Here is a 57,671-nt window from a genome sequence, read left to right as displayed (position 1 = left end):
AAAACTTGCCAAAGGAATTAAAATCAATACATTTTGACACTTTAAATCAATTTCCAATACCTCGCTTAATCGACAAATACCTTAACAGCAAAGCCACCTTAGAAACCCTCTAATAAATTTCCTATTATCGATATTTTTTATATTTTTGTATAAACAATATTAACCTTAAACATTTTTTTTATGGCAGGCATCAACAAAGTAATTTTAATTGGAAATTTGGGAAAAGACCCAGAAGTGAGGTATTTGGAAGGCGGAATAGCAGTAGCTAAATTTCCACTTGCTACATCCGAAACCATCAAAGACAAAAACGGGAACAAAATTGACCAGACCGAATGGCACAATGTTGTACTTTGGAGAGGTTTGGCAGAAGTTGCTGAGAAATTTCTAAAAAAAGGTTCAACTGTATACATTGAAGGCAAAATCAAATCACGTTCCTGGGAAGATAAAGAAGGAAATAAGCGGTTCATTACAGAGATTATAGGGGATAACCTTACTATGTTGAACAAAAAGGAGGATTATGCAACAACAATGAATAGTTCTGGAAACACAGAAAAAATTGCAGTTACTTCTGAAGAAGCAACTGATAATTTACCTTTTTAACTATATTTGCTCTGTTTAATTCAAAAACATTGCATCTTACTCATTATTTATAAAAGTTGGACGAACAGAGCGGACTGGAAACATTATTAACCTTATTAACCAATTCAAGCATTGACCAATACTTTCTAATGGGAAGTATGGCAATGCTTTTATTGCTTATATTATCTGGATTGGTCTCAGGTTCAGAAGTAGCTTACTTCTCCCTTTCCCCTGCAGATCTTGAGGAGCTGGAATCCGCATCCGATAATTCATCTAAAACCGTTTTGCACCTTTTGGAAAAACCCAAAAGGTTACTTGCCACCATTCTTATTGCAAACAATTTCATTAATGTAAGTATTGTTGTTTTATCTACAGTACTTACAGATAAGCTGTTCTACATGATTACCGATCCTGTAGCTTTGTTTTTTATCCAGGTTTTGCTTGTTACATTTCTTATTCTCTTAATGGGTGAGGTAATTCCTAAAATTTATGCCAATACACATCAAAAAATTATGGCAAAATTAATGGCTTATCCTATTTTAATCCTGGTAAAAGTTTTTAAACCACTAAGTTTATTACTTGTTAATTCTACCAAAATCATTGACAAGAGATTTAAGAAAAAGGGTCATACTATTTCAGTTAGTGATCTATCTCATGCACTGGAATTAACTACAACTGAAGAAACTTCCGGCAACGAACAGCAAATTTTAAAAGGTATTGTGAAATTCGGAAATACCGATGTAAAACAAATAATGAAATCAAGAGTAAATGTTTCTGCTTTTGAGTATGATATTGACTATAAAACCCTACTTGACAAGATTGTGGAATCCGGATTTTCAAGAATTCCAATATACAAGGAAAACTTTGACACTATTTCAGGTATATTGTATATTAAAGATTTATTGCCCTACCTCAATAATGATGCAGGTTTTGAATGGCAAAAATTATTACGTCCTCCCATTTTTGTTCCTGAAAACAAGAAGATAGATGATCTTTTAAAGGAGTTTCAACGAAAAAAAATACATCTTGCTGTAGTTGTTGATGAATACGGTGGATCATCAGGAATTGTAACCCTTGAGGATATTATGGAGGAGATTGTTGGTGAAATAAGCGATGAATTCGATGAAGAGGAACTCGTTTATTCCAAGCTTGATGAACACAATTATGTTTTTGAAGGAAAAACTGCATTGAATGACTTATACCGTGTTCTGAATATAGATGGTGATATTTTTGAACAAACAAAAGGCGAATCAGATACCCTTGCTGGCTTTATTTTAGAACTTGAAGGTGCATTTCCTGCAAAAGGGGCGGAAATAAATTTCAACATCTATACGTTTAAAATTGAGTCGGTAGATTCAAGGAGAATTAAAACCGTTAAAGTAACTATTAACAACGGAGATCTGGATAAAAACAAACAATGAAAAAATTTACAATACACGTTTTATTCCTGCTTTCAATTGTGCTCTTTTTACAGAGTTGTGAACAGGATTATTCTCCAAAACCACGTGCCTATTTCAGGATTGATCTCCCTGAAAAAGAATACCAAAAACTCAAGGATCAATGTCCTTTTTCATTTGATTTTCCAACCTATGCGAAAGTTTTGAAAGATGAACGGCCTGAGGCTGAACCCTGCTGGATGAATATTGACTTTCACCGGTTTAATGCCAGAATACATTTAAGTTACAAGCCAATTGACAATAATCTTGAAACCTTTATTGAGAATTCAAGATCTTTAACCTACAAACACACCTCAAAAGCTACCGACATAAGAGAAAACCTTTTTATTAATGATTCCGCCCGAACTTATGGGCTTTTATATGATATTAAAGGGGATGCAGCAACAAACATTCAGTTTTATATCACCGACAGTACCAACCATTTTGTAAGGGGATCTCTTTATTTCAATGCTCCTCCCAACCAGGATTCATTAGCTCCTGTTATAGACTTTATCAAAAAGGATATTTATCACCTGATGGAAACCTTTAAGTGGAATTGATTTTTTCCCTTTCTCAATAACATCTACCTTGAGAATTCAAGGCTCAATTTTGGTGTAAAACAAGATTATTTTTTACAGCTAATGCAAGTTCCTTTACAGTAAAAATTCGTTGAAATTTAATTTAAAGTTTTACTTGTTGGCTGATTGAGGATAGAAATATATTTTTCCAGTTGCTTGGGAAATGTTTTTAGGAAAACAATATTTAAAGGGTATGGAATTAAATAAATCAATTATTCGCTGCCTAAATAAAAATCAATAAGTGAATAAATTGTTTCAGACTTTAAATTTGCACCTCCTTCCAAAAACAGATCAATTGTAACATAGATTTCCTCTATGCTAATTTTTCCATCTTTATTGCTATCGTATGCTTTAAACTCCTCCTGTAAATTATACCCCTCAATTATGGTCTGGATTATTTTTTCCCTGGTTTCATTCAATTGTTCCACAGTAAGAAACAGAAGGTGATCGTTTTTTGATTTTTCTGCCTTTAACTCTTCAAGCAGTTTTTCCATTTCTATTCTTTCTTCCTTAGGCATTGTTGTCGCTAAATATTTTTGAAGATCTCTTATCTGGAAGGAAAGACCGCTGTTGTAGCCTATATACTCTTTCATGAAAAGAAAATTTGTTGACTTGTCTGCATTTAAGAGCTCGAGACTGTCATTCAAATTGGTGTTATTGGGAAGTTTACCCTTTATGTTCGGATTGTTATCAGAAGCTGTAAGAAATGCATAATAAGAATTTACCACGATTGACCCACAAAAAAAAATGATTTTTTCTGTAATTGCATCTTTTCCTTCAAGAGTAGGTGCTTTTCTAATTTCTTTTACTTTTCCTGTATAGGAAATTGTTTTTTTATTTATATCCTCTATAACTGATTTTACTTTTTTTTGAATATTTTGTTCTTTCAGCAATATTCCTGTGTTAAATACGAGTTCATTAAATACAAGAACAAGGCTGTCTGAAAGAGCATTTTTAATTGCGGGCTTGTCTGCAAAATAAATTTTTTTGGACATTTCAAATGCAGAACGGCTTAGGTTGGCTGTTTTCAAATATGCATCATTAATTAGCACCGGCTGTATTACTTCTGTCTGACAATACAATACAGGGGCAATTAAAAAACAAACAAAACTTAAAAAAAACAGGCGCATTTAAATGAAATTAATTGTCATTTTTTGAATCTAGTTGCAATTTACTAAATTAATGGCAATTTTGCTCAATAAGAGTGCTCTTTTTTCTATTAAACACAAATAATATCATGAATTTGAGGCAAAAATAATTTCTTAAAATAAGTCATTTTTAAAAAAAAAAATTAGAAACAAAAATTATTGTAGTCTTTTTTACTTTCATCTATTTATTTTTTAGATTATCTTAGTCAAAAAATCAAGTATGACTATCCGACTCTTAACAATTGCAGGTTTTATTATCCTTAGCTTTTCTTTTCCGATATTATCACAGGAATTACCCAAATATTCAAAGGTTAAAGTTTACACCAATTCCCTCCCGGGTGGTTTAAAAGCTTTGGGCGCCCTGGGAGTAACTACTGATCATGGCGAAGTAAAAAAGGATGTTTATTTTATTTCTGATTTTTCTGAACATGAAATAAATTTAATTCAACAAAGTGGATTTCAATATGAAATAAATATTGACGATGTTGTTGAATTTTATATTAGTCAAAATACGCTTGATTTAAGCAGTGATTCAAGGGATTCAAGAAATAGTTGCAACACACCTGTTGTTTATCCAAGCCCACAAAATTTCCAGTTAGGTTCAATGGGTGGTTTTTTTACCTTTCAGGAAATGATAAACAATCTGGACAGCATGGCAAGTAAATATCCTAGCCTTATTTCTGTAAAGCAATCCATTGGCAATAGTGTAGAAGGCAGACCAATTTATCACGTTAAAATTTCTGACAATCCAAGCGTGGATCAAAATAAGCCGGAAGTGTTTTACAATGCTTTGCATCATGCCAGGGAGCCTGCCTCTCTTTCTCAGTTAATCTATTATATGTGGTATTTGCTTGAAAACTATGATACAAATGCGGAAGTAAAATACCTTGTGGATAATCTTGAAATGTTTTTTGTGCCTTGTGTAAACCCTGATGGATATGTTTACAATTATACTACCAATCCAAATGGCGGCGGTATGTGGAGAAAAAACAGAAAAAACAATGGCGATGGAACTTTTGGCGTTGATTTAAACAGAAATTATGGTTATTCCTGGGGATTTGACAACAGTGGATCATCTCCTTCAAGTGGCTCAGATGTGTACCGAGGCCCTGCAGCATTTTCAGAGCCCGAAACCCAAGCTGTAAGGGATTTTTGCAATCAAAGGGATTTTAAACTCACATTAAATTATCATACTTACGGAAATTTATTAATCTATCCCTGGGGCTTTCAGCCTTCTTATTATACTCCAGATTCTGCTTTGTTTGTGAACTATGCGCAGTTACTTACCAGGGATAACAATTACAAATATGGAACTGGTGATCAAACAGTAAACTATGTAGTTAATGGGTCTTCTGATGACTGGATGTACGGGGAAGAAACTACTAAAAACAAAACTATGGCAATGACTCCAGAAGCAGGCGAAGGTTCTGATGGATTCTGGCCCCCTTCTTCCAGGATAAAGGACATTTGCATGGTGAATATTCGTCAGAATTTAAGTATGGCACATCTTGCAGGAAAATTTGCACTGGCTAAGGATAAATCCCCTGCTATGCTTGCTGTTAAAAATGCATACATAGATTTTGAAATAGTCAGACTTGGTCTGGATCCCGCAAATTTCACCGTAAGCATTATTCCTTTAAACAATGTTTCATCAGCCGCTGCACCAAAAGTTTTTTCTGGCCTGGACTTGCTTGAATCTAAAATCGATTCAATAAGTATAGCTTTAAATCCCGCCATTAACGATGGACAGGCCTTTAGTTTTGTTTTGGCAGTAAACAATGGCATGTATACACATTATGATACCATTACAAAAATTTATGGCTTGCCTGTTGTTCTATTGGCTGATAATGGCAACAATCTTGGTAATTGGCAAACAAGCACCTGGGGAATAACTTCAAATGCTTATTATTCACCCTCTTCATCTATTACAGATTCTCCTAATGGAAATTATGCAAACAATATCAATAAGACAATTACTTCACTCTCAAAAATCAATTTGGTTGATGCTACCTCTGCGATGTTAACTTTTATGGCCAAATGGGATATTGAAGCAGGCTATGATTATGTTCAGGTAATGGCCTCCTTAAATGGCTCCTCCTGGACTCCATTATGCGGTAAATACACCAAGCCGGGATCATCAAACCAGGTATCAGGAGAACCTTTATATGATGGCCTACAAACCACTTGGGTAAAGGAAGAGATAAACTTAAGTGATTATCTTGGCCAGGAAATATTTTTGAGATACAAAATTGTTTCCGACAATTATGAAACGGGAGATGGATTTTATTTTGATGACCTTATTGTAACCACAACTGGAAGTCTTTCAACTCTTACTTCACAACATCATTTTACATATTTGTTTCAAAACCAACCTAATCCAGCAAATGATTATACTTATATCAACTTTAATGTTTTAACACAGAATACTAACAATAAAATAATACTATACAATTCCCTGGGTTCTGTTATAACCGAAATACCTGTATATGAACAACAAGGAAGCATTCGGGTTAATACTTCAGAATTAGCAACTGGGATTTATTATTATACTATTGAATCAGGAGAAAACAAAACTGCTTTTAAAAAGATGGTTATTGTTAGGTAAAAACCAGGGGCAATCCTTAATTAAAGATATTTTGAATCAATCCTGATTTAGAAGGCAAATGCTTTTTAATGCGCTATTTTCCTTCTCAAGCGTTTAAATGTTCAATACTTATTTTTCCCGTTTATTAACCCTTTGAATAATTTTGCTTTGACAGGGAAAGCTGAAAGAACAAATAAATTACAGCTCCGAATGTAAAAAATGCACCTGCCTGATGCAATACACCAAATACAACTGGAACGGAATAAATAAGGGTTATTATACCTAGCAGAAATTGAAGAGAAACTAGGGATACAAGTAAATCAATTGATCTTTTTAAATTTCCATTTACAGCGTTTTTCCAGCCAACGTACCATATTATTCCTATTAGCGCAACAACACCATATGCTATATAACGGTGTATAAACTGAACACTGGCCGGATTTTCAAAAAAGCTCATTAACCCCATTTTATTGTATGTATAACCTACTGATTCTGCAATCCATTGATCACCCATTTTTGGAAAAGTTGTATATGAATATCCTGCTTTTAATCCGGCTACAAATGCACCATAAATAATCTGAATGGTTAACACAAGAAACAACAACAAGGATAATGTGTAAAGGAGTGGTGAAAAATCAGACTGCTGCTTTTTCTCTTTAGGTAACAAATCAAGGGCTACCCAAAAAGTAAATCCAAATGAAATGAAGGCGGTTATCAAATGTGCTGCAAGTCGGTAATGACTAACTGCCGGATCTTTTACCAGTCCGCTTTTTACCATATACCAACCCAAAAATCCCTGGAAACCTCCAAGAACAAAAATCAACAGTAATTTTTTCAGTAAAGTAACATTGAATTTTTTAGTTACCAAAAAATAGACAAAAGGAATAAAAAACACCAGACCAATAAATCTTCCAAACAAACGATGGATGTATTCCCACCAAAAAATTGATTTAAACTCATGCAGTGAAAAATGCGTGTTTACAAGCTGAAACTGGGGCGATTGTTGGTATTTTAAAAACAGATCCTGCCAGGCAAGCTCTGTGAGGGGTGGAAAAGTGCCCATTAAAAGGTTCCATTCTACAATAGAAAGACCAGACTGGGTAAGTCTGGTAATTCCCCCCACTACCACCATTAAAAAAATAAGGGTACAACCTGTAAAAAGCCAAACTATTATTGGTTTATCTATACTTGAAGACATGAAAAAAAATTATTTTTCAAAATTAATCATTATTTTACTTTGTATTTATATTTGAATACTGCTGTCCGGTAAAAGTTTTTTAGATTCCTCGCTACGCTAGGAATAGCAGGCATTCCTAGCGTTTTAGTTTCCCAAAACATATGTTCCTCACTTTCAATGTCATTCCGAACGAACGCAGTGTAGTGAGGAATATTTTCTTTTTTTACCGGACATTAAGATATTTGAAATACCGGACATTAAGATATTTGAAACAAAAACAAACTTTAAACAGTATGAATAGCAACATATTTCCTGAATTTATGAAGAAAGTCCTGCTTTGTTTGTTTTTAATAAATCCCTGCCTTTTAAGTGCACAGAAACTCACTCCAACAAAAAACGATGGAGGTTTTTTGCAACTCGGAATGCGAAGCACTATTAGTGCATTTGGGAGTAATGGTTACATAGGAACTGGAGTTGGTGGTCAGTTACGATTAAAATTGGCAAATAAATTAAATACGGAATGGTTCACAGATTATATTACTACTGATATCGGTGGGCTTGGAAATAGAGTTGATGCACATATTGGCTGGTCCGTAATGTTCTATCCATTCAAAGATTACAATGAAGCGAAATTTACCCCTTATATTCTTGCAGGGCATTGTTTTGATTTTACAAAAATCAGCACCAACTCAAATCCCGAAATTAATCTTCTTAAAAATAATTTAAGCCGGTGGAGCTCTGCTGTTCAATTGGGTGCAGGTACTCATTTTCACATTTCACCAAAGGCAGACGTTTCTCTTGCCGCTCAATATATGACTCATCTTGGCAATGATATACATACCGAAAAGGCTGGAATTAATGGTGAAAGCTTCCTTAGAATAAAAGAGGACAACCAAAAAAACCTTAGCCTTGAAGGTCATTTACTATTCACTGTTAGTCTTAATATAGCAATTACAGATTTATGGTAGAGGGCATATACCTTCACGGGTATTCGGAAAAGGAACAACAAAGGCTTGTTCAGCAAGCATTATTCCTGGAGCAAATGGTTTATTCAGAAATTGATTTATCCTCGGCTAAAAACCTGTTGGAAATCGGTTCTGGAGTTGGGGCTCAATCTGCAATTTTATTAAACAAATTTCCTGCTATTCATATTACAGGAATTGATTCCTCTACTACCCAACTTCAAACAGCAAAACATTACCTGGATCAAAATCCCGGCTTTAAAGGACGATTTGATTTGCAACAAATGAATGCAGAGTGTATGGATTTTGAAGATGCTACTTTTGACAGTGTTTTTTTATGCTGGATACTCGAGCATGTTAATAATCCAGGGAAAGTTTTAAAGGAGGCATTTCGAGTTTTAAAGCCCGGTGGTGTGCTAATTGCCTCTGAAGTATTCAATGCTACCTTTTATACTTTTCCCTTTTCTCCGAATATAGAAGAATTCTGGAATCAGTATAATTTATTCCAGGAGAAAGCAGGTGGCGACCCCAATGTGGGAGCAAAATTGGGAAATCTTTTGGCTTCTGCAGAATTTAGTAGTATCACAACGAAAACAAAATATTTCCATGCCGATAACAGAGACATTAAATATAAAAGAAAAACAATTGAATATTGGACAGAACTTTTATTAAGTGCAGCACCTAATTTATTAAATGCTGGCCTTGTTAGCCATAAAACAACAGAAGAGGTAAAAAAGGAATTTGCATTTATTGCTGATAATTCCCAAGGTGTTTTTTTCTGTTCTTTTATTCAGGCCCAGGCTGTGAAAAAAGTTGAAAGTTAAAAAGTTAAAGCATTTAATCCATTTAGCAATGAAATACTCTTTGTTTATTCTTGTATGTTTGGGCTTGCTCCCAATTTCATTAATTGCTCAGAAAACTGTTTTTCCAAAGGAGGGAATACTCCGTGCAACAGCAACTTTATCCACGGGAAACATGTTAAAACAACCAGTAACACATATTTATCTAAATGGTGATTTGGAGTATTATGTAAGCGAACAGGTTTCAATTAAAGGAGAATCCTATTACTTTTTAGGTTCATTAATGAACAATCATTTTTTCGAATTCAATCATTCTCTTTTTGCAGGTATTTCATACCATTTACTTAAGGAAAAAACAATTGATCCTTATATTGCTTTTCAACCAGGTGTTGCCTATTCTTTGGCAAAGCCAGGAACAAACGGAGATCAGGAAAGTTTGATGTTATATAATGCAAGCCCCAATCCCCTTTTATCCCTTTCTATTGGCTTTAATTATTATGCATCAAAATATTTCCATTTGTTTATGAGCACACAATATATCAATGGAAAATATCTTTTCGATGCTCCACAACCTATTTCTTTAGATGAACTGCGGGTTTCCTTTGGACTTGGCTTTAATCTGAATTTAAAGAAATCGAAAGTTTAAGCATTTTATAAGCAAACAAAAGCAAAATTACAATTGGCAGATTTTGTTAAATAAAACCTGGGATATTTTATAATAAGATTCGTGCGTCCATCCTGCAATGTGAGGCGATAACAGAACCTTATCACTGTTAACTAAATATTGAAATGCTTTAGGAAGTTTTTCCTTGTCCAAATTTTCAAATGAAACAGCCTCATATTCCAACACATCAAGGCATGCACCCAAAATTTTGCCTGTTTCAATTTTTTCAACCAAGTCCTCTGTATTTACTACGGGTCCTCTGGAAGTATTAATAAGAAAAATGTTTCTTTTGAAATTATTAATATACTGGGAATTTACCAAATACTTTGTTTCCTGGGTTAATGGAAGATGCAGGCTAAGTATGTCCGCTTGTTCAAAGATTTGCTCAGCCGAGGCTTCTGTGGCATATTCATCCGAATAATTAACCCGGTATTTATCATAGGCAAGAACCTTAACCTGGAACCCCTTTAATTTTCTGGCAAGAGCTCCTCCTGTATTGCCATATCCTATTATTCCAATGGTTTTACCTTTTAGTTCAATTCCTCTATTCCCCTCACGTATCCATACTGCTTCTCTTACCTGCTTATCAGCCCTTGGCAAATTGTTAAACAAGCTTAACAACATTCCAATTGCATGTTCTCCAACTGCGTCCCTGTTTCCCTCGGGAGCATGCAAACAAGTGATTCCTTTCTTTAGGGCATATGCAACATCAATATTTTCAAGACCTGCACCGCCTCTGGCAATAAACTTTAAGTTAAGCGCTTTATCTAAAAAGTCTGATCCTATTTTAAACCTGCTTCTTAAAACCAGCCCATCAAACTGATGAATAATTGTTTCAATTTTTTCTTTTGGCCAGGTATAATCAAAAACCACATTATAGCCTTTTTTCAGCAGCTCCTCCTCAAGGTAAGGGTGCATTGTATCAAGAAATAGGATATTTTTCATTTGTTGGCCAACTGGTTTTGGAGTGTCATAGGTGCGAAAATTCAGGCAATAATAAATTGAAACATTTAATACCCTTATACATTCAACATTTTAGTGAGTTCAACAAAATCTTCCACCGAAAGTTCTTCCGCTCTTTTGGTAAGGTACCCTGAACTTTCAAGTGCTTGCTTATCCTCTGGCAGCATTGCTTTAAGTGCATTACGGAGCGTTTTTCTGCGCTGGTTGAAACCCATTTTTATCACTTTTTTAAACGCTGCATCATCACATCCAAGGCTTACTCTATTGTTTCTCTTTATACGAATAACCGCTGATTTCACTTTAGGAGGAGGAGTAAAAACATCTTCATTTACTGTAAATAAATATTCAATATCATAATAAGCCTGTAAAAGCACACTTAAAATTCCATAAGCTTTATTTTTAGGAGGCGAGGCAAGCCTTTGTGCCACTTCTTTTTGGAACATTCCAACCAACTCTGGTATACTTTCTTTATGCTCAAGTACTTTAAAAAGGATTTGGGAGGAAATATTATAGGGGAAGTTTCCAATTATAGCAAAAGATTCATGGAAATACTCTTCCAAAGGAAACTTTAAAAAATCCGCAGAAATAATCCGTTTATCCAATTCAGGAAAATGATTCTTCAAATATTCAATGGATTCTCTGTCTAGTTCAATTACTGAAAGTTCAATTTCCTTATCAAGAATAAGGTATTTAGTAAGCACACCCATTCCCGGGCCTATTTCCATTACTTTTTTATAACCCGCCTTAGTAAGGCTATCAACTATATTTTTGGCAATACCTTCATCATTTAAAAAATGCTGGCCTAAATGTTTTTTTGCTCTAACTTTTTCCATTTTTTATACAACTTCAAGTAAAGTACGAAATGCAACAAATTTCCCCTTGTATTTTTCTATATGTTCTTTTTGCAATTGTGGAGCATGGTCCCTTTGATAGATTTGAATATCCTCCATTCTTTTGCAGGTATATTGTATGGAATATGTTGTTCCTGATTCTTCGTCAACAAGTACTTTGAGCATACGATTCTCTATAAAAAGTCCTGTACTCATTACATTGGGTATATGAACTTCTTTCATCCATTTTAACCATTCCTCGCGCACATCATTCTCTATATTAACTGTAACATTGTAAATTATCATTTGTATTTTATTTTTTATGATTTTCTATCATACTTTTAATTATTTGCAATTAAATTTTGATTAAACAGTACTTTTCCAGGTGGTTTGTTTGAATTTTTTTGCAATTTTTTCTTTTCGCGAATATACTAAAAATGAACCTTGCATAAATGTCACTGGGTTCATTTTAAAAATCATTGTATATAAATGCGTCTTTTACATAACGGTTTTTTGATGTAAAAAAGTCTGGTTTCCCTTTATCACATTAAATTAAACCATGTTAAAATTTATTTGAAGAAAGCAGAAGTAAATTTATCATCAAGGGAAATAGTGCGTTGGAAATGATAAATTCCCTGCAAAAATGCCAAAGTGAAAGAATGCAAAAGCTTAAGAAAATAATGCTTTATAGTTTGCTTTTAGGATTTCCTTTGTGGATCAAATATGAAATGATTTTATTGAATTCCTTTGTAAATTTCGAGTGAATTTTTTTGAGTGATTTTAGATTCCAAAAATTTTGTGGATTTGAACTTTCAATCAATTCAATTTATCACCCCGTAATTCCCGGTATCTTTTCCTGGCTTCAACAGTTAGTGTGCTGCCAGGATAGTCCAACATTAATTTATGGTAATATTCCTTAGCTTTTTCCAAATCTTTAAACTTGAAATGGTGTATTTCAGCTAGCTTGAATAAGGCGTCATCTGCAAGAATATCATAACTATAGGTTTTAACTATTTTTAATAGCTGTTTGGATGCGCCCTGATAGTCCTGCTTTTTAATTAAGATGCTTGCTTTTTTAAATACTATTTCATCCGCAAGTGCATGTCCAGGAAATAAAGTATGAATAGAATCAAGAATTAAAATGGCTTCATCGTCTTTATTTTGAAAAGAAAGCAGCTCAGCATTGGCATACATCTCCAATGGAAGGAGTGTGGTATCTACAGTAGAATTATCGGTAATCAACAAGGAAAGCCTCATTGCATCGTTGGCAATTAACTTTGAAGTAGAGCCTTTGAGCACATCAAGCTGGGCTTGTGACCAGGCAAAATCCCCCGTATAATATGAAATTTTTGCATTACGCAGTTTTGCTTCATCACCAATTGGGTCATGCTTAAAAGATTTTTCAACCTGGGAATAATAAAGCGAAGCTTCCCATATATCACCGCTCATAAGCAAGATATCGGCAAGCAACAATTTCACTTCAGCCATAAAGGTATTTGAAACTCCCGGAATTTTTAAACTTTCCTCAAGCAATGCTATGGCATTTTCAATATCAAAAAGATAAAATGCATATAAATGTCCCAAACCTTTTAACAAAGGTGCAGTACTGGCAGATTTTCCAAGTTCCTGGAGTGTTGAAAGGTAACTTTTTTCAAGAGTAATAATATCCTCACGGGTATAATCAACTTGTTCAATAATTTTTTTATTTAAAACCTCCAGCAGTTCTATTTTTGAAATTATATAGTAATAATTTTCAGGGCCTTTTTCAATTACTGCCTGATAAGCACTTATAGCAGTTTTGTAATCATGGTTTGAAACACAAGTCTTAGCAAGAGTAATTAACCTTCCTCCTTCTTCTTTTAACCTTTTATCTATTGCCTTTGTTTGAATAAGAGCTGCGCTGAAGTTCTTCTCCTGAATAAATAGCCAAATTAACATTTCTGCATAGGTTATTTTGTCGGGATATTTTTGTATTCTTATTAGCAATTGATTTTTTACAAGTTCGCTTCCCTTAGATCCCCCCTGCATATCTGTATCATAAATTCGCTGTAGGTAATTCTGAACCTGTTGTATATAGGCATCATTAATGAGAAGAACGTCTAAATATTCATTAATCATTCCCTCAAGATTTCCTTTTTGAAAATAAATCTCTGCAATTTCAAAACTAAAAGGATACGAATTTTTTAACAATTTTCGTCCCTTTTCATAAGTTAAAAGGGCATAATCAAGTTCTTTACGTTTTATGAAAGCATTGGCCACTTCAAAAATTTGTCCCTGACTTGGTGAAAGCTGTGATAATGCATGATCAAATTCTTTTTTCGCTTTGGCATTTTCACCTGAACTCTGCAAAACATATCCCAGATCAACCTGATAACCCAGTTTAAGGGGGTTTTGCTTCAATTGCTTCTTAATTATTTTTTCAGCTTTTTTATACTCTTTAAGCTCAATTAAACAGTCCAGGTAATATCCATAATAAAAATCAAGCCTGCTTTTTTCAAAAAGTTTTTCGTAATAAATTACAGCCTTATCATATTCCTTGTTTTGAAAGAAATGGGCGGCCAATTGTTCGTCAGAACCTGTAGGTTGCGGTGCTTCATTATCAGGGGATGTTTCTATTTGGGCATTTACAAAAGAGTGTAAAAGCACTAAAACAAATAAAAATATTTTCGCCAACTGTATTTTCATCAATTTTAAGAAGCTTTTATAATATTTTCGTTAATAAATTCTTGAACCAATGGGTGAAGCTCCTGAAATTTTTGTAATGCAGAATTTAAGGAATCTGCCAACAATTTTGATTCACCGTGAATTCTTTTTGCAGCAATTCGTTCATCTGAAAAATAAATTGAAGCATTTTCATCTGATATTGTTCCTTTTCTCAAGTCAAATACCAAGTGTTCCAACTGTTTTTTACTATAATCAAGTTCGTGTAATATTTGCACACTATTAAATTGGAAATTATAAAGTGGTTTTCGAGTATTCTTATATGCTGTAATTAATTCTATTGAAGACTTGTCATAAGTGCCATGGAAGTTTTGACGGATAAACTTAATATTGCGAACAATTTCCTCATAGGTCCTTTGAATTTTCAGGGTGTCAATTTGACTTAATTGTTTTTCAACACTAATAATTCCCTGGTATAAGCTATCAAGGCTACGAATTTCTCCGGCATGTTTATTTTTGGTGCAGGAAAAAGCAGCAAAAATAAAAAACAGCACTGTAATTTGGGTTAAGAATATTCGCATCACTCTAAAGTTACTGAATAAAATCCAAACGGTCTTTTTACTGGGATGTTTCAGTGCATTTTAACTTATTTTATCAAATCCTGTGTATGCCCTAATGGCCTCGGGCATTATAATACCTTCGGAAGTTTGGTTGTTTTCAAGCAAAGCAGCTACAATTCGCGGCAAAGCAAGTGCGCTTCCATTTAGTGTATGGGCAAGTTGTGGCTTTTCATCTCTTTCTTTAAAACGAAGTTTAAGTCGGTTTGACTGGAAAGATTCAAAATTAGAAACAGAACTTACCTCAAGCCATTTTTTTTGGGCTGCGGCATAAACTTCAAAATCATAAGTTAAGGCAGAGGCAAAACTCATATCTCCTCCACAAAGTCTTAAAATACGGAAAGGAAGATTTAACTTTTGCATTAATCCTTTAACATGATCTACCATTTGCTCTAATGCAGTATAGGAATTTAAAGGGTGCTGTACTTGCACTATTTCCACCTTATCAAACTGGTGCAAACGGTTTAATCCTCTAACATCCTTTCCATAAGAGCCTGCCTCCCTTCTGAAACATGGAGTATATGCGGTGTTTTTGATTGGCAATTCATCTGATTTGTAAATTACATCACGATGAATATTGGTAATTGGAACCTCAGCCGTAGGAATAAGGTAAAAATTATCCAGTCCAACATGATACATTTGTGCTTCCTTATCCGGGAGTTGGCCTGTACCAATTGCAGAGGCCTCATTTACCATTAAAGGTGGAAGATATTCTTCATAACCAGCTTTATGAGCCTCATCTAAAAAGAAATTTATCAAGCCTCTCTGAAGTCTTGCGCCCTTGCCCTTGTATACAGGAAATCCTGCTCCTGTAATTTTCACTCCAAGTTCAAAATCAATTATGTCATATGTTTTTGCCAAATCCCAGTGAGGCTTTGCATCTTCAGCCATTTGAGGAATATCACCCTCGCTGTGCACAATTTCATTGTCTTCTGGAGTTTTTCCCCTGGGAACGCTTTTATGGGGAAGATTGGGAACAAGATAAAGCTGTTGCTTTATTTCTTCTTCCGTTTTATTAAGTTCTTCCTGCAATTCACGGCTGGTTTCTTTAATTGCTGCGCTTTTATTTTTTAAGTCATTGGCCTCCGCTGCTTTGTTTAATTTAAACAACTCTCCAATCTCTCTGGCTATGTTATTTGCATCAGATAGTATGGCATCAAGTTCCGTCTGGATTTTTTTGCGCTGGTTATCTAAATCAATAATACTATTAATTATCGCTTCTGCCTGGAAATTTTTAACGGCAAGCCTTTGAATTACCTCTTTGGTATTTTCTCTGATTACACTGACTTGTAACATTTATTTTAAATTTAATTATAGAGTAAAGTTATTAATTATGAGCAGAAAACTAAAACCCAAAAACAAAAAAACCCGAAACGAATTTCAGGTTTTTTCAATTTGATTTAAGCTGTAGTATTAAGCGAAAGGCTCAATAGATACGTAGGATTTATCATCTCTTTTTTTGCTGAAGGTTACTATTCCGTCAGTAAGAGCGAAAAGCGTGTGATCTTTTCCAATTCCAACATTTGTACCCGGATGGTGTTTTGTACCTCTTTGTCTGATAATAATATTACCAGAAATGGCAGCTTGACCACCAAATATTTTAACACCTAATCTTTTACTGTGCGATTCCCTTCCGTTTTTGGAACTACCCGCCCCTTTCTTATGTGCCATTTTTTATTTTTTTAAATTTTAATACTATGATAACAATATTTTTTTACTTAGATTCCTGTAGCAGCAATGCCTTCAATTTGAATTTGGCTCAAATACTGGCGATGTCCATTTGATTTTTGATACCCTTTTCTTCTTTTCTTTTTGAAAACAATAACTTTATCTCCCTTTAAATGAGAAACTATCGTTGCGGTTACCTTACCTCCTTTAACAGCAGGAACTCCAACAATTACTTTTCCGTCATTTTCAACAAGAAGAACATTGTCAAACTCTACTTTAGAGCCTTCGTCTCCTGGAAGTCTGTTTACGTATATTTTATTGTCTTTTTCAACCTTAAACTGTTGTCCTGCTATATCTACAATTGCGTACATTGTAATGTGTTTTTTAAATTAATTATCCCCTTCAATAAATTATTTTCGGGCTGCGAAGATAAAAAAAGAAATTTAATCGCCCAAATTAAGTTCTGCTTTTTTTAACTTTAATTCTTTTATTATCTCTTTTTTAGTATTTACCAGGTAAACTCCCAATAAAATAATTCCTATCCATATTAATTGAACTATGGAAATCACTTCGTTGTCAAAGATTCCCCACAGCATTGCAAATACAGGTATTATATACGTAACTGAGGATGCAAATATTGCATTTGTCATTTTTATGAGAATATTAAAAACAATAATGGATAATGCCGTGCCAACAATGGCAAGTATTGCTACATATCCCAAACTTGTAAATGCCCCAGGTTTGGAAAAAAGAACTGTTGTAAAATCAGTGAAAAAAAGATAAATGCCTGCAAAGGGCCCAACAAACATAAGTGCAAGGGAAGCAATTTGAACCGAAGTAACTTCTGACAGGTGTTTTTTTATAATATTTATGCTTGTTGCATAAAAAATAGTTGCAAGTATAATATAGGATGCATAATGGAAACTCCCATTAAAAGAGTTGCTTTCATTGGCAGCTATTAATCCCAAAGCTCCGGTTAACCCTACAACCACACCCAGGCCATTGTGCCATTTTATTTTCGATTTAAAAACAAATATGCCCAGAACAAGCGTAAATAATGGAGTAAGTGAATTTAACATACCAGTAAGTGAACTTGAAAGTCCCTTTTGTGCATAGGTAAATAAGAATGCCGGAATTCCATTTCCAATAACACCTACCGACATAATATAGAAGGCCTTTTTTCCAAACATCATTTTTAAATGAGGCAAAGCAAAAGGAATTAGAAACAAAAAGGCAATGAAAAGACGCAGTGATGCTACCTGAGTATACGAAAATGATTCAAGGCCTCTTTTCATAAGGATAAAAGAACTACCCCAAATAAAAGCCAAAATCAGCAATATAGTCCAGTGTCCGGTTTTGGTATTAATATTCATAATTTAACTAAAAAGGCGCAAATATAAACTAAATTACTCCGTTTTTATTTCTGATATTAAATATTGTTAATTTGATTCTAACAATAGAATTATATTTGCAGTAGTATTAAATTATTTATTTATACATTTATGGAAAATATAGTTATTAAAGTAGAAGGAATGACCTGTGGTCATTGTAAAAAGGCAGTAGAAAACATATTAACTGAGCAAGAGGGGGTGATTGCTGTGGATGTTAACTTAAATGAATCAAATGCAACTGTTTCCATTAACCCTGATTTGATATCAAGAGATAAATTAGTTGAAGTAATTAATGATTCAGGAATGTACAAGGCAGCATAATTGTTACAAGGCAAATAAAATACAACCATGAGAAAAATAAAAAATCAGTTACTTTTTATCCTTACAATTTTGGCCTTTGCCTTTTTTGTGGTAGCCTGTGGCACAGAAAGTACTTCTGAAAACACAGCCATTGTAACCGAACAGATAATTGAAGGTGAACTAAACAGCACAATTGCTTATATAGAAATTGAAGGCATGAGCTGTGAAGTAGGTTGCGCCAGGTATATACAAGGAAAGCTTGCAAAAATGGAAGGCGTAATTCTATCAGAGGTATTATTTGAAGAAAAAACCGCCAAAATTTCATTTGATCCAGATCTAATTTCTGCAAACCAATTAATTGGCAAGATAAACGAACTCAATGAGGGACAATATAAGGCAGGAAACGTAAATATTGAAAAAACAGTAAAAAAACAGATTTCAATAGATGAGCCTAATTCTGCTAAAAAAGGCCAGGATGAAAAAGTTGAAAAATTAGGCTATGAACCTCCTTTTAAATCTATTGCCTTTCCGAATATCTTTCATTTATTCCGAATAAAAATAATTTAATACTCTATCCGTATGTATGCAAAAAAGTAATACCTTTTTTGCATCGCTTTTTGTTTTTACACAATTTAAATCGTTTACATTTCAATTTTTTTTTGATTGACAAGAGCTAAGCTTTAAAAACGAAAAGTCTTAATCTATTTATTTCCCTTAAAACAACAACTTACACTATATTGAGTCCTGATAAAATTCTGGTTTACACGGATGGTAGTTGCAATACAAAATTACAAATAGGTGCTTGGGCAGCCATTGTTATTATTGCATTTCAAAAAGTTATATTAAAAGATGTAATGCTTGAAACAACGCACAACAGAATGGAACTATTGGCAGTAATTAAGGCAATAGATTATTTAGAATCGAATAATTTGGCGAAGGGTGTAATTCAAATTTATTCAGACAGTCAATATGTAATAAACCTACTACAGAGAAAAGAAAAGTTGAAGCAAAAGGGCTTTCTTACGAATAAAGGTTCAACAATTCCAAATCTAGATTTAATAAAAAAGTTAATCAATCAAATGGAAACCCATACGCTTGATTTTATAAAGGTAAAGGCTCATCAAAAACAAGGGGAAACAATAAATTACAACAGGGAGGTGGATAAACTGGCAAGAAAAATTGTAAGGGAGCGAGTTAACAATAGCAAGAAGATTACAGAGGTAACTAAACCATTTAAATGCCTAACAAGCCTTAAAAGGAATGAATAGGCATTAATTTTTAAGAATGAATTGTAATTTTCATTTTAAAAACTTTAACAAAGCTACCATTTGTTGCAGTTGCTTTTATTGTTCTTTTTTATTCTTCTTTTTTTATCCATCTGATTGGGGGCCTTTCTGTTCTTTTTTACTTTTTTCTTGTTCTTTTCCCTATCATTCAGTAATTCCTCCTGCTTAATTATTAAATCAGAGTTAACAGCAATTTTAACAGCAAAATTGTTTGGCAGGGGTTCCTTTCTGAGGAAAGAAACATCAAAATATTTGACTTGACTTTTATTCACTTCATAAGCAAATGCCTGAAATGAAAACAACAATGAAAATAAAATGCTCAGGTTTTTCATGGGAAATAATTTCCAAAAGTAAAACCAAGCAATGTGCCCAATAAATTTGAATCAGAAACGGAAAGGTTTTTTTTGAATAACTGATGATATATTTCCCCTAAACCTTTAGAAATTTAACCTTACAACACTGTCTGTCTTTATACCAGTTTATATAAAGAGAATGAACTGAATGTTTTTTTTGGTATTGTAAAAGCTTTGTGAAAGGGCGAGAATTAGGCTTTAATTTATTAAATGATTTTATCCTCGATTTTTCAATGGAAAATAAAATAAACACAAAAATAAATCAAAGGTTTTTCACAACCATTTGTACCGTATTTCTGGTCTTTAATTCCAACAATACTTCTTTATTAAATAGTAAACGATCAATGGTTGGTTGATCATAATGACGAATTGTTACCAATTCCAGGTTATTGTTATAAAGCACATAAAAATTTTGCTTTAATTCTTCTACCAGTTCAGTTACATTCTTTTCATGATCATCAATTGTGACAGAAAAACTTACTGCCGAATTTTGCATCACGTTTATTTTTACTTTGTGTTTTGCAAAAAGCCTGAAAATATCACTTAGATTTTCCTCTACTATAAAAGAAAAATCGCGAGGTTTAATGGAAATTAATACCTGATTCATTTTAAAAATAAAAGAAGGGATTGGAACTGCGCTTTCAATAGAATTAATAGTGGTTCCTCCACTATCAGGTTGAATAAAAGATTTCACATACAAAGGTATATGCTTATTTTGAAGTGGTTTTATAGTTTTAGGGTGTATGACGCTTGCCCCATAATAGGCAAGTTCAATTGCATCATGGTAGGATAGTTGCTCAATCATAACAGTATCATCAAACCATTTCGGGTCAGCATTAAGCACACCAGGAACATCTTTCCAAATAGTAACACACGTTGCCTCCAATACAAAAGCAATAATAGATGCGGAATAATCAGAACCCTCACGGCCAAGGGTTGTAGTGAAATTTTCGGAGGTTCCACCAATAAATCCTTGGGTTAAAATTATTCCTTGTGGATTCTCCTTAAAAAAAGGAAGAAGTTGATCTTTTGCCAGGCTCTCTGTTAATTCCCACTGTACTTTCCCCTCTCTATAAGTATTGTCTGTTTGAAGAAAATCCCTTACATCTTTCCATAAATTCTCAATACCCTGTTCCTTAAGGTATGCACTTACAATTTTTGTAGAAAGCAACTCACCAACTGAAACCACCTGATCGTATTCAAAATCGTAATCCCGCTGGGGTTCATCTTCAATGGTCCATTCTATTTCAACAAAGGTGTTGGCAATATCAGTATAGATTGAATTTTTTTTATCCGGAAAAAGGGAATCAAGTATAGTGAAATGATACTCTTTTATCTCCTGAAGTAGCGGGGAAACATCAGAGGATTTGTAATACCATGCATCAAGCAACCTTTCAAGGGCATTTGTAGTTTTTCCCATTGCAGAAACTACAACCACAAGCTTTTCACCCTTAAATCTCCTGAGAACTTCAGTTAAATTTTTAACTCCGCTTGCATCCTTTACCGATGCGCCTCCAAATTTGAAAACTTGCATTTTTTTTGAATGTTAAACGCTTTTAATTTTTATAAATAGTATTGGGGAAATTTTAGTGCAAGCTAAATTAGGCCTGTAATTGGTTATATTCAAGTTTGCAATTTATCCAGCCATCATCAAAGCGAACATTGTATTTTTTATAAAAATTAATTGCTGGCGTATTCCAATTAAGAACTTGCCATTCCATGCGCTCCACCTTTAATTCCCGACTTACTTTCACCACTTCAGAGAAAAGTTTGTCGCCAATCTTATTGCCACGCATTTTTTCTGTTACAATAATGTCTTCAAGAAAGATGCATTTGCCTTTCCAGGTTGAATATTTGGTGTAATACAATGCAATTCCAGTAATTCCATTTAAAGATTCAGCAACAAAAAAATCAAATACAGGTTTTTTTCCAAACCCATCCTCTTCCATCATTTCCAAAGTATTACTTACCTCCAATGGCTCTTTTTCGTATTCGGCAAGTTCCTTAATAAGCCTTAAGACTTCTGGAAGATCTTTCTTTTCTCCTTTTCTGATTATTATTCCCAAATTAATGTTGTTTGTATATATTGAACAAGTATTATAGTAGTCTTATTTTAAATTTGCAGGACTGTTTTACATTTTTTCCTACACTAATCACCAATTAACTCAACAGCTTGCCTAATGCTGTATGGTACATTTCTTTATACCAGGAAACAGTTCCCCAACTCTCATCATCGATGTAAAACTCACCAGAATTAACTTCACCTAAAATATTAAACTCTACATTGCTTTGAGCCATTTGTTCAATAAAACGCTCTTCATTTTCTGGTTTAATAGATACAACCACCCGTCCCTGAGCTTCTCCAAAAAGAAAAGCATCTTTTCTGAATTCATCATCTGATGTAACATCAAAGCCAAAACCATTTACCAATGCCGATTCCATTAATGTAATGAATAAGCCACCATCAGAACAATCATGTGCTGACTGAATAAGTTTTGCCTCAATTAAATTTAATATCGCCTGGTGCATATCGTATTCTTTATCCAGATCGAAAAATGGTGCAGGTGAAAGTTTAACTTTATGGAAACTATATAAGTATTCAGAACAGTTAATGTCATTTTTGGACTCCCCTATTAAATAAATCAAATCACCTTCGCTTTTAAATCCTAAACCTGTTTTTAATGATTTATCTGGCAAAACTCCCAACATTCCTATTGTTGGAGTGGGAAAAACAGGAATTGTTTTATCACCAATTGTTGATTGATTGTAAAAACTAACATTACCACCAGTTACAGGTGTGCCGAACTTAAGACAAGCTTGGCTCATACCCTTAATAGCACCAACAAACTGCCAATAAACTTCAGGCAAATAAGGGTTTCCGAAATTAAGACAGTTGGTAATGGCACTTGGCATACCCCCGGAACAAACAATGTTACGTGCGGCCTCTGAAACAGCAATGGCACAACCTTTTTCAGGATCGGCATGAACATACCTTGAATTACAATCAACAGTAAGTGCTATTGCTTTGCTGGTTCCTTTAATGTTCACAATTGCTGCATCACTGGGCGAATTAACATTCATATTTACAGTTCCCACCATTGAATCATACTGCTCATAAACCCACTTTTTAGATGCAATATTAGGATGAGAAGCCAAAAATTTACCAACCTCTATTAAATTTTCAGGTTGATTTACATTTTCTATTTTGAATTTATTAGCCTCTGCGAAATAAGCTGGTTCGGAATATTCTCTATGATAAACAGGGGCTCCGCCACCAAGAACAAGTGATTCAGCTGGAACATCTGCAACAAGCTCTCCATTCATGTAATATTTCAATCTTTCTCCCTGGGTTACCTCTCCAATTTGAACACAATTCAAATCCCATTTATCAAAAACGGCCTGAACCATTTGCTCTTTTCCTTTTTCCACAACAATTAACATTCTTTCCTGAGATTCGGAAAGCAAAAATTCAAATGGTTTCATGCCTTCTTGTCTTGCAGGCACACGATCAAGATGAATAATCATTCCATGCTCACCTTTTGCTGACATTTCAGAAGTAGAGCAAGCAATTCCGGCTGCTCCCATATCCTGCATGCCAATAACCGCACCTGTTTGTATGACTTCAAGGGATGCCTCTAACAGCAATTTTTCCTGAAATGGATCACCTACCTGAACAGCAGGCAAATCCTTTGCTGACTCCTCAGTAATATCCTTTGATGCAAAAGCCGCCCCATGAATACCATCTTTTCCAGTTGCAGAACCAACAATGAAAACAGGATTGCCAACTCCATAGGAGGTAGCAGATACAGTTTGTCCAACTTTTACAAGGCCGGCAGACATAGCGTTTACAAGAGGATTAGTATTGTAGCAGGGATCAAAAAAAACTTCACCCCCAACAGTAGGAATTCCAAATGCATTACCATAATCACCTATCCCTTTCACAACACCCTTAACCAACCATTTAGTACGGTCTAATTTTAAATCTCCAAATCTTAATGAATTAAGCTGAGCAACCGGCCTTGCACCCATAGTAAATATATCACGGTTAATCCCACCCACACCTGTTGCAGCACCTTGATAAGGCTCAAGAGCGGAGGGGTGATTGTGTGATTCTATTTTAAAACAACAAGCCAAACCATCACCAATATCTACAAGTCCGGCATTTTCCTCCCCTGCCTTAGCAAGCATATGTGGGCCATCTTTTGGCAAGGTCTTTAACCATGCTATAGAATTTTTGTAAGAGCAGTGCTCCGACCACATTACAGAATAAATGCTTAATTCCGTAAAATTTGGGTTCCTCCCTAATATAGATTTTATCTTTTCGTATTCTTCAGGTAAAAGGCCTAATTCTTTTGCTGTTTCAACGGTAACTTCCTGTAAACTGGTTGTGGATTGCATATTTTATAATTATAGCTGACTGCTGATACTTGATTTATAACTTAATTAAATACAAAAGTAATATTATAAGGGTTTATGAGAGTTGTTTTTTTATTTTAAGTTTTAAAGAATTGCAAGGAGTTATGAACACCAAAATTTACAGGTTTTATTATAAATCACTCATAAACAAGTGTTTTAACCAAAGGCTTTGTTCATTTTATTTATTAATCTACTTTGTATTAAATAACATCAAAATCCAAAAAAAATTCTTCTCAAAAATGGGATAATTATTTTTTGCCGGATTATATTTCTTGTCGTTTTTGTAATAAAGTCAATTACCCAGGGCACTGGCATAAAAAACAGAATGTAGGGAAATAAAATATCAATGCAAGCAAAAACATTTAATTAAAACTACAAGCAATGAAAGAAAATTAATGGGCAAAATCAAAAGGTTCTTTAAGCCATTTTTGAAAATATCATTCTTTTTCCTGCGTTTTAATAATTAACTATTTAACTGCTTTTTTTAAAAAAAACAAAAATAAAATCCATTTTTTTTAAAAACTTATTGCCTAAAATAATTAAATTAAAAATAATTATCAAGGTTCTAATGTTAAAAACATCCTGATTAACAAGGGGGAATAGTTTATTTAATTAATGTAATTTTACAATTCCATTAAAACAACAATTGAAAATATTTCTTACTTTTTAAAAAAAAATCCGATGACGACAGCAAAAATTTCAAAAAAAACACTGGAAAAAGTTTATTCCTATAAAGAAGTTTTGGAAAAGTCTATTGCTTACTTTGATGGTGATGAACTTGCTGCATCAACCTGGATTAATAAATATTGCATGAAGGATAAGGAGGGAAATTATCTTGAATTAACCCCTGAGGATATGCATAGAAGAATGGCAAGGGAGTTTGCAAGGAAAGAATCAGAATATAGGGATAAAATAAATTTAAATGGAAGTGCAAAATTACTTTCAGCATATGGCCAAAAAAGAGAATTTCTATCAGAAGAGAAAATTCACAGCTTATTTAAAGATTTTAGTCATGTAATACCGCAAGGAAGCGTAATGTCCACTCTTGGCAATCCTTATATAATAGCATCTCTTTCAAATTGCGTTGTATTACCTGAAATTTATGACTCTTATGGAGGGATCTTTTTTACAGATCAACAAATGGCACAACTATTTAAAAGAAGATGTGGAGTAGGAATTGATATTTCCACATTAAGGCCAGCGGGATTTTCAGTTTCCAATGCTGCTGAAACAACCACAGGTGCTGTTTCTTTCATGGAAAGATTTTCAAACACAACCAGGGAAGTAGCTCAAAATGGAAGAAGGGGAGCATTGATGATCACCATTGATATTGCTCATCCTGATGTAGAAAAATTCATTGCCATTAAACAGGATTTATCCAAGGTTACGGGGGCTAATATTTCAATCAGGCTTTCTGATGAATTTATGAGTGCTGTGGCAAACAATACAGATTATACCTTACGCTGGCCAATTGATTCAGCTAATCCTGAAGTTAAACGCAGCGTAAAGGCTCAAGAACTTTGGAATACTATAATACAATGTGCACATAATACAGCCGAACCTGGTTTGATATTTTGGGACAGGCAACACTGGTATTCTACCTCATCGGTTTATCCAGGCTACAAAAATGTTTCAACCAACCCTTGCTCTGAAATTGCTATGCAAGGAGGCGACAGTTGCAGATTAATCGCTCTGAACCTTTATGGGTTTGTTGAAGATCCATTTACCACAAAAGCAAAATTCAATTACAAAAAGTTTTATGAAGTCACGTACGAAACCCAAAGGTTGATGGATGATCTTGTAGATCTTGAATTGGAAGCAATTGACCGTATCATGGATAAAATAAAAAGCGACAAGGAACCTGATTACATAAAAGACAGTGAAATTAAAACATGGGAATTGCTTTACAATGCAGGTAAAAAGGGGCGCAGAACAGGTCTTGGCTTTACAGCCCTTGGTGATTCAATGGCTGCATTAGGCTTTAAGTTCGATTCTCCAGATGCGCTGGCAGAAATTGAGAAAATAATGAAAACCAAATGCGAAGCCGAATTTGAAAGCTCAATTGACATGGCAATCGAAAGAGGTGCTTTTGTAGGATTTGACCCTGAAATAGAAAAAACATCAGAATTCATTCATATGATGGAGAAAGAACTGCCAAACACCAACACAAGAATGATGAAACATGGCAGAAGGAATATTTCAATTAGTACAGTTGCCCCTACTGGCACACTTAGTATGCTTGCTCAATCTTCATCAGGTCTTGAACCTCTATTTATGCTCTCCTATACAAGAAGAAGAAAGATAAATCCTAGTGATCCGAATTCCCGGGTGGATTTTGTTGACCAAATGGGAGATTCCTGGCAGGAATTTGTTGTTTATCATTCTAAATTAAAGCAATGGATGGATATAACTGGTGAAAAAGACATTAACAAAAGCCCCTATTTTGGATCAACTGCCCCTGAAATTGACTGGATAAAGCGGGTGGAAATACAATCTGTTGTTCAAAAATATGTTACCCACTCCATTAGTTCTACTATCAACCTTCCCCAGGATGTATCTGTTGAAAAAGTTGGACAAATATACATGGAGGCATGGAAACATGGACTTAAAGGTATAACCGTTTACCGTGATGGCTCAAGAAGCGGTGTACTTATTTCAAACGATGAGAAGAAAAAAGATACAATAGCAGATATTGTTGAGACACAGGCACCAAAACGACCAAAAGTAATCGAGGCTGAAATTATTCGTTTTACCAATGATTATGAGAAATGGATTGCAGTAGTAGGTCTTATTAATGGCCGTCCATATGAAATATTCACGGGTAAAGCAGAAGATGCTTTTGTTATTCCTTATTGGTTGGAAAACGGTTGGATCATTAAAAACAAAAATGAAAAAGGAATAACCCGGTATGATTTTCAATACAAGGACAAGGAAGGATATAAAGTTACTATTGAAGGACTTTCCAGATCATTTAATGAAGAATTCTGGAATTATGCAAAATTAATTTCCGGGGTTTTAAGGCATGGGATGCCTCTGCCACAAGTAGTGGAACTTATAAGCAACTTGAACTTATATAGTGACAATATCAACACCTGGAAAGTTGGGGTTGAAAGGGCACTTAAAAAGTTTATTCCCGATGGAACAAAAGCTCCAGGTCATAAATGCCCAAGTTGCAATGATCCGGATGGATTAATATACGAAGAGGGCTGCCTTAAGTGCAAAAGCTGTGGACATTCCAAATGTGGTTGATCTTTTATCTAAATCATTTTTGAAATAAAAAAAACAATACCCGGTTGTATTAACCGGGTATTGTTTTTTTCAACTCAGACTTTCTGCTACTTTTACATTTTGAAAAGATAAGACATTGGGAATATTACTTGCTTTAATCTATTCTTTACTATTTATTTTTCTGATATATAGACTAGACTTTTTTAAAGTTGAAGGCCTGTCATCAAAAGCGATTCCCGGAATTTTTTTACTAAAGATTTTATGCGGTTTTATATTGTGGCTCATTTATACTCACTTTTATAATTACCGGGATACAAGTGATGCTTTTAAATATTTTGATGATGCAGCCATTATCTATAATTCGCTTTTTGTAAACCCACTGCACTTCTTGCAAATGTTATCAGGTGTAAATGCTGAAGGTGAGCATCTAATGGTTTATTATGAACAAACCACCCATTGGTTTAAAGAATATGATTACGGCCTTTACAATGATAACCGCACAGTGATAAGGCTTAATGCTTTTGTATATCTTTTTTCATTCGGACATTATGCCGTTCATATTGTATTTTGGTGTTTCTTGTCTTTAAGTGGATTAGTGGCGATATTCAAAATGATTCATCCTATTTTAACAGATAAAACCAAAGAACTTGTTTTTGCTGTATTTTTACTGCCATCGGTATTATTCTGGGGATCAGGGGTATTAAAAGAAGGAATTTTACTGTTTAGTTTTGGCTTATTCCTCTATTACTTTAATAAAATAGTTTATGAAAAATTTAGCATTAAATCTTTGGCATGGATAACAGGAACTTTTATCCTCCTTATTTTCACAAAAGGATATGTTTTATTGGCCTTAATTCCCAGTATTGCATCACTTACTGTTATTAAAGTAACATCGAACAAATACATAGGGCTTAAGTTTGCATTAACACATCTTGTTGTATTATTAATTGCCATAAATTTATACCGGATAGACCAAGAATTTGATGTATTGTTTTACCTTTTTCAAAAACAAAAAGATTTTATTAATGTAGCAGAACTAATGGATGCTAAAAGCTTTATAAAAACCAGGATTTTTGAACCAAATTGGAAATCCCTGTTTTTAAATACTCCAGAAGCAGTATTCAATGTTCTAACCAGACCCTTTATTTTTGAATCTACAGGTATTTTAATTCTTGCTGCGGCATTGGAAAACCTCATGATTATGGGTATTGCAATACTTTTTATTTGTTTTTATAAAAAACCAAATAAAGAACAACTTCCCCTTTTATTTTTTTCTGTATTTTTTGTACTATCCCTGGCAGCTATTATAGGTTTTGTTACCCCCATACTTGGAGCAATAGTAAGATATAAAATACCCTTACTTCCATTCTTACTTACTATTTTTATAATTTTCTTAGATAAAGATAAATTGATTGAAAAGTTTTCCTTTTTTAAATTCTTAAAATAATAACCATGAATAAAACTATATTAATAACGGGAGCAACCTCTGGAATTGGGAAAGCAACGGCTGAAAAATTTGCTCAAAACAATTACAATCTAATTATTACCGGCCGAAGAAAAGAAAGGCTTCTGGAACTTGAGAACCAATTAAAAAAATTTCCTATAAATATATTTTCCCTTGAATTTGATGTTCGAAAACCAGAGCAAGTAAAATCAGCAATTGAATCGCTTCCTCCACATTTTAGAGCTATTGACATACTGGTTAACAATGCAGGATTGGCAGCAGGATTGGGCACCATGGATGAAGGAGTAATTGAAAACTGGGAAAATATGATAGACACTAACATTAAAGGACTTTTATATGTTTCTAAACACGTAATGCCGTTAATGATTGAAAAAGGCAAAGGTCATATTATCAATATAGGTTCTATTGCAGGAAAAGAGGTATACCTGAAAGGAAATGTTTATTGCGCTACAAAACATGCAGTAGATGCAATTTCTAAATCGATGCGCATTGATCTTTTACCACATAAAATAAAAGTAACGAATGTGAATCCTGGTGCAGTTGAAACAGAATTTTCAATTGTAAGGCTTAATGGCGATAAAGAAAAAGCAGCAAAGGTTTATGAAGGATTTCAACCCTTGTTACCAATGGATATAGCAGAAATTATCTATTTTGTTGCATCTCAGCCAGCTCATGTAAATATAAACGATATTGTAGTTACACCAACCGCACAGGCTAACACAGTACACATTTTAAAGGATTTATAAATTTCTTATACCATTTCAGATCAAAATTTCGTTTAATCTGAAATATTTAGAATATGAATCATATTTTATACACCACCCTGATAATTGCCCTTTCTGGCTCAAGTTTGTTTTTTACCAAAGCCCAATCCCAGCCAAAATGGGATGAAATCAAAATTGAGCAGGCCAATACTGCTAAAGAAATAAAATACCTAAGCCATGAGGAAAAGGAGATTGTTTATTATACTAATCTTGCGCGCATAGATGGACCTTTGTTTGCCAGCACATTTCTGGAAGAATACTTAAAGAAAAACAACATTAGAAGCAATAAATGGATAGCATCCCTAAAAAAAGATCTTGAAAACAGTCCTTCTTTAAGCCCATTAATCCCTCAAAAAGATTTATCCGGAATTGCAAGACAACATGCAGAAAAATCGGGCAAAACTGGCAGAACAGGACATTTCGATTTTAAGGAAAGGACCAAAGATGTTATGAAAAAATACAATGGAATAGGGGAAAACTGTAATTATGGAACTGCAAATGGACTTTTAATAGTAATTCTATTATTGATTGATGAGGGTGTAGAAAATTTAGGCCATAGAAAAAATATGTTGAATTCCGACTATCAATACACGGGTGTATCTATTGAAAGACATAAAAAATATGGATTTAATGGTGTAATAGTGTATGGTGGAAAAAAGCGCCAGGAATTCTCTTCTATAGATTAAAAGAAACATGGAAACCAACTCCTATTTCTTCTGATACTTAAATTTTACTATATTTATTCGCTTACTAACTAATTTATTAATTTTGAAATAAATTATATTACACATTCTCCTATGGAAAATTTTAGAATATTTGACCTGCTAACAAGGTATGCTGACAATTTCGACAAGGAAGATGCACTTGGAGCAATGGAAAATGGTCAATGGGTAAAATACACCACCCGCCAATTCATTGATTATTCAAATCACATTAGTTATGGGCTTTTAGAGCTAGGCGTAAAAAAAGAGGATAAAATTGCTTTGATTGCAAACAACAGGCCCGAGTGGAATTTTACTGATATGGGCATTATGCAAACAGGAGCAATAAATGTTCCCATTTATCCAACAATAAGTGAGCAGGACCTTGTTTTTATTCTCAATGATGCGGAAATTAAATACGTTTTTGTTTCCTCTCAGGAAATTTATGACAAGGTAAATAAGATCAAAAACCAGGTTTCAACCATTAAAGACATTTATTCATTCAATAAAATTAATGGAGTAAAAAATTGGCTTGAATTAGTTGAATCAGGAAAACAAAATTCTCAAAAACTCGCTGATCAATTAGGAGAGGTTAAAGCTTCCATAAAAGACACTGAATTGGCAACTCTTCTGTACACTTCAGGCACCACAGGAAACCCAAAAGGGGTAATGCTTTCACATAAAAACATTGTAAGTGATCTTTACGCTGTACGCGACTTACCTCCTCTTGATATTGATTCCAGGGTGTTGAGTTTTTTACCCCTGAATCATGTTTTTGAAAGAATGCTTACCTACCTTTATATGTTTAAAGGAGCCTCTATTTACTATGCCGAAAGCCTGGAAACAATAGGTGATAATATTAGGGAAATCCAACCTCATGTATTTTCAGCTGTTCCGCGGTTACTTGAAAAAGTTTATGATAAAATTGTGGCAAAAGGAACTGATCTTACTGGAGTAAAACATAAATTGTTTTTTTGGGCTTTGGATTTAGGTTTGAAGTATGAATTAAATGGAAAAAACGGCCTTTGGTACGAATTGCAATTAAAGATTGCCAACAAGCTTATTTTTAACAAATGGAGAGAAGCACTTGGTGGAAATGTTAGGGCCATAGCATCGGGAGGAGCTGCTCTTCAACCTAGACTCGCCCGGGTTTTTACAGCCGCTGGAATTCCTGTTCTGGAAGGATATGGACTTACTGAAACCTCACCGGTAATTTCAGTGAATACATTGGAAAATGGTGGTACCAAATTCGGTACAGTAGGCAAAGTTATTGAAGGGGTTACGGTTAAAATTGCAGAGGATGGTGAAATTCTTGTAAAAGGCCCCAATGTTATGATGGGCTATTTTAAACGTCCTGATTCCACTGCAGAAGTTATTGATAGCCAAGGATGGTTCCATACAGGAGATATTGGAATATTTGAGGACGGAAAATATTTAAAAATAACTGATCGTAAAAAGGAAATCTTCAAAACCTCAGGTGGAAAATATATAGCACCACAGATTATTGAAAATAAGCTAAAAGAATCCATGTTTATTGAACAGGTAATGGTAATTGGAGAAAATCAAAAATTTGCTGCAGCCCTTATAGCACCTGCTTTTGCTCATTTATCGGAGTGGTGTAAGCGAAAAAACATTCCCTATGACTCCAATGAGCAAATAATAAACGACCCCCAGGTTAAAAAGCGCATCCAGGAAGAAATAAACAAAGTAAATGCCTCCCTTGCCCAATACGAAACCATAAAAAAATTCGAACTTCTTCCAAGAGATTGGTCAATAGAGAAAGGAGAAATGACACCCAAGTTAAGTCTCAAAAGAAAAATTATCACAGAAACTAATAAAGCTTTAATTGATAAGATCTTTAAAAACGAGAACCTCTGATTTTTTTAAAAAAATCAAGAACTGTTTTTTCAGAATCCCCTTTGAGATATATTATTCTTTAAAGGGGATTTTCTTTTTGTATTAAAACAAAGAAAAACCTTCGCAAGCACACTAAACAGGGCAACAGGCCGTTATACATCTGCTCAATTAATGCTTAAAACAGTTCCATTTAATAAACCCGTATATGAAAATCCAACTTCGTTTACCCGTTTTTATCCCAATCGTTTTTTTTATTTTTTCTTTTTCTGAGTCATCCGCTCAATTTAATTTAAAAAAAGAGAAAGTGGATCCATTAGTCGCAAACACAAAGGAGATAACTGTAATTGTAGATAAAGAAGATATTAAATCGATAGCCTCGGTTATTAGAAGATGTAACAAGTATGAGGGCTTATTGAATTTATACCAGGATACTGTAAATGGCACGGTTTATTTGCTTGTAAAAAAAGAACAATTGGATAAAGAATTCATTTATTTCAGCAAAACTATTGACGGGGTTATTGCAACGGGTCATTACAGAGGAAGCCATGAAGACAATAAGGTTTTTACAATACAAAAACATTTCAATAGAATTGAATTTGTTACTGAAAACACATCCTTTTATTTTGACAAAAGAAATGCATTAAGTAAAGCGGCTGATGCAAATATCAGTAAATCAACAATGATTAGTCAACCAATTATTGCGCAGGACAAGGACCAATCACAATTTCTAGTTAGGGCTGATGATATTTTTCTTTCAGAATACCTGCAACAAATAAAAAAATCTCAGGGATTAATGGCAATGTTGAGTGGAGGATTTTCATTGGGTTCTCTTAATAAATACAAAAGCAAATTTCTAGAAATCAAATCTTTTCCCAAAAATTCAAATATTATTGTGGAATACGTTTTTGATAATCCATCATCCTCATCAAAAATCGGTAGCGATGTTACTGACGGTAGGTCTGTGAGTATAAAAATACAACACAGTATTATTGAAATGCCTAAAAATGGTTATAAAACAAGGGAAGATGATCCAAGAGTTGGTTTTTTCACAAGGGAAATAAACGATATGACTTCGGTAAGTGCAACCCCATACAAGGATTTAATACACCGCTGGCATCTTGAAAAAACAGATAAAAAAGAAAAAATTTCAGAACCTGTTACCCCTATTGTATGGTGGCTTGAAAACACAACCCCCGTTGAATACCGAAAAACCATAGAGTCTGCAGTATTAGCATGGAATGAGGCCTTTGAAGAGGCTGGTTTTAAAAACGCAATTGAAGTTTATATTCAACCAGATACTGCTCTTTGGGACGCATCGGACATAAGGTATAATGTAATTCGGTGGGTTTCTTCCCCCAACCCACCCTTTGGGGGTTATGGGCCAAGTTTTGTAAATCCTCGTACAGGGCAAATCCTTGGAGCTGACATTATTCTTGAATTTGTTTCAATCACAAATAGATTAAAGCAAGAAACACTTTTTGGAACAGCTGGATTAATGCATGAAAGCACGCTTGAAAACGATGATGAAAACTTTTGCTCTCTTGGACACCACCTTCACACTTCCAGTTTGTTTGGTTTAACCTCACTTGTTGTAAATGATGCAGAGGAAAAAGAAAAAGAGGAATTTATCAAATCCGCACTGTATTACCTGGTATTGCATGAAGTAGGCCACACGCTTGGTTTGAATCATAATATGAAAGCGAGTCAGTTGTATTCTCCATTGGAAATTCATAATAAAGAATTGACTTCAAAAACCGGAATGTGTGGCTCTGTGATGGATTATCCTGCTGTTAATCTTTCTGCCGACAAAACAAAACAAGGTCATTATTTTACTGTTAAGCCAGGCCCCTATGATAAATGGGCCATACAATATGGCTATTCCGAAGCTTTAGTGAATAAAACCGAGGAACAACAAAGACTTAAAACTATTCTTTCCCGATCCAATGAACCAGCTTTAATGTTTGGCAATGATGGTGATGACATGCGAAAGCCAGGAAGAGGAATTGATCCAAGAGTAATGATAGGCGACATGTCAAACGATGCCATCACATACTCTGTTGAAAGAATTACCCTTGCAAATGGATTAACAAATAAATTGCTGGAAAAATATTCTGTTCAGGATGAATCATTCCATCAATTACGCAATGCTTATCTCCTACTTACAATGGAAATAGACAAAGCCTCATCGATTATTTCCAGATACATTGGAGGAGTTTATGTAGACAGGTCTTTTTCCGGTCAATCAGGGGCAGGAATTCCATTTAATCCTGTTAGTTACGAAGATCAAAAAAGAGCCATGCAGGCATTATCAAAATATGTTTTCTCATCCTCTACTTTTAAAACTCCTTCTGAGTTGTATAGTTTCTTGCAAATGCAACGTAGGGGTTTTAACTTTATGTCTGCAACTGAAGATCCTAAAATTCATACACGGGTTCTACAAATTCAAAAAAATGTATTTGATCATATTCTTCACCCAACTGTTCTTCAAAGAATAAATGATAGTGAATTATACGGGAATGAGTATTCTCTTTCAGAAATGCTCAATGATTTAACTGATGCCATTTTCAAAGAAGATCTTAATACAAATGTTAATGGATTCAGACAAAATTTGCAAATGGAATACATCAATAGATTGATTAAAGTAATTGAAGAAGACAATTCAAAATACGATCACAGAACATCTTCAATTGTACTATACCAAATTAACAAGGTTGAAAAATTGCTCAAAGCAAAGCCAGGAATTAACAATGAGGTTATTGCCCACAGGGAACATGTACTTTATAATATTCACAAGGCTTTAGAATTTAATTAACAATAAAGCATATTCTTTTTGGACAATTGGAATTTTAATCCTTCTTGATTTTGCAAAACAGGATTTTTTCAACTAATTAAAAATTATATTACCCTGTAGTATTTTACTACCGGCTACCGTTTGTTGCTTTCAGCAACATTGGAGTCGAATGTCTTTACACAGCAAAAGTGTATTTCACTACTTTCGATTAAAAAAAATAAAAACATCTGATTTTAATCTGTTTTATTATGCACGCATAATAAATTTTACTACTTTTGAATTTCTATGAAGCAAAAAGAAAGCATCTGTTTTAATCTTAAAACATCATGGTACACAGTGGCCAGAATGTATAATTCTAATGGTTCTCCATTTGAACTTTCCGCCTCAATAGGTTATGTTTTATTAAATATAGATAAAACAGAAGGTACTACAGCAACTCAAATTGCTGCACTTATTGGCATGGAATCAACCAGCCTTACTAGAATGCTTAAAACACTTGAAGACAAAAAACTCATAATTAAAAAACAGGATATTAAAGATAAAAGAGCGGTGAAGATTTTTCTAACAGAGCAAGGAATGATAAAAAGAGAAATTTCAAAAAAAACCGTAAAAAACTTTAATAAAAAAGTACGTGAAGAAGTTTCTAAAGAAAAGATTGATGTTTTTTTTGAAGTAATGGAAATAATAAACAAAATTGCAGAAAAAAACTATATTGATTAATTTAAAAACTTTAAAGGTTAGATAAAGTATATTGTTTTTCAAACAAAGGATAAAATTATTACATTAAGTTTAAATTTAAACGTCAAAAACTAGTAATTTTCAGATGAAATACAATTTAAAAAATTAATTTTGATAAGCCATTTTTACATTTAAATAAATTTTGAATAAAATGAAACGTTCAATAAAAAAAGTAGCAGTGCTTGGTTCAGGAGTTATGGGTTCAAGAATTGCTTGCCATTTCGCCAATATTGGTTTAGAAGTTTTGCTAATGGATATTGTTCCAAGAGAACTTTCTGAGGCTGAAAAAGCAAAAGGTTTTACCTTGGAGAAAAAACAAGTTAAAAACAGAATTGTAAACGAAGCTCTTCAGTTTGCCTTAAAATCAAACCCATCCCCTATCTATACAAAATCATTCGCAAACAGAATTACAACGGGAAACTTTGATGACAACATGAAAGACATCAAAAATTGTGACTGGATTATTGAAGTAGTGATAGAAAACCTTGACATAAAAAAGAAAGTATTTGATCAGGTTGAAAAATTCCGCTCTCCCGGAACCTTAATTACAAGTAACACCTCTGGAATTCCAATACATATGATGCTTGAAGGAAGAAGCGATGATTTTAAAAAACATTTTTGTGGAACTCACTTTTTTAATCCCCCTAGATATTTAAAATTACTTGAAATTATTCCTACCCCTCAAACGGATCAGGCAGTGACTGATTTTCTTATGCATTATGGAGATTTGTATCTTGGAAAAACCACTGTGCTCTGCAAGGATACTCCTGCATTTATTGCCAATCGTATAGGAGTTTATTCCATTATGGCCTTATTTCATTTGGTTGAAAAAATGGATTTAACAGTCGAGGAAGTTGATAAATTAACCGGCCCGGTACTTGGCCGTCCTAAATCTGCTACATTCAGAACCTGTGATGTTGTAGGAATTGATACGCTTGTGCACGTTGCCAATGGTGTTAAAGCAAATTGTCCTCAGGATGAAGCCCTTGAATTATTTACCCCTACTTCTTTTATCAATAAAATGGTAGAGAATAAATGGTTTGGTGATAAAACCAGGCAAGGTTTTTATAAAAAAGTAAAAAGTAAAGAAGGAAAAAGCGAAATCCTGGCTCTTGACCTTAAAACAATGGAATACAGGCCTACTCAAAAGGTGAAATTTGCAACACTTGAAACAACTAAATCAATTGAAGATTTAAGAACACGTATGAGAGTTCTTATTTCAGGTAAAGATAAGGCAGGAGAATTTTACCGCAGCTCTTTTTACGGACTGTTTCAATATGTTTCTAATCGTATTCCTGAAATTTCTGATGAACTTTACAAAATAGATTCTGCTCTAAATGCAGGATTTGGATGGGAGCTTGGCCCATTTGAAGCCTGGGATGCATTGGGTGTTAAAGAAACTGTGCTGGCAATGGAAAAAGCGGGAAGTAAACCTGCAGCATGGATTTATGAAATGCTCGATAAAGGCTTTAATTCTTTTTATTTAATTGAAGAGGGCCAAAAGAAATATTACGATAAAAATTCTTCATCCTACTTAATTATCCCGGGAACAGAAGAATATATCATGCTTGATACCCTTCGCCCCACAAAAACAATTTGGAAAAATTCAGGAACTACCATTATAGACATTGGCAATGGTGTTATTAACCTTGAATTCCATACCAAAATGAATACTATGGGAAGTGAAGTTCTGGAGGGAATAAATAAGGCTATTGACCTTGCAGAAAAGGAGTATTCAGCCCTTGTGATTTCCAATGAAGGAGCACATTTTTCAGCAGGTGCTAATTTGGGAATGGTATTTATGATGGCCATAGAGCAGGATTACGATGAAATTGATTTCGCTGTAAGAGCCTTTCAACAAACAATGATGCGCATACGCTATTCTGACATTCCTGTTGTGGTTGCTCCACACAATTTAACCCTTGGGGGAAGCTGTGAATTATCCATGCATGCCGATAAGGTTGTGGCACATGCAGAAAGTTATATAGGCTTAGTTGAATTTGGCGCTGGATTAATCCCAGGAGGTGGAGGAACTAAAGAGTTTGCCTTAAGGCTTTCAGATGAATTAAACCCCGGTGATATGGAAACCAATCAATTTAGAAACCGTTTTCTTACAATTGGTCAGGCAAAAGTTTCAACTTCTGCCCATGAAGCCTTTGAATTGGGTTATTTAAGAGAAGGTACTGACGTAGTTGTGGTTTCAAGGCCAAGATTATTGGCCGAGGCCAAAGCACACGCTTTGCAAATGGTAGAAGATGGTTACACAAGACCAGTTCAGAGAAAAGACATCAAAGTATTGGGAAACCAAGTCTTGGGACTGGTTTATGCAGGTGCAAATTCAATGCGTTCAGGTAATTATATTTCAGACCATGACCAAAAAATATCCGAAAAATTAGGATATGTAATGGCAGGGGGAGATCTCTCAAATGCTACAGATGTTTCTGAACAATACTTGTTGGATATGGAAAGAGAAGTTTTTGTGTCTCTTTGTGCGGAAAGGAAAACACTGGAAAGAATGCAAAGTATTATTACTGGTGGCAAGGTCTTGAGAAACTAAACGTTTAACTAGAGTGTAAATAAAAAAATACAAGAAAAAATGGAAGCATATATAGTAGCAGGTTATCGTTCAGCAGTAGGAAAAGCCCCCAGGGGAGTTTTCCGTTCAACAAGACCTGATGATCTTGCAGTAAAAGTAATAAGGCATCTTATGGACCAACTTCCACAGTTGGAAAAAGAAAGAATAGATGATTTAATTGTAGGAAATGCCACGCCAGAGGCTGAGCAAGGTCTTAATGTAGGAAGAATGATTTCTTTAATGAGCCTTGATACCAACAAGGTTCCGGGAATGACTGTGAATCGGTATTGTTCCTCCGGGTTGGAAACAATTGCAATTGCATCTGCAAAAATCCGCTCTGGAATGGCGGATTGTATTATTGCAGGAGGAGTTGAAACGATGTCACCTATCCCTTTTGGCGGTTGGAGGATTGTGCCAAACCCGGCCATTGCCAAAAACCATCCTGAGTGGTATTGGGGAATGGGACTTACAGCAGAAGCCGTTGCTGATGATTTTAAAATTTCACGACAGGATCAGGACGAATTCTCCTATAATTCCCATATGAAAGCGTTAAAAGCAATTGGAGAAGGAAGGTTTAAGGATGAAATTGTACCGGTAAAAGTTATTGAAAATTACCTGGATGAAAACGAAAAAAAACAAACAAGAGAATATACAGTTGACACAGATGAAGGGCCTAGGGCTGGAACTTCAGTTGAGGCATTAAACAGTTTGAAACCTGTTTTTTCTGCCACTGGAAGTGTAACTGCTGGTAATTCCTCCCAAACTTCAGATGGAGCAGCATTTGTAATGGTTATGTCTGAAAAAATGGTAAATGAATTGGGTTTAAAACCAATTGCCCGACTTGTTTCCTATGCAGTTGCAGGCGTTGACCCCAGGATAATGGGAATTGGACCAATTGCAGCAATTCCACAGGCCTTAAAAAGAGCTAATCTAAAGCAAAGTGATATCGACCTAATAGAACTTAATGAAGCCTTTGCCTCTCAGTCTCTTGCAATTATCAGAGATTTGAATTTAAACCCTGATTTAGTAAATGTGAACGGTGGAGCAATTGCACTTGGCCATCCACTAGGTTGTACGGGTACAAAACTATCCGTTCAAATATTCAATGAATTACGAAAAAGACAAAAAAAATATGGCCTTGTTTCCATGTGTGTTGGAACTGGACAAGGTGCTGCTGGGGTTTTCGAACTTCTAAACTAACTGAATTAAAACAATACAACACTTTAAACTCATGGAAACTACAGGTAAAAAAACAATAAAAGGGGGAGAGTTTTTGATCCACCAAACTGATGCTGATTCAATATTTATTCCAGAACAATGGAATGAAGAACAATTAATGATAGCTCAAACCTGCGAGGACTTTCTTGACCAGGAAGTATTTCCTAATCTTGACAGGATTGATAGCATGGAGGAAGGATTGATGCCTTCTCTTTTAGATAAAGCAGGTGCTCTTGGTTTGCTTGGAATTTCTGTTCCTGAGGAATATGGTGGTTTTGGAAAAGATTTTACCACCTCTATGCTTGCTACAGAAGTTACCGGAGCTGGACATTCCTTTGCTGTTGCTCTTTCAGCACATACAGGGATTGGAACATTGCCTATTCTTTATTATGGAAATTCTGAACAAAAATCAAAATATATTCCAAAACTAGCTTCAGGAGAATGGAAGGCTTGTTATTGTTTAACAGAACCCGGTGCTGGCTCCGATGCCAATTCAGGAAAAACAAGAGCTACATTAACAGCGGATGGAAAACATTATGTTTTAAACGGCCAGAAAATGTGGATAACTAACGGAGGTTTTGCCGATGTTTTCACTGTTTTTGCCAAAATTGATGACGATAAGAATTTAAGTGCATTTATAGTAGAAAAAAGCTTTGGTGGTATTTCTTTAAATCCCGAAGAACACAAAATGGGTATTAAGGGAAGTTCTACCAGGCAGGTGTTTTTTAATGATTGCAAAGTGCCTGTAGAAAACCTATTATCTGATAGGGAAAACGGGTTTAAAATAGCTGTAAACATATTAAACATTGGAAGAATGAAACTTGCAGGTGCAGCACTTGGAGCATCTAAAAAGGTAAGTACTTTATCCGTTCAATATGCTAATGAAAGACAACAGTTTGGGAGACCCATTGCAAAGTATGGAGCAATAAGAAGAAAAATTGCAGAACAAGCAATCAAAATCTATGCTTGTGAGTCTGCTTTATATAGGGCAAGTCACAATACGGAAGAGGCCATAAATGATTTGATGGAAAAGGGAATGGAAAAAGAAAGAGCCATACTTAAAGGTGTAGAGCAGTTTGCCATTGAAGCAGCTATATTAAAAGTTGTAGGTTCCGAAGTATTGGATTATGTAGTTGATGAGGGCGTACAAATATATGGTGGCATGGGCTACTCTGCAGAAGCACCAATGGACAGAGCGTATCGTGATGCCCGAATAAACAGAATATTCGAAGGCACCAATGAAATAAACAGGTTGCTTACAGTTGACATGATGCTAAAAAGAGCCATGAAAGGCGAACTGGATTTGATGGGACCTGCTCAAAAAGTTGCAGGCGAACTCCTTGCAATACCTGATTTCGGAAAAGAAGACATGACATTGTTTGGTACCGAGAAAAAAGCAGTGGAGAATTTCAAAAAAGCTGTTTTAATGGTTGCTGGCGCATCTGTTCAAAAACTTATGGCGGAATTGTCAAAAGAGCAGGAAATACTCATGAATATTGCTGATATGTTAATAGACACCTACCTGGCGGAGAGTATATTGCTTAGGGTTGAAAAGCTCACCTCACTGCGAGGGGAAGAGGCTTGCGTAAATCAACTTGATATGATGCGGGTATTTATAAGTGATGCTTCGGATAGGATTAACGCTGCAGGAAAAGAAGCCATAAATTCTTTTGCGGAAGGAGACGAACAGCGCATGATGCTTATGGGACTCAAAAGGTTCACAAAATCTGCTCCATTTAATACAAAAGAGTCAAGAAGAAGGGTTGCAGCAAAATTAATTTCAGAAAATAAATATTGTTTTTAATTTAAGGTTGCACATTTAAAGTTTTTGCTTTTCTATGATTAAAACACCAAAAACAACAAATTAAATTGTTTAAAAGAGCTGTTCTCATCCAACAGCTCTTTCTGTTTTACCCAATGCACGAAGTAACAAACAGGAATGAATATAATATGGCGTATTCTTTCTAATTTTTAAAAATTAAAAAAATTATTACATATGAAAAAAACAGTGTTTATTACCGGAAGCTCCGCAGGTATAGGAAAAGCCACAGCAGTTTATTTTCTGAAAAATGGATGGAATGTTGTTGCCAGTATGCGTTCTCCAGAAAATGAAACAGAGTTGATTAATTCGGACAGCCTTATAATTGCAAGATTAGATGTATGCGATTCTTTAAGCATTAAACAATCCATTGAATTGGGGCTTGCACATTTTGGAAGAATTGATGTTCTTGTAAATAATGCAGGTTATGCCCTTACCGGCCCTTTTGAGGATGCATCAAAAGAACAAATTCAAAGGCAATTTCAAACCAATGTAATTGGACTTTTCGATGTTTGTCGCGCTATACTTCCTCATTTTAGAACAAAGAGAAGTGGAACGATTATAAATGTTGCTTCAGTTGGAGGAAGATTAACTTTTCCTTTTTACAGTTTATATCATTCAACAAAATGGGCCGTTGAAGGATTTTCTGAATCTCTGCAACATGAGCTTTTGTCCTACAACATTAAAGTAAAAGTAATTGAACCTGGACCAATTAAAACAGAATTTTATTCCCGTTCAATGGATTTTTCAACGGAAGGCAAATCTTCTGTTTATGAAATGAATCATCAAAAAGCAATAAAAAACATGCAAAGCTTTGTAGACCAGGGAGGAACTCCTGCGCAGGTAGCAAAAGTAATTTACAGTGCAGCTATTTCCAATTCAAATAAATTACGCTATTCGGCAGGTACAGGAGCCGGATTGATGCTCTTTTTCCGAAAAATAATGCCCGATTCATTTTTCAATAAAATTATAAACTGGATAGTGATGAAATAAATTTCCCTTTATTGTTTAACTTCCCTCTTCGTTTTCAATTCATTGTATTTTAATATTGCAGTAAGGGCTAGGGCTGTAGTTACCGCATCGGATCGCCATAAAAAGGAATCCCTTATTACGGTTCCTCCTGAAAAAAACACCCCTCCGGGCCAATGAACCTGATTTTCATTTTCAATTGCTTGATTAAGTATGAAGTTCATCGATTTTTCTATGAAAGGCAGCGTATTGTGTTTTTCTACCTGGTCAATGTTTAATAGTGCAATTAATGCATACAATGTAACTTGTAGTTCATTTCCTTTAATTTTTGTTCTCCATGTTCCATCATCACGTTGATTTTTTGTTAATCGATCAACCATTACAGGAATGTAGTCCTCAAAATCCGTCATGCCTTGGGCAATAAGTTGAGAAATGATGTAATGAAGCGTAAATTCTGAAGGGTAATAAATGCCACAGTAATTGCAATTGCTTGTTAGCAGGTTGTTTTTGAGCATAATTACAGCTTCTTTTACTCCTGGAGTATTTAGTTCACCAAAGTGGCTTAAAGCTAAAAGTATATTCGCATTTACTATACAATCAACTTCATTTGAATTATAAGGAATATATTGATTTTGCCTGCTTGAAAAGGGCAGAAAACTAATTCCTGTGAAAGGTGTTTCTTCACCAAACCACGTACAAAAAGTTCCCTTAAGGTATTTTTTCTTTCCGAAAAAGAAGTTATAATAATGTGTTTTTTTTCTTTTTAAATTTCGGTATCTGGAAAAATAATGGCCAATTGAATCCGGGACAAGGAATGCAGAGTCAAGCATTAATTTATTTTTGACTTGATTATTTAATTTTAAAGCCATAAACCCCAAAGCCGTATCATCCGCATCGTTGCATATATTGGCGCATTTATTCATAAATTTTGATTTAAAAATAAAATTATTGGGCCTGTGTTGCATGTATTTCTGATTGTTTTCAACATGTTTACTTCTTTGAATAGGGTTCACACTTGGTAGATTATGCCAAAAATTAAAAGTACTATTGCTTTGATACAATAGAATGTTTTCCATTGCAGGTTCCAGCATGCTTGGGATTATCTCAAAATTGGGATAATTAAGATAAATTTCGGCTAACAGATTATGAACCGAAGTGGTTGTGAAACAATTGGAATCATAAGCTGATTTTCCCTTTTTTATGAACAGGGGAAAATAATTCGTGTTTTTAATATAACTACCCCACTCGCCTTTAAAATAATTAAAACCAATTGTTTCTTTCTGTTGGGATTCACTCAAAAACGTTAATCCTTTTGAAATTATAATTTCTGGCGATTCATTCTCAACCATGATTTCTTGGGCAAGCAGGGGAACCTTACTGAATATTGCAAGAGCAAAATAAAGAACTATGAATGCACTTTTCCCCATAAGTAAACAAAATATATTTTTTGTAAAACTATTGAATTACTCAAAGTTTAAATTCTAATTATTGCTGTTTTTAATCTTAAAAGTTCTCATTATGAAGAAAATAATTCACATCTTAAAAAACATCAAAAGCTAAAAAACACTGGCTCATCTTTTGGATTGTAAAGTTAAACTACAAATTAATTATGAAAAACTTTAACTTCTTTCTTTATATCGCAATTCTGTTTACATCATACTTTTCTGTTCTAATTTTACCAACAATGGCTCAGGCAACAGTATCTGAAGCACCAATAAAAAACCAGGTTGATACGCTTAGATCCACCCAATTTAATACTAATTATGGAATAAATATAGCGGGAGCTTATACTGGAAGTGCATTGGGTTTAAATTTGAACCCAAGTATTTATTATACATTTAGAAAAAACTTAATCGCGCTTGGCCCCAATATTCAAAGGGAAAGATTTAATCTTTCTGGTATCCAGGGTTATTTTCAACATGACCTTGCTTCAAATTTAAGCAAAATGAACATCTATTATCATATAAACCTAATGTACCATTTAAGTGCTGACTTAAAACCCAGCAGCTCAGGACCAAATACCAATATTAATGGAACAGCTCCAAAACAAAATACAATTGAAAATTACCTGGGTTTCGGATTGCGAAAAAATATGCATGAACAATTCTATTTAGATACAAGTTTTGGCGTTGGAACTTATTACACAATAAATGGCCAGGATTATATCAATAATTTCCCTTTAAGGCCAGAAAGCGACTTTAGCTTGTTAATAAAATTAGGAATAACCTATGATTTTAAAAAGTAGGGAAAAACAGGAATAAATATAATATCCAATTACTTTTATAAAATAAACTCCCCTTCTTTTCCAATTTCATTCTCCATTTGGAAATTAAGAGCAATTGCAATTGTGGTAAAACACTATTTTTCTGCAATTTCTAATCCAAACTGAAAATTAAAGTTCTCTTCTTAGGAAAAAATTGTTTAGAATTACTTCATCTAATAATTTACGTTCCCCATTATGAAAGGCAGTAATAAAGGCATCTTTTGTCCCCTTTTTAATTACCTTTTTCCTGAATATTTCAGCATCGGAAATAGAATTAAATTCTTTCATCGTAAATCTTGTTATTCCATCAGGATAATCTGTGATATCAGCAGATCCAAATTCGTCCAAATTCTTATATTTGAAATTTTTTGGATGCCTGTATGCTCCAATTTGCACCCTAAACACAAGGCCATCACAAGTATACTTTCCACATTTTTTTATAAATTCATTGTATATTTTTTCATCATTAAGGTCTTTTCCAATAAATTCCTTCAGAAATTCAAAGGCAATAACAGGATCACAAGGCTGATTGAAAAATTCTTCCACTTTTTTTCTTTGGCCAAAATAGAAAACTGTAACAAAAGCATCACTTGTTTGGGGTTCTTTTTTAACAATCATTTGCCTAAATTCCTCTGCTTCAGCCAGGGTAGTGAAAGGCCCCATACTATAACGGGTTTTACCATCATCATATAATTTTTTTTCTATTTTTCCATATTTTTCAAGATGCTGCAATGTAAAGTCATCAGGGTTTTCAAATGATCCTAGCTCAAGTTTAAAGGACAAACCTTCCATACTAACATTACCAAGGTCAACAACAAGGTTTTTGTAATTGGCATTGTCACTAATTAATTCATTTGTTTTGTTATTAACCTTTACTGCGTTATCTCCTCCTGTTTTTTGCTCCTGAAAATCAACATCAGCTGTAAGAGGCTTATCATAGGTTTTGGTATACATTTCCGGATAAAACTCTTTCACTGTTTTTTCATTCCCTTTATCATTAACAGTTACAATTGTTTTTGAAAAAGATTCATCCGCTTTTTTTAATTGATGCCTGGCAATTTCTGCCTCAAGGAAAGTTTTATAAGGACCTGCCTTTAATACCTGAACACCTTCAGGGCTAACTGTTTTTTCAACAGAGGCAATTGAATTTACATTATTTAATTGTTTTTGGCTTGTTTCGGGAGGAAGGGTAATATAAAAATTAACATCCTCTACTTTTTCGTCTCCATGTTCTTTTAAAATTTGATTGTATACTTTAGCTTCATAATTTTCCTTTGTATTATCCTGTTTAACCTTCTCAAGTTCTTGACGAATCATGTTTTGAATAGGTTCTGGTTGTATCGCGGAGGATAGTTTCTCCGATTCATCCTTATAAAAGTGCAGGTCCTTTGCAACTTGTACATAAGTATCTAAAGACTTTATATCTATATATTCTATTTGTTGTTCATATCCTTCTACTTCAAAGGCCAATTTATAGTTTTTTCCTGGGGTAAGTGCGAGTATGTATTTACCACTCACTGCATTTGAATTAAATTCACTAATAAGTTCTCCCTTTTCTACATCGGTTACAAATATTTTAGCCTCAACAGGTTCTCCATCCGCAGTAATAGCGCCCAAAACGAGGGCCAAAACCGGTTTAACACCAGGAAAAGCTGGAGTAACCGAATAAATATCCTGCAAACCCTTTCCATTTGCCTTTGAAGAAGAATAAAACCCTTTCTCTCCGCTTGCAGTAATTACATAATAAATATCATCACCCGTTGTATTGATCGGATAACCAAGATTTTCAGGTACAGACCACTTTTCATTCAATAATACGGAAGAAAAAATATCATAACCTCCAATACTTGTGTGCCCCTGGGAGCTAAAAAACAAGGTAATCCCATCTGGGTGAATAAACGGTGCATCATCATTCAACTTTGTATTTATTGCGGGGCCGAGATTTTCTGCTTTTCCCCATTCACCATTGGGCATTTTATGTGAACGGTATATATCTCTTCCTCCAAATCCTCCAGGACGTTCACTAGAAAAATACAAAATATTTTCGTCACTCGACAAACTACAACTACCTTCCCATGATTTAGAATTTATATTCTCCCCCATTGGTTCAGGTACTGACCATTCATCGCCCTTAAGATAACTTATATAAATATCGCCCTTTATTTTGGCACTGCTTTTATAAATAAACATTTTTTGACCATCGGCTGAAAGGGCAATTGCAGCATCATGCTGATTGGAATTTATATTATCTCCAATGCCCTCAGGGGTAAGCCATTCTTCTCCTAACCTGTATGAAATAAAAATATCTTCGTAATAAATTCCATCAGGATCAGATTTAAATGATTTATTCTGTAATCCTCCCTTACTCCTATTGCCCCTATAGGTGAAAATCAAAACAGATCCATCGGTAGAAATTAAAGGAACATATTCAGAATGCTCAGTATTGATTGGATCTCCAATATTTTCAACAAGAGATTTAACCTGGTTTGAAACTATTGTTTTACCGTTCTCAGCATTAGAAATATACCTATTAACTAGTGCAATCATATCAGCAGAAGGTTTTTGCTTAACATATTGATTGAATAACTCTAATGCCATATCAAATTTATAATCCTTTAAATATGCTAATCCAAGATATAGAGAAACATCTTTTAAAGATGGTTCAAGGGAATGGCATTGCTCAAGATAAGGAATTGCTTTTTCAACTTCATCTGGTTTATTTAGATAACATATTCCTATTTTATATTTAAAAAATATTTCAGATTTATACTTTTTCTCAAAATCAAGATACAAGGGTAATGCTGAGATGAAATTATTTTCCTCAAACAAATATTCGGCTCTTGATAATTTTTCCTGTTCATCTTTTGAAAACTTACCCTGTGAAAAAAGCTGCAAAGGTAAAATCGAAAAGCAAAGCAGTAATAGATTTAGATTTAGATTTAGATTTTTCATGTTATAAAATTGCAAAGAATAGCTAGGCATTAATTAATAGAAATCAAGTATTTATAAACATTCGAACGTTGAAATCCTCTAAATGTTACAGTAGGCATCCTCTGAAACAAAACAAAGGAGACACTAATAGGAAGATTTCTATTATTCTCAAATTGTATTTAATCAGAATTTATCTCTAAATAATCAGCTAATATTCTCAAAAAATGTATAAAAATTTTCTTATTTGGTTAATTAATTCCTTTTAAATTGTTTCCAATTAAAAACCAATTGGTTAAACATAACCCAAAATACTCCAATAAATAAATACAAAAAATCTTTAAATTAAAAAACTTTAAGAACAATTTGGGGATAGATTTAATGCTATAAATAGTTTTTGAAAAGGAAGATTTTTACATTAATAGTTCATGACTGAATTATTACCTTTGCAAAAAAAAACAATTTGAAAGACATTAACATTTTTACTCTTTCCAATGGCATTAGAATAGTGCATAAGGAAACACCAGATGCTACTGTTGCTCATTGCGGCTTCCTGATTGATGTAGGTTCAAGGGATGAAGATGATCACCAACAGGGCCTTGCCCACTATATTGAACATGTTCTTTTTAAAGGCACAAAAAAGCGCAAAGCATTTCACATATTAAACCGGCTTGATGCTGTGGGAGGAGAAATTAATGCTTATACAACCAAGGAATCAACATGCATATTTGCCTCCTTTTTAACAGAGCATTTTGAAAGAGCTTTTGAGCTTTTAAAAGATATAACCTTTGATTCGGTTTTTCCTGAAAAGGAAATTGAAAGAGAAAAAGATGTAATAATAGATGAAATCAACTCCTACCTTGACAGTCCTTCTGAACAAATTTTTGATGATTTCGAGGATCAAATTTTCAGGGGACATCCATTGGGTAGAAATATATTGGGAACAATCAAAAGCGTTAGAAATTTTACAAGGGAGGACGTATTGAGTTTTATTGCAAAACATTATACTCCCCATAGAATTGTTTTTAGTGTTGTTGGTAATTTCAAGGCAAGTTATGTAGAGAAATTAGCAGGAAAATACTTAGCAGATATTAAAGAAAAGGAGAATTTATACCAGCGAAAAATATTCAAAGGCTACAAACCCAATGTTCAGGTACAGAAAAAAACAACATTTCAAGCTCATTTCACTTTAGGCAATGTTGCCTATTCAAGAAAGAATAAAAAGAAAATACCTTTGGTTCTGCTTAACAATATGCTTGGTGGCCCGGCAATGAATTCAAGGCTTAATCTTGCAATCAGAGAAAAGTATGGATACACCTATAATCTTGAATCAAATTATTCAGCCTATTCTGATACCGGCTTATTTAGTGTTTACCTTGGAACAGACAATCAATTTTTAGATAAAACGATAAACTTGGTAAAAAAGGAACTTTACAAATTCAGTGAAAAAAAATTAGGAACCCTGCAATTGCATTATGGAAAAAAACAGTTGATTGGACAAATAGCCATGGCCCAGGAAAACAAAGCCGGATTAATGCTGGCAATTGGCAAAAGCTTGCTTTATACAGGAAAAGTGGAAACACTGAAGGATATTTTTTCCAAAATAGAAAATATTTCTGCTGAAGAGTTGCATAGCGTTGCAAATGAAATTTTCAATGAAAAAGAATTCAGCAGTCTCACATATTTAGCTAAATAATTATGGAATTTTTAGACCCAAAATTAGAAGAATATGTATTGGAACATACCAGTGCTGAACCAGAAATTTTAGTAAAACTCAACAGAGAAACAAACGCAAAAATACTGATCCCAAGAATGCTTTCGGGTCATCTTCAGGGAAGGGCACTTAGTATGTTCAGCAGGATGATAAATCCTATGAACATTCTTGAAATTGGAACCTATACAGGTTATTCTGCAATTTGTCTTTCTGAGGGTTTAAAAGAAGGAGGAAGAATTTATACTATTGATATAAATGAGGAACTTGAAGCCATGGTAAGAAGATACTTACATGAAGCTGGTGTGGAGAACAAAACTCAATATATTATTGGAAATGCACTTGATGTAATTCCAACCTTAAATATTACTTTCGATTTGGTTTTCATTGATGCAGATAAAGAAAATTACCTTAATTATTTCAACCTGGTTTTCGATAAAGTAAAGCCAGGAGGTTTTTTGATTGCTGACAATGTTTTATGGAGCGGGAAGGTTATTGATCCTTCTGAAAAAATGGATAAGGACACAAAAGCACTTATGGAGTTTAATAAAGCCATTATTAAAGATACACGCGTTGAAAATGTTTTGTTCCCCATTAGAGATGGATTGATGATTATCCGAAAAAAATGAAACGCAAAGTAATTACTCTTCCTGTAAAAGAAGGTTATCTCACTGCTTTAGAAAAGCATTTTCAAGGAAAAACATATTTGGTATTAAACAGCAATGATTGGCCTGAGCAATATGACCAAGTTATTGCTGCTGATACAATTGATGATTTCACACAAACATCAGGCGATATTTTTGAGGGACTTCAGAATTATCACAATCAAAAAAAAGACTGGCTGTTTGGTTACTTAAGCTATGAGTTAAAAAACAGGCTGGAGCACTTAAATTCCAACAACCCTGATTTTCTTGATTTTCCTGACATCTATTTTTTCAGGCCAAGATTTTTAATGCTGGTAAAAGAGGGGGAAATTCTCATTCAATTTCATGACAATAAAGATAATAATGCACAGGTAACTGTGCTCATTAATTTATTAAAGAAAGAACACCAAAAACCCCAGCAATTAAAACTTTTACCAATACAAAAAATTACGCAAAAAATAAGCAAACAGGAATATATTGAAAAAATAAAAGGAATTAAAACCCATATACAAAAGGGAGATATTTATGAAATGAATTTTTGCCAGGAATTTTATTCTAAGAATACAAATTTCCAGCCTGCTGATTTCTACTTTAGGTTAAATGAAATATCACCCATGCCTTTCTCCTGCTACCTTCACCACAATAATAAATTCCTGCTATGTGCAAGCCCTGAAAGGTATTTGAGAAAGATCGGAAATAAAATTATATCTCAACCAATAAAGGGAACAATTAGAAGAGGAGTTGATCCAACAGAGGATCTAATCCTGATAAAAGAGTTAAGGGAAAGTCAAAAAGAGAAAAGTGAAAACGTTATGATTGTTGATCTTGTAAGAAACGACCTTTCCCGCACTGCATCAAGGGGAAGTGTAAATGTGGAGGAATTGTTCAAAATAAAATCTTTCAGCCAGGTTCATCAAATGATTTCTACAATAAGTTCAGAATTAAAACCTGGGTTAGGATTTACAGAAGTTCTTAAAACCACATTTCCAATGGGCTCAATGACTGGTGCGCCAAAAGTAAGAGCAATGGAAATAATTGAGGAATTTGAAACAACAAAAAGAGGGCTGTTCTCAGGATCCGTTGGTTATATTACACCCGATGGCGATTTTGATTTTAATGTAGTAATCAGAAGCATATTGTATAATTCACTTAACAAATACCTTTCGTTTATGATTGGTGGTGCAATAACAATTCATGCAGATGCAGAGAAAGAATATGAAGAATGCATGTTAAAGGCAAAAGCAATTTTTATGGCCTTAAATTATACAGAAAAAGTTTAAAAAAATATAAAGCCTGAACTAATTTTTCATCCAAAAGGGCAATTGTTTTATCTAATAATAAATTATTTATCTCGTTTATTGTATTATCAGTAAATTAGTATCTTTTTAAAGAAATTAATGAAGGAAAAATTCATAAATTATATTCATCAACATAAGCTTTTTTCAAAAAAGGATAAAATTTTGCTCGGTGTAAGCGGAGGCATGGATTCTGTTGCAATGTGTGAGCTTTTCTTCATTGCCGGATTTGATTTTGGAATTGCCCACTGCAATTTTCAATTAAGGGCTGAAGAATCTGCAGAAGATGAGAAATTTGTAAAACAACTTGCATTGAAATACAATGTGCCTTTTTTTTGCATCCAGTTCCAAACGTCTAAAGTAGCAGCATCTTCTAAAGTATCAACCCAAATGGCAGCACGCAAGTTACGCTATGATTGGTTTGAAAAAATAAGGATGGAACATAAATATTCACATGTTGCAGTTGCCCATCATAGTGATGATGATGTGGAAACATTTTTCATTAATTTATTAAGGGGAACAGGACTTGCAGGACTTGCAGGAATTAATCCCAAAAGAGGATATTTGGTAAGGCCCTTATTGTTTGCTTCAAGAAATGAAATTGAACAATTCATACATTCAGGAAATTTAATTTACAGAGAGGATAGCAGCAATTCATCTTCAAAATACATTAGAAATAAAGTTAGGCATAACCTGATTCCCCTTATGAAGCAAATAAATCCTTCTATAACAAAAACCGTAAAGGATGAAATTTACAGGTTAAAACAGGCCAATCAAATTTTCATGCAGGCTATTGAAGAAAAAAAAAGAAAACTGCTATTTAAATCAGCCACTGATGCTTCCTATTCTTTAGCTATTGATGAATTGAAAAAATTAGATCCCCTACAAACCTGGTTGTATGAATTTCTATCCCCATTTAATTTTAATATAGAATCAGTAAATGAAATAATTTCTGCTTTCGATTCAATTTCTGGCAAACAATTTTTTTCCTCCAGCCACCGTATTGTAAAGGATAGGGAATTTCTAATTATTTCCCCAATTCCTCAGATAAAACCAGTTGAAGCAACTTTAATTGAGGAGCATACACAAAAGATTGATTCCCCTTTTAATATTGAATTTATAAAAATTAAAAAAAACGATGCTTTCAAAATCATTGCTAAACCTGAAATTGCCTTTCTTGATTTGGCTAAAATTGAGTTTCCATTGCAAATAAGAAAATGGAAACTTGGAGATAAATTTATACCTTTGGGGATGACTGGGTATAAAAAAATCAGTGATTTTTTAATTGATTTGAAAATATCAGTAATTGATAAAGAACAGGTTTATGTATTGCAATCAGGAAATGACATTGCTTGGATTATAGGCCACAGACTTGACAATAGGTTTAAAATTTCAAAAGAAACAGAACAGGTATATCAAGCAGAAGTAAAAAAAACTCACTAATAACAACTGTTCTGCAAATAGCATTAATTCTTGTGTAACTGAAATAGAAATCCCCCGTTAAAGTATTTAAATTGATTAATAATTAAACACCCCCCTGGCTTATGGAAAACGTTACAAATTCACCCGTATTGGTTCAAAAAGAAGATATTTCAAACCTGCTTTTCCCTGCCAAAGAGGTTTTAAGCTCTGGCGATGATATTAAAATAAGAAGGAGCGATTTGGAACGAGCAACCAAGCTTGGAAACGCAGAAAGGGGAAAAATAAAAATTATTTTTGAAGATAAGGAAGGTATTAAAAAGGTTGAAACAACCATTTGGGCAACCACCGAAAAAAATATAATTTTAAAAGGTGGAGTTTTTATTCCTATTCATAGAATTCACCAGATAAACATCTATTAAAAAAATTTCAAATAAAAACAGAAAAGGCAATGTTTAAGTAACATTGCCTTTTCTGTTTTTATTAATTTTCACGTTGTTAAAAAATGCAAACAATCACATTCAGCCAAAACAATACGGTATTTGCCAACCGAATGTATCTTATATTATCTGGTGTTTTTATCGCCTCACTTATACTAAGCAACTTAATATTTCAAAAATTTTTCTCCTGGAATCCTTTTGGAATTTATGATTTTCAATTATCAGTAGGAATCCTGCCTTATCCCATCACTTTTTTAATTACAGATCTTATATCAGAAATTTATGGAAGAAAAAAAGCAAATGAAGTTGTTATTGCTGGTTTGTTTTCCAGTTTATTCGTACTTCTGGTGGTGTACATTGCCAATGAAGCAGATGCAGTTGCATGGTCTCCATTAAACAATGTTGAATTCAGTAAGGTTTTTGGTTTAACTATAATTGCAGTAGGATCATCCATGATGGCCTATTTGCTTGCACAACTTATCGATATAAGGCTTTTTCATTTCTGGAAAAAGCTTACAAAAGGAAAACATCTGTGGTTAAGAAATAACGGCTCTACAATTGTTTCCCAATTGGTGGACACTGCAACAGTTCTGCTTCTTTTATCCTTTGCAAAGGTAATTGCCTGGGAAAAATTTACTGATTTACTTATTAATGGTTTTTTATTTAAAGTTTTGGTGGCCTTGTTGGACACTCCTGTTTTTTATATTCTTACACATTATTTTAGAAAAAGGTTCAATCTTAAGCCAGGGGAGGAAATTAGTATTTAATAAACAATGGCAATGCAATATTAATGCACATTTTTGGGTTTTTTACTGGTTAGAATTTGTTATTTTTGGCCTAAAAAAAGATTAAAACACAATGAGGAGAAGATACTTAATTAATTTATTCGTTTTTATTTCAATCCTTTTTACTGCAAAATTTGCTTCAGCCCAAATGTATGCTCCCGTAAAATGGGACTTTTCTGTTAAAAACATAAATGAATCAGAAAGAGAATTAATTTTCACTGCAACAATTAATCACGGTTGGCATCTCTACTCTCAACAGGAATATGAAGACGGACCAATTCCTACATCCTTTCATATTGAAAAATCTCCCTCATTTAAACTTAATGGCAAAGTATTAGAGGGGAAGTCCATTAATGAATTTGATTCTAATTTTGGAATTGAATTAAAATATTTCAAGAACAAAGCAGTATTTACTCAAAAGATAAAAGCAATTTCAACTGAAAAATTCAAAATATCGGGAGTGCTTGAATTTATGGTATGTGATAATGAAAAATGTCTTCCTCCAGAAGAAATTGAATTTAGTTTTGCTGTAGATGGCTTTACTCTAGCTAACAATTCAGAAGTTGCTGATGTTGAACCTCAGGTTAAAGTGGATACAATTCAGGTGGTTGAAATTGAACAAGGAAAAGATCCCTTACCAACAATAAAAAATTCAGACCTGGGAACCCAGCCAAATACTTTAGGGGCAAAATCCTTTTGGGGAATCTTTATTGCAGGTTTCCTTGGGGGTTTTCTCGCGCTTTTAACACCTTGTGTTTTCCCTATGATACCACTTACCGTAAGTTTTTTTACTAAAAAAAGTAAAACAAGGATGCAGGGAATTGGTAATGCATTAATTTATGGAGCCTCCATTATTGTTATTTATGTAGCCTTAGGATTTATTATAACTAAGATTCTAGGCCCTGATGCAATGAATTCCTTTGCCAGTAATGTTTGGATGAATTTACTGTTTTTTGTGATTTTTATTGTATTTGCAATTTCTTTTCTGGGCGCATTTGAAATTACCCTGCCAGCTTCCTGGATAAACAAAGCCGACTCTGCATCAGACAGGGGTGGCTTTATTGGAATATTCTTCATGGCATTTACTCTTTCCCTGGTTTCGTTTTCCTGTACTGGCCCAATAATTGGAACCCTTTTGGTTGAGGCATCTGTAGGAGGCAATAATCTTGGGCCATTGGTTGGAATGGCTGGCTTTTCAACTGCACTTGCACTTCCATTCGGACTTTTTGCAGCTTTTCCAGGATGGCTTAATTCATTACCAAAATCGGGAGGCTGGCTGAATTCCGTTAAAGTTGTACTGGGTTTATTGGAGTTAGCCCTTGCCATTAAATTCCTTTCTAATGCAGATATGGTTTCGCATTGGGGAATTATAACACGTGAAGTTTTCATTGCTTTGTGGATAATTATTTTCATTGTACTTGGTTTCTATCTTTTAGGAAAAATTAAGTTTTCACACGATAGTGATATAAAACATGTAAGCATTCCCCGTTTATTTTTGTCTATACTCACTTTTTCCTTTGTAGTTTATCTGATTCCGGGAATGTGGGGAGCTCCATTAAAAATAATCAGTGGTTTTCCTCCTCCCTCCTTTTACTCCGAGGGCTGGAATATTAATGGTTCATCTTCTTCCCAGGATGAAAACCAGGCTATTGTTGAAGGTATCGACAAAAGCAAATGCCCTTTAAACCTTCCTTGTTTTAAGGATTATGATTTGGCCCTTGCATATGCCCAAAGCCAGGGCAAACCGCTTATGGTTGATTTTACTGGATGGTCCTGCGTTAACTGCCGCAAAATGGAGGAACAGGTTTGGGTCGATCCAAGGGTTTTAACAAGACTCAAAAATGATTATGTTTTGGTATCCCTTTACGTGGATGATAAAACTAAACTCCCCCAGGAAGAAATTTATATTTCACCTGTTACCGGTAAGAAAATAAAAACTATTGGCAATAAATGGAGTGATTTACAAACTACCCGTTTTAAAACCAACTCTCAGCCACTTTATGTTCTTCTTGATAACAATGAACAATTATTAAATGAGCCTACTGCATATGACACGGATATCGAAAAATACATTGCTTTTTTAGATAGTGGCAAAGCTGAATTTACGCGAAGGAAAGAAAAAAAAGTACTTATTAAATCACCTCTTTCTTAGAATTTATTATCATCCAGGGGATTTAAAACTGCGCCACAATATTTACAATGCATTGCATCAATGTCATGTCCCTCCTTTGAACATTGCCAACAAGCTTGCCTACTGATTTCTTTTTTGTCAATATTTGCAATACCCATAGATACAAGGCCAGTTGGAACAGCAATAATAGAATAACCCATTATCATAATTGCAGATGCTATCAATTTTCCAATTGGAGTAACTGGAACTATATCACCATATCCCACTGTAGTAAGAGTAATAATAGCCCAATAAATCCCTGTAGGTATGCTTACAAAACCATGTTCAGGCCCTTCTATTACGTATAGCAAAGCCCCCATAATGGTAACTATTGTAAAAACTGTTATAAAAAAAATAGTAATCTTCGCTCTATTCTGCCTCAATGATAACATCAATACCTTTGATGCCCAAGTATACTTAGAGAGTTTGAAAAATCCTGAATATTCTTAACATTCGCAAAATTCTAACAACTCCAAGATAATGGGTTTCAGCCCAAATTATTGCAATATAAACAGGAAGAAAGGCTACAAGATCAACTAAGCCAAAAAAACTGAAAACATAATTAAAAGGCTTGCCAACACTTATCAGTCTTAAAAAATATTCAATGGTAAAAATTATAGTAATGCACCATTCAATTACGAAAAGGATTTCACCGTATTTTATTCTAACCGACTCAACGCTTTCAAGAACAATGGTAAGCACACTGATGAAAATCAGGATGAGCAGTGCTACATCAAAAAATTTACCAGCAGGCGTATCGGCTTCATAAATTATTTCATGAATTTTTTTTTGCCAGGGGGCTAATTGGAATTTGTTCATATTTAAAAGTCAAACGTAGGCTCGGGTGCTCTTTCGTAGGCTTTTTTCTTTGGCTTTACATGCTTTACAAACATTATATTAATCAATTCATCTTCAAGTGTAACAAGGGTTTTAGAAATACCTGCTACAATTGAAACAGGAAAATCATGTTTGTAATTTCTTTTGACAAACTCATAGGAACCATCCTGAAATTTTATCTGCATTTCTTTTACTACTACCCTTCCCTCAACAACATTTACTTTCCCAAGATAACAATCGGCATTGCTACCATAGCGAATAGAAATAATAACATCTTCATACCATCCATCAGGAATATTTTCAGCACCTCTTTCTTCAAAAACTTTTGCATATTTCTGATAACAATTAACCTCAATGTCCTTTTGAGCAAAGGAAGAAAATGAGGTAAACAATAGGGCTGCTAGTAAAAGTTTTTTCATGAAATTTTCAGTTTTAAATTCATTCAAGTTGGCTAATTTAATGATTGTTCGGTTCTTTTCATAATTGATTATCTAAAATTTAAGTAAAATTCACTTATTGATTTTAATATGTTATTTTTATAAAGGAGTAAATCATTTTGGAAAATATTTTTTTAAATACGAAAAAAAATGCTGGTTAAAACATATGGAAGTGCCGTTTTTGGGGTAAATGCAACAACAATT

General features: G+C 34.0%; 49 protein-coding genes and 1 pseudogene (2 of these 50 cut by a window edge). 31 read left to right on the top strand and 19 right to left on the bottom strand.

Annotated features, from left to right (window positions below; genetic code table 11):
• From mutY to gldD, 4 genes are all read left to right on the top strand, one after another.
• A protein-coding gene (gene mutY, locus H0V01_07440; GenBank protein ID MBA2583203.1) for an A/G-specific adenine glycosylase crosses the window boundary here: on the top strand, nucleotides 1–113 show its 3' end. It extends 946 nt beyond the left edge of the window; only the last 113 of its 1,059 coding nucleotides appear in the window; its start codon lies off the left edge, out of view; it ends in the stop codon at nucleotides 111–113.
• Nucleotides 114–180: 67 nt separating this feature from the next.
• Entirely contained in the window at nucleotides 181–600 is a 420-nt protein-coding gene (locus H0V01_07435) for a single-stranded DNA-binding protein (GenBank protein ID MBA2583202.1), read from the top strand.
• A 128-nt stretch (nucleotides 601–728) separates the two neighbouring features.
• Complete coding sequence (gene gldE / locus H0V01_07430) at nucleotides 729–2,000, top strand: gliding motility-associated protein GldE (GenBank protein MBA2583201.1); 1,272 nt, start codon at nucleotides 729–731, stop codon at nucleotides 1,998–2,000.
• Nucleotides 1,997–2,575: a gliding motility lipoprotein GldD gene (gene gldD / locus H0V01_07425; GenBank protein MBA2583200.1), complete on the top strand. Its 579-nt coding sequence runs from the start codon at nucleotides 1,997–1,999 to the stop codon at nucleotides 2,573–2,575. Before gldE ends, gldD begins: the two co-directional genes overlap by 4 nt.
• A gap of 230 nt (nucleotides 2,576–2,805) precedes the next feature.
• Here the strand turns inward: gldD and H0V01_07420 are convergent, their stop codons facing one another.
• Complete coding sequence (locus H0V01_07420; protein ID MBA2583199.1) at nucleotides 2,806–3,723, bottom strand: hypothetical protein; 918 nt, start codon at nucleotides 3,721–3,723, stop codon at nucleotides 2,806–2,808.
• A 238-nt stretch (nucleotides 3,724–3,961) separates the two neighbouring features.
• On the opposite strand from H0V01_07420, the gene H0V01_07415 reads away from it, so the two are divergent.
• Nucleotides 3,962–6,346: an immune inhibitor A gene (locus H0V01_07415; protein ID MBA2583198.1), complete on the top strand. Its 2,385-nt coding sequence runs from the start codon at nucleotides 3,962–3,964 to the stop codon at nucleotides 6,344–6,346.
• A gap of 124 nt (nucleotides 6,347–6,470) precedes the next feature.
• Here the strand turns inward: H0V01_07415 and H0V01_07410 are convergent, their stop codons facing one another.
• Nucleotides 6,471–7,523 carry a COX15/CtaA family protein gene (locus tag H0V01_07410; GenBank protein MBA2583197.1) on the bottom strand — a complete coding sequence of 351 codons (1,053 nt, stop codon included), beginning with the start codon at nucleotides 7,521–7,523 and terminating at the stop codon, nucleotides 6,471–6,473.
• A 272-nt stretch (nucleotides 7,524–7,795) separates the two neighbouring features.
• Between H0V01_07410 and H0V01_07405 the strand changes: the two genes are divergently transcribed.
• The 3 genes from H0V01_07405 to H0V01_07395 are packed head-to-tail and all read left to right on the top strand — an operon-like array spanning nucleotide 7,796 to nucleotide 9,910.
• On the top strand, nucleotides 7,796–8,470 hold the full coding sequence (locus H0V01_07405; GenBank protein MBA2583196.1) for a hypothetical protein: 675 nt from the start codon (nucleotides 7,796–7,798) through the stop codon (nucleotides 8,468–8,470).
• Nucleotides 8,464–9,288, top strand: a complete 825-nt coding sequence (locus H0V01_07400; protein MBA2583195.1) for a methyltransferase domain-containing protein — start codon at nucleotides 8,464–8,466, stop codon at nucleotides 9,286–9,288. Before H0V01_07405 ends, H0V01_07400 begins: the two co-directional genes overlap by 7 nt.
• Before the next feature lie 28 nt (nucleotides 9,289–9,316).
• A complete protein-coding gene (locus H0V01_07395; GenBank protein MBA2583194.1) occupies nucleotides 9,317–9,910 on the top strand; it encodes a hypothetical protein in 594 nt (197 codons plus the stop codon).
• 27 nt (nucleotides 9,911–9,937) lie between these two features.
• Here H0V01_07395 and H0V01_07390 read toward each other — a convergent pair whose 3' ends face one another.
• The 9 genes from H0V01_07390 to H0V01_07350 all read right to left on the bottom strand — a co-directional run bounded on the left by H0V01_07390 (nucleotide 9,938) and on the right by H0V01_07350 (nucleotide 18,040).
• On the bottom strand, nucleotides 9,938–10,873 hold the full coding sequence (locus H0V01_07390) for a hydroxyacid dehydrogenase (protein MBA2583193.1): 936 nt from the start codon (nucleotides 10,871–10,873) through the stop codon (nucleotides 9,938–9,940).
• Between the two features lie 74 nt (nucleotides 10,874–10,947).
• Complete coding sequence (gene rsmA, locus H0V01_07385; protein ID MBA2583192.1) at nucleotides 10,948–11,724, bottom strand: 16S rRNA (adenine(1518)-N(6)/adenine(1519)-N(6))-dimethyltransferase RsmA; 777 nt, start codon at nucleotides 11,722–11,724, stop codon at nucleotides 10,948–10,950.
• A gap of 3 nt (nucleotides 11,725–11,727) precedes the next feature.
• Entirely contained in the window at nucleotides 11,728–12,027 is a 300-nt protein-coding gene (locus H0V01_07380) for a DUF4286 family protein (protein ID MBA2583191.1), read from the bottom strand.
• Between the two features lie 510 nt (nucleotides 12,028–12,537).
• Nucleotides 12,538–14,406, bottom strand: a complete 1,869-nt coding sequence (locus tag H0V01_07375; GenBank protein MBA2583190.1) for a tetratricopeptide repeat protein — start codon at nucleotides 14,404–14,406, stop codon at nucleotides 12,538–12,540.
• A gap of 5 nt (nucleotides 14,407–14,411) precedes the next feature.
• Nucleotides 14,412–14,963, bottom strand: coding sequence for a hypothetical protein (locus H0V01_07370; protein MBA2583189.1), 552 nt, complete (start codon nucleotides 14,961–14,963; stop codon nucleotides 14,412–14,414).
• 60 nt (nucleotides 14,964–15,023) lie between these two features.
• On the bottom strand, nucleotides 15,024–16,295 hold the full coding sequence (serS, locus tag H0V01_07365) for a serine--tRNA ligase (GenBank protein ID MBA2583188.1): 1,272 nt from the start codon (nucleotides 16,293–16,295) through the stop codon (nucleotides 15,024–15,026).
• A gap of 117 nt (nucleotides 16,296–16,412) precedes the next feature.
• Nucleotides 16,413–16,670 (bottom strand): 50S ribosomal protein L27, encoded by a 258-nt coding sequence (gene rpmA, locus H0V01_07360; GenBank protein ID MBA2583187.1) that lies wholly within the window; start codon nucleotides 16,668–16,670, stop codon nucleotides 16,413–16,415.
• A gap of 47 nt (nucleotides 16,671–16,717) precedes the next feature.
• Nucleotides 16,718–17,038: a 50S ribosomal protein L21 gene (rplU, locus tag H0V01_07355; GenBank protein MBA2583186.1), complete on the bottom strand. Its 321-nt coding sequence runs from the start codon at nucleotides 17,036–17,038 to the stop codon at nucleotides 16,718–16,720.
• A 72-nt stretch (nucleotides 17,039–17,110) separates the two neighbouring features.
• Nucleotides 17,111–18,040: a DMT family transporter gene (locus H0V01_07350; protein ID MBA2583185.1), complete on the bottom strand. Its 930-nt coding sequence runs from the start codon at nucleotides 18,038–18,040 to the stop codon at nucleotides 17,111–17,113.
• A gap of 129 nt (nucleotides 18,041–18,169) precedes the next feature.
• Here H0V01_07350 and H0V01_07345 point away from each other — a divergent pair, with 129 nt between their 5' ends.
• From H0V01_07345 to H0V01_07335, 3 genes are all read left to right on the top strand, one after another.
• On the top strand, nucleotides 18,170–18,379 hold the full coding sequence (locus H0V01_07345; GenBank protein ID MBA2583184.1) for a heavy-metal-associated domain-containing protein: 210 nt from the start codon (nucleotides 18,170–18,172) through the stop codon (nucleotides 18,377–18,379).
• Nucleotides 18,380–18,406: 27 nt separating this feature from the next.
• Nucleotides 18,407–18,925: a heavy-metal-associated domain-containing protein gene (locus tag H0V01_07340; GenBank protein ID MBA2583183.1), complete on the top strand. Its 519-nt coding sequence runs from the start codon at nucleotides 18,407–18,409 to the stop codon at nucleotides 18,923–18,925.
• A 170-nt stretch (nucleotides 18,926–19,095) separates the two neighbouring features.
• Nucleotides 19,096–19,626, top strand: a complete 531-nt coding sequence (locus H0V01_07335; protein MBA2583182.1) for a ribonuclease HI — start codon at nucleotides 19,096–19,098, stop codon at nucleotides 19,624–19,626.
• A 53-nt stretch (nucleotides 19,627–19,679) separates the two neighbouring features.
• Here H0V01_07335 and H0V01_07330 read toward each other — a convergent pair whose 3' ends face one another.
• From H0V01_07330 to purL, 4 genes are all read right to left on the bottom strand, one after another.
• Nucleotides 19,680–19,976, bottom strand: coding sequence for a hypothetical protein (locus H0V01_07330; GenBank protein MBA2583181.1), 297 nt, complete (start codon nucleotides 19,974–19,976; stop codon nucleotides 19,680–19,682).
• Nucleotides 19,977–20,259: 283 nt separating this feature from the next.
• A complete protein-coding gene (locus H0V01_07325; GenBank protein MBA2583180.1) occupies nucleotides 20,260–21,531 on the bottom strand; it encodes an aspartate kinase in 1,272 nt (423 codons plus the stop codon).
• 67 nt (nucleotides 21,532–21,598) lie between these two features.
• Nucleotides 21,599–22,057, bottom strand: coding sequence for a GNAT family N-acetyltransferase (locus H0V01_07320; protein MBA2583179.1), 459 nt, complete (start codon nucleotides 22,055–22,057; stop codon nucleotides 21,599–21,601).
• 100 nt (nucleotides 22,058–22,157) lie between these two features.
• Nucleotides 22,158–24,395: a phosphoribosylformylglycinamidine synthase subunit PurL gene (gene purL, locus H0V01_07315; protein ID MBA2583178.1), complete on the bottom strand. Its 2,238-nt coding sequence runs from the start codon at nucleotides 24,393–24,395 to the stop codon at nucleotides 22,158–22,160.
• 699 nt (nucleotides 24,396–25,094) lie between these two features.
• On the opposite strand from purL, the gene H0V01_07310 reads away from it, so the two are divergent.
• From H0V01_07310 to H0V01_07260, 11 genes are all read left to right on the top strand, one after another.
• Nucleotides 25,095–27,662 carry an adenosylcobalamin-dependent ribonucleoside-diphosphate reductase gene (locus H0V01_07310; GenBank protein MBA2583177.1) on the top strand — a complete coding sequence of 856 codons (2,568 nt, stop codon included), beginning with the start codon at nucleotides 25,095–25,097 and terminating at the stop codon, nucleotides 27,660–27,662.
• 115 nt (nucleotides 27,663–27,777) lie between these two features.
• A complete protein-coding gene (locus tag H0V01_07305) occupies nucleotides 27,778–29,088 on the top strand; it encodes a hypothetical protein (GenBank protein ID MBA2583176.1) in 1,311 nt (436 codons plus the stop codon).
• Between the two features lie 5 nt (nucleotides 29,089–29,093).
• On the top strand, nucleotides 29,094–29,852 hold the full coding sequence (locus H0V01_07300) for an SDR family NAD(P)-dependent oxidoreductase (protein ID MBA2583175.1): 759 nt from the start codon (nucleotides 29,094–29,096) through the stop codon (nucleotides 29,850–29,852).
• A gap of 53 nt (nucleotides 29,853–29,905) precedes the next feature.
• A complete protein-coding gene (locus H0V01_07295; GenBank protein MBA2583174.1) occupies nucleotides 29,906–30,556 on the top strand; it encodes a CAP domain-containing protein in 651 nt (216 codons plus the stop codon).
• Between the two features lie 111 nt (nucleotides 30,557–30,667).
• Nucleotides 30,668–32,449, top strand: coding sequence for a long-chain fatty acid--CoA ligase (locus H0V01_07290; protein MBA2583173.1), 1,782 nt, complete (start codon nucleotides 30,668–30,670; stop codon nucleotides 32,447–32,449).
• Between the two features lie 283 nt (nucleotides 32,450–32,732).
• Nucleotides 32,733–35,240, top strand: coding sequence for a zinc-dependent metalloprotease (locus H0V01_07285; GenBank protein MBA2583172.1), 2,508 nt, complete (start codon nucleotides 32,733–32,735; stop codon nucleotides 35,238–35,240).
• A gap of 264 nt (nucleotides 35,241–35,504) precedes the next feature.
• Nucleotides 35,505–35,939 carry a MarR family transcriptional regulator gene (locus tag H0V01_07280; protein ID MBA2583171.1) on the top strand — a complete coding sequence of 145 codons (435 nt, stop codon included), beginning with the start codon at nucleotides 35,505–35,507 and terminating at the stop codon, nucleotides 35,937–35,939.
• A 169-nt stretch (nucleotides 35,940–36,108) separates the two neighbouring features.
• The gene (locus H0V01_07275) at nucleotides 36,109–38,514 is read left to right on the top strand and encodes a 3-hydroxyacyl-CoA dehydrogenase/enoyl-CoA hydratase family protein (protein MBA2583170.1); all 2,406 of its coding nucleotides are present in this window, start codon (nucleotides 36,109–36,111) and stop codon (nucleotides 38,512–38,514) included.
• A 39-nt stretch (nucleotides 38,515–38,553) separates the two neighbouring features.
• Nucleotides 38,554–39,732 carry an acetyl-CoA C-acyltransferase gene (locus H0V01_07270; protein MBA2583169.1) on the top strand — a complete coding sequence of 393 codons (1,179 nt, stop codon included), beginning with the start codon at nucleotides 38,554–38,556 and terminating at the stop codon, nucleotides 39,730–39,732.
• 31 nt (nucleotides 39,733–39,763) lie between these two features.
• Nucleotides 39,764–41,554, top strand: coding sequence for an acyl-CoA dehydrogenase family protein (locus H0V01_07265; protein MBA2583168.1), 1,791 nt, complete (start codon nucleotides 39,764–39,766; stop codon nucleotides 41,552–41,554).
• Between the two features lie 192 nt (nucleotides 41,555–41,746).
• A complete protein-coding gene (locus H0V01_07260) occupies nucleotides 41,747–42,562 on the top strand; it encodes an SDR family oxidoreductase (GenBank protein ID MBA2583167.1) in 816 nt (271 codons plus the stop codon).
• Between the two features lie 8 nt (nucleotides 42,563–42,570).
• Here H0V01_07260 and H0V01_07255 read toward each other — a convergent pair whose 3' ends face one another.
• Nucleotides 42,571–43,965, bottom strand: coding sequence for a hypothetical protein (locus H0V01_07255; GenBank protein ID MBA2583166.1), 1,395 nt, complete (start codon nucleotides 43,963–43,965; stop codon nucleotides 42,571–42,573).
• A 182-nt stretch (nucleotides 43,966–44,147) separates the two neighbouring features.
• On the opposite strand from H0V01_07255, the gene H0V01_07250 reads away from it, so the two are divergent.
• Nucleotides 44,148–44,783: a hypothetical protein gene (locus H0V01_07250; protein ID MBA2583165.1), complete on the top strand. Its 636-nt coding sequence runs from the start codon at nucleotides 44,148–44,150 to the stop codon at nucleotides 44,781–44,783.
• 147 nt (nucleotides 44,784–44,930) lie between these two features.
• On the opposite strand, the gene H0V01_07245 is transcribed toward H0V01_07250, so the two are convergent.
• Complete coding sequence (locus H0V01_07245) at nucleotides 44,931–47,753, bottom strand: PD40 domain-containing protein (protein MBA2583164.1); 2,823 nt, start codon at nucleotides 47,751–47,753, stop codon at nucleotides 44,931–44,933.
• A 448-nt stretch (nucleotides 47,754–48,201) separates the two neighbouring features.
• Here H0V01_07245 and H0V01_07240 point away from each other — a divergent pair, with 448 nt between their 5' ends.
• From H0V01_07240 to H0V01_07210, 7 genes are all read left to right on the top strand, one after another.
• Complete coding sequence (locus H0V01_07240; protein ID MBA2583163.1) at nucleotides 48,202–49,425, top strand: insulinase family protein; 1,224 nt, start codon at nucleotides 48,202–48,204, stop codon at nucleotides 49,423–49,425.
• 2 nt (nucleotides 49,426–49,427) lie between these two features.
• A complete protein-coding gene (locus H0V01_07235; GenBank protein ID MBA2583162.1) occupies nucleotides 49,428–50,069 on the top strand; it encodes an O-methyltransferase in 642 nt (213 codons plus the stop codon).
• Nucleotides 50,066–51,364, top strand: a complete 1,299-nt coding sequence (locus H0V01_07230) for an anthranilate synthase component I family protein (protein MBA2583161.1) — start codon at nucleotides 50,066–50,068, stop codon at nucleotides 51,362–51,364. The genes H0V01_07235 and H0V01_07230 overlap by 4 nt, the downstream gene beginning before the upstream one ends.
• A 117-nt stretch (nucleotides 51,365–51,481) precedes the next feature.
• Nucleotides 51,482–52,822 (top strand): tRNA lysidine(34) synthetase TilS, encoded by a 1,341-nt coding sequence (tilS, locus tag H0V01_07225; GenBank protein MBA2583160.1) that lies wholly within the window; start codon nucleotides 51,482–51,484, stop codon nucleotides 52,820–52,822.
• 101 nt (nucleotides 52,823–52,923) lie between these two features.
• Nucleotides 52,924–53,220 (top strand): hypothetical protein, encoded by a 297-nt coding sequence (locus tag H0V01_07220; protein MBA2583159.1) that lies wholly within the window; start codon nucleotides 52,924–52,926, stop codon nucleotides 53,218–53,220.
• A gap of 83 nt (nucleotides 53,221–53,303) precedes the next feature.
• Nucleotides 53,304–54,005 carry a queuosine precursor transporter gene (locus H0V01_07215; protein ID MBA2583158.1) on the top strand — a complete coding sequence of 234 codons (702 nt, stop codon included), beginning with the start codon at nucleotides 53,304–53,306 and terminating at the stop codon, nucleotides 54,003–54,005.
• Between the two features lie 91 nt (nucleotides 54,006–54,096).
• Nucleotides 54,097–56,175: a thioredoxin family protein gene (locus tag H0V01_07210; protein MBA2583157.1), complete on the top strand. Its 2,079-nt coding sequence runs from the start codon at nucleotides 54,097–54,099 to the stop codon at nucleotides 56,173–56,175.
• On the opposite strand, the pseudogene H0V01_07205 reads toward H0V01_07210, so the two are convergent.
• Both H0V01_07205 and H0V01_07200 read right to left on the bottom strand, forming a co-directional pair.
• Nucleotides 56,172–57,012, bottom strand: a pseudogene (locus H0V01_07205) (ion transporter). The gene H0V01_07210 and the pseudogene H0V01_07205 sit on opposite strands and share 4 nt — an antisense overlap.
• A gap of 2 nt (nucleotides 57,013–57,014) precedes the next feature.
• Nucleotides 57,015–57,449: a hypothetical protein gene (locus tag H0V01_07200; GenBank protein ID MBA2583156.1), complete on the bottom strand. Its 435-nt coding sequence runs from the start codon at nucleotides 57,447–57,449 to the stop codon at nucleotides 57,015–57,017.
• A 168-nt stretch (nucleotides 57,450–57,617) separates the two neighbouring features.
• Here H0V01_07200 and H0V01_07195 point away from each other — a divergent pair, with 168 nt between their 5' ends.
• Nucleotides 57,618–57,671 carry the 5' end (the start) of a YifB family Mg chelatase-like AAA ATPase gene (locus H0V01_07195; GenBank protein ID MBA2583155.1) on the top strand. The gene runs 1,485 nt beyond the window's last position, so 54 of the gene's 1,539 nt are visible here — the first part of the coding sequence; its start codon is at nucleotides 57,618–57,620; the stop codon falls past the right edge of the window.

This window comes from Bacteroidota bacterium, from assembly GCA_013696965.1.
Taxonomy (GTDB): domain Bacteria; phylum Bacteroidota; class Bacteroidia; order JACCXN01; family JACCXN01; genus JACCXN01.
This window is presented reverse-complemented; position numbering and strand designations above follow the sequence as displayed.

Bases quoted from the DNA above. Each gene is read 5' to 3' on its own strand.
- H0V01_07420 (MBA2583199.1), bottom strand. From the start codon at position 3,723: ATGCGCCTGTTTTTTTTAAGTTTTGTTTGTTTTTTAATTGCCCCTGTA.
- H0V01_07350 (MBA2583185.1), bottom strand. From the start codon at position 18,040: ATGAATATTAATACCAAAACCGGACACTGGACTATATTGCTGATTTTG.
- gldE (MBA2583201.1), top strand. From the start codon at position 729: ATGGGAAGTATGGCAATGCTTTTATTGCTTATATTATCTGGATTGGTC.
- H0V01_07270 (MBA2583169.1), top strand. From the start codon at position 38,554: ATGGAAGCATATATAGTAGCAGGTTATCGTTCAGCAGTAGGAAAAGCC.
- H0V01_07275 (MBA2583170.1), top strand. From the start codon at position 36,109: ATGAAACGTTCAATAAAAAAAGTAGCAGTGCTTGGTTCAGGAGTTATG.
- H0V01_07370 (MBA2583189.1), bottom strand. From the start codon at position 14,963: ATGCGAATATTCTTAACCCAAATTACAGTGCTGTTTTTTATTTTTGCT.
- H0V01_07435 (MBA2583202.1), top strand. From the start codon at position 181: ATGGCAGGCATCAACAAAGTAATTTTAATTGGAAATTTGGGAAAAGAC.
- H0V01_07220 (MBA2583159.1), top strand. From the start codon at position 52,924: ATGGAAAACGTTACAAATTCACCCGTATTGGTTCAAAAAGAAGATATT.
- H0V01_07330 (MBA2583181.1), bottom strand. From the start codon at position 19,976: ATGAAAAACCTGAGCATTTTATTTTCATTGTTGTTTTCATTTCAGGCA.
- H0V01_07255 (MBA2583166.1), bottom strand. From the start codon at position 43,965: ATGGGGAAAAGTGCATTCATAGTTCTTTATTTTGCTCTTGCAATATTC.
- H0V01_07245 (MBA2583164.1), bottom strand. From the start codon at position 47,753: ATGAAAAATCTAAATCTAAATCTAAATCTATTACTGCTTTGCTTTTCG.
- H0V01_07395 (MBA2583194.1), top strand. From the start codon at position 9,317: ATGAAATACTCTTTGTTTATTCTTGTATGTTTGGGCTTGCTCCCAATT.
- H0V01_07210 (MBA2583157.1), top strand. From the start codon at position 54,097: ATGAGGAGAAGATACTTAATTAATTTATTCGTTTTTATTTCAATCCTT.
- H0V01_07295 (MBA2583174.1), top strand. From the start codon at position 29,906: ATGAATCATATTTTATACACCACCCTGATAATTGCCCTTTCTGGCTCA.
- rsmA (MBA2583192.1), bottom strand. From the start codon at position 11,724: ATGGAAAAAGTTAGAGCAAAAAAACATTTAGGCCAGCATTTTTTAAAT.
- H0V01_07230 (MBA2583161.1), top strand. From the start codon at position 50,066: ATGAAACGCAAAGTAATTACTCTTCCTGTAAAAGAAGGTTATCTCACT.
- H0V01_07380 (MBA2583191.1), bottom strand. From the start codon at position 12,027: ATGATAATTTACAATGTTACAGTTAATATAGAGAATGATGTGCGCGAG.
- H0V01_07280 (MBA2583171.1), top strand. From the start codon at position 35,505: ATGAAGCAAAAAGAAAGCATCTGTTTTAATCTTAAAACATCATGGTAC.
- H0V01_07260 (MBA2583167.1), top strand. From the start codon at position 41,747: ATGAAAAAAACAGTGTTTATTACCGGAAGCTCCGCAGGTATAGGAAAA.
- H0V01_07415 (MBA2583198.1), top strand. From the start codon at position 3,962: ATGACTATCCGACTCTTAACAATTGCAGGTTTTATTATCCTTAGCTTT.
- H0V01_07310 (MBA2583177.1), top strand. From the start codon at position 25,095: ATGACGACAGCAAAAATTTCAAAAAAAACACTGGAAAAAGTTTATTCC.
- H0V01_07290 (MBA2583173.1), top strand. From the start codon at position 30,668: ATGGAAAATTTTAGAATATTTGACCTGCTAACAAGGTATGCTGACAAT.
- H0V01_07405 (MBA2583196.1), top strand. From the start codon at position 7,796: ATGAATAGCAACATATTTCCTGAATTTATGAAGAAAGTCCTGCTTTGT.
- H0V01_07325 (MBA2583180.1), bottom strand. From the start codon at position 21,531: ATGCAAGTTTTCAAATTTGGAGGCGCATCGGTAAAGGATGCAAGCGGA.
- H0V01_07235 (MBA2583162.1), top strand. From the start codon at position 49,428: ATGGAATTTTTAGACCCAAAATTAGAAGAATATGTATTGGAACATACC.
- rpmA (MBA2583187.1), bottom strand. From the start codon at position 16,670: ATGGCACATAAGAAAGGGGCGGGTAGTTCCAAAAACGGAAGGGAATCG.
- tilS (MBA2583160.1), top strand. From the start codon at position 51,482: ATGAAGGAAAAATTCATAAATTATATTCATCAACATAAGCTTTTTTCA.
- H0V01_07345 (MBA2583184.1), top strand. From the start codon at position 18,170: ATGGAAAATATAGTTATTAAAGTAGAAGGAATGACCTGTGGTCATTGT.
- rplU (MBA2583186.1), bottom strand. From the start codon at position 17,038: ATGTACGCAATTGTAGATATAGCAGGACAACAGTTTAAGGTTGAAAAA.
- purL (MBA2583178.1), bottom strand. From the start codon at position 24,395: ATGCAATCCACAACCAGTTTACAGGAAGTTACCGTTGAAACAGCAAAA.
- H0V01_07340 (MBA2583183.1), top strand. From the start codon at position 18,407: ATGAGAAAAATAAAAAATCAGTTACTTTTTATCCTTACAATTTTGGCC.
- H0V01_07400 (MBA2583195.1), top strand. From the start codon at position 8,464: ATGGTAGAGGGCATATACCTTCACGGGTATTCGGAAAAGGAACAACAA.
- serS (MBA2583188.1), bottom strand. From the start codon at position 16,295: ATGTTACAAGTCAGTGTAATCAGAGAAAATACCAAAGAGGTAATTCAA.
- H0V01_07215 (MBA2583158.1), top strand. From the start codon at position 53,304: ATGCAAACAATCACATTCAGCCAAAACAATACGGTATTTGCCAACCGA.
- gldD (MBA2583200.1), top strand. From the start codon at position 1,997: ATGAAAAAATTTACAATACACGTTTTATTCCTGCTTTCAATTGTGCTC.
- H0V01_07200 (MBA2583156.1), bottom strand. From the start codon at position 57,449: ATGAAAAAACTTTTACTAGCAGCCCTATTGTTTACCTCATTTTCTTCC.
- H0V01_07375 (MBA2583190.1), bottom strand. From the start codon at position 14,406: ATGAAAATACAGTTGGCGAAAATATTTTTATTTGTTTTAGTGCTTTTA.
- H0V01_07300 (MBA2583175.1), top strand. From the start codon at position 29,094: ATGAATAAAACTATATTAATAACGGGAGCAACCTCTGGAATTGGGAAA.
- H0V01_07410 (MBA2583197.1), bottom strand. From the start codon at position 7,523: ATGTCTTCAAGTATAGATAAACCAATAATAGTTTGGCTTTTTACAGGT.
- H0V01_07265 (MBA2583168.1), top strand. From the start codon at position 39,764: ATGGAAACTACAGGTAAAAAAACAATAAAAGGGGGAGAGTTTTTGATC.
- H0V01_07390 (MBA2583193.1), bottom strand. From the start codon at position 10,873: ATGAAAAATATCCTATTTCTTGATACAATGCACCCTTACCTTGAGGAG.
- H0V01_07250 (MBA2583165.1), top strand. From the start codon at position 44,148: ATGAAAAACTTTAACTTCTTTCTTTATATCGCAATTCTGTTTACATCA.